At 45.4% G+C, this 52,511-nt stretch carries 49 protein-coding genes and 1 CRISPR repeat array; of the genes, 22 read left to right on the top strand and 27 right to left on the bottom strand.

Translation table 11 applies throughout. The features are described 5' to 3' along the window. Positions 1–339 (top strand): integrase core domain-containing protein (locus A3IK_RS0108135; RefSeq protein ID WP_026220786.1); only part of this gene is annotated, 339 nt, incomplete at its 5' end. A gap of 231 nt (positions 340–570) precedes the next feature. Here the strand turns inward: A3IK_RS0108135 and A3IK_RS0108130 are convergent. From A3IK_RS0108130 to A3IK_RS0108115, 4 genes are all read right to left on the bottom strand, one after another. Next, positions 571–1,197, bottom strand: a complete 627-nt coding sequence (locus A3IK_RS0108130; protein ID WP_020559487.1) for a hypothetical protein — start codon at positions 1,195–1,197, stop codon at positions 571–573. 69 nt (positions 1,198–1,266) lie between these two features. Continuing rightward, entirely contained in the window at positions 1,267–2,829 is a 1,563-nt protein-coding gene (locus A3IK_RS0108125; protein ID WP_020559486.1) for an ATP-binding protein, read from the bottom strand. 153 nt (positions 2,830–2,982) lie between these two features. After that, the gene (locus A3IK_RS0108120) at positions 2,983–3,423 is read right to left on the bottom strand and encodes a GNAT family N-acetyltransferase (protein WP_162596626.1); all 441 of its coding nucleotides are present in this window, start codon (positions 3,421–3,423) and stop codon (positions 2,983–2,985) included. A gap of 289 nt (positions 3,424–3,712) precedes the next feature. Further along, the gene (locus A3IK_RS0108115) at positions 3,713–4,429 is read right to left on the bottom strand and encodes a hypothetical protein (RefSeq protein ID WP_020559484.1); all 717 of its coding nucleotides are present in this window, start codon (positions 4,427–4,429) and stop codon (positions 3,713–3,715) included. Between the two features lie 967 nt (positions 4,430–5,396). Between A3IK_RS0108115 and A3IK_RS0108110 the strand changes: the two genes are divergently transcribed. Continuing rightward, positions 5,397–5,780, top strand: coding sequence for a lysozyme inhibitor LprI family protein (locus A3IK_RS0108110; RefSeq protein ID WP_020559483.1), 384 nt, complete (start codon positions 5,397–5,399; stop codon positions 5,778–5,780). A 98-nt stretch (positions 5,781–5,878) separates the two neighbouring features. On the opposite strand, the gene A3IK_RS0108105 is transcribed toward A3IK_RS0108110, so the two are convergent. The 7 genes from A3IK_RS0108105 to A3IK_RS0108075 all read right to left on the bottom strand — a co-directional run bounded on the left by A3IK_RS0108105 (position 5,879) and on the right by A3IK_RS0108075 (position 11,913). Then, the gene (locus tag A3IK_RS0108105; protein WP_020559482.1) at positions 5,879–6,592 is read right to left on the bottom strand and encodes an aspartate/glutamate racemase family protein; all 714 of its coding nucleotides are present in this window, start codon (positions 6,590–6,592) and stop codon (positions 5,879–5,881) included. 21 nt (positions 6,593–6,613) lie between these two features. Then, a complete protein-coding gene (locus tag A3IK_RS0108100) occupies positions 6,614–7,381 on the bottom strand; it encodes an ABC transporter ATP-binding protein (protein WP_020559481.1) in 768 nt (255 codons plus the stop codon). Positions 7,382–7,384: 3 nt separating this feature from the next. Next, entirely contained in the window at positions 7,385–8,173 is a 789-nt protein-coding gene (locus A3IK_RS0108095) for an ABC transporter ATP-binding protein (RefSeq protein WP_020559480.1), read from the bottom strand. Then, positions 8,170–9,189 (bottom strand): branched-chain amino acid ABC transporter permease, encoded by a 1,020-nt coding sequence (locus A3IK_RS18885; protein WP_020559479.1) that lies wholly within the window; start codon positions 9,187–9,189, stop codon positions 8,170–8,172. Before A3IK_RS18885 ends, A3IK_RS0108095 begins: the two co-directional genes overlap by 4 nt. A gap of 3 nt (positions 9,190–9,192) precedes the next feature. Beyond that, positions 9,193–10,062: a branched-chain amino acid ABC transporter permease gene (locus A3IK_RS0108085; protein ID WP_020559478.1), complete on the bottom strand. Its 870-nt coding sequence runs from the start codon at positions 10,060–10,062 to the stop codon at positions 9,193–9,195. 43 nt (positions 10,063–10,105) lie between these two features. Beyond that, positions 10,106–11,293, bottom strand: a complete 1,188-nt coding sequence (locus A3IK_RS0108080) for an ABC transporter substrate-binding protein (protein ID WP_020559477.1) — start codon at positions 11,291–11,293, stop codon at positions 10,106–10,108. A 278-nt stretch (positions 11,294–11,571) separates the two neighbouring features. Next, positions 11,572–11,913 (bottom strand): hypothetical protein, encoded by a 342-nt coding sequence (locus A3IK_RS0108075; RefSeq protein WP_020559476.1) that lies wholly within the window; start codon positions 11,911–11,913, stop codon positions 11,572–11,574. Between the two features lie 79 nt (positions 11,914–11,992). On the opposite strand from A3IK_RS0108075, the gene A3IK_RS0108070 reads away from it, so the two are divergent. The 5 genes from A3IK_RS0108070 to rlmKL all read left to right on the top strand — a co-directional run bounded on the left by A3IK_RS0108070 (position 11,993) and on the right by rlmKL (position 17,436). Next, a complete protein-coding gene (locus tag A3IK_RS0108070; RefSeq protein ID WP_020559475.1) occupies positions 11,993–12,415 on the top strand; it encodes a VOC family protein in 423 nt (140 codons plus the stop codon). Positions 12,416–12,589: 174 nt separating this feature from the next. Next, entirely contained in the window at positions 12,590–14,800 is a 2,211-nt protein-coding gene (gene katG / locus A3IK_RS0108065; protein WP_020559474.1) for a catalase/peroxidase HPI, read from the top strand. 174 nt (positions 14,801–14,974) lie between these two features. Beyond that, positions 14,975–15,637: a 7-cyano-7-deazaguanine/7-aminomethyl-7-deazaguanine transporter gene (locus A3IK_RS0108060; RefSeq protein ID WP_020559473.1), complete on the top strand. Its 663-nt coding sequence runs from the start codon at positions 14,975–14,977 to the stop codon at positions 15,635–15,637. 131 nt (positions 15,638–15,768) lie between these two features. Further along, positions 15,769–16,464: a tellurite resistance TerB family protein gene (locus A3IK_RS0108055; protein ID WP_020559472.1), complete on the top strand. Its 696-nt coding sequence runs from the start codon at positions 15,769–15,771 to the stop codon at positions 16,462–16,464. 3 nt (positions 16,465–16,467) lie between these two features. After that, positions 16,468–17,436 (top strand): bifunctional 23S rRNA (guanine(2069)-N(7))-methyltransferase RlmK/23S rRNA (guanine(2445)-N(2))-methyltransferase RlmL, encoded by a 969-nt coding sequence (gene rlmKL, locus A3IK_RS18880; protein ID WP_020559471.1) that lies wholly within the window; start codon positions 16,468–16,470, stop codon positions 17,434–17,436. Positions 17,437–17,627: 191 nt separating this feature from the next. On the opposite strand, the gene xseA is transcribed toward rlmKL, so the two are convergent. Then, positions 17,628–18,953, bottom strand: coding sequence for an exodeoxyribonuclease VII large subunit (gene xseA, locus A3IK_RS0108045; RefSeq protein WP_020559470.1), 1,326 nt, complete (start codon positions 18,951–18,953; stop codon positions 17,628–17,630). A gap of 109 nt (positions 18,954–19,062) precedes the next feature. On the opposite strand from xseA, the gene sppA reads away from it, so the two are divergent. Both sppA and A3IK_RS0108035 read left to right on the top strand, forming a co-directional pair. Next, positions 19,063–20,019 (top strand): signal peptide peptidase SppA, encoded by a 957-nt coding sequence (sppA, locus tag A3IK_RS0108040; protein WP_020559469.1) that lies wholly within the window; start codon positions 19,063–19,065, stop codon positions 20,017–20,019. 179 nt (positions 20,020–20,198) lie between these two features. Beyond that, positions 20,199–21,380: an acetyl-CoA C-acyltransferase family protein gene (locus tag A3IK_RS0108035; protein ID WP_020559468.1), complete on the top strand. Its 1,182-nt coding sequence runs from the start codon at positions 20,199–20,201 to the stop codon at positions 21,378–21,380. A gap of 51 nt (positions 21,381–21,431) precedes the next feature. On the opposite strand, the gene A3IK_RS0108030 is transcribed toward A3IK_RS0108035, so the two are convergent. Both A3IK_RS0108030 and A3IK_RS0108025 read right to left on the bottom strand, forming a co-directional pair. After that, positions 21,432–22,079, bottom strand: a complete 648-nt coding sequence (locus A3IK_RS0108030) for a TetR/AcrR family transcriptional regulator (RefSeq protein ID WP_020559467.1) — start codon at positions 22,077–22,079, stop codon at positions 21,432–21,434. Positions 22,080–22,288: 209 nt separating this feature from the next. Beyond that, positions 22,289–23,755: a nucleobase:cation symporter-2 family protein gene (locus tag A3IK_RS0108025; protein WP_020559466.1), complete on the bottom strand. Its 1,467-nt coding sequence runs from the start codon at positions 23,753–23,755 to the stop codon at positions 22,289–22,291. Between the two features lie 143 nt (positions 23,756–23,898). Here A3IK_RS0108025 and prfB point away from each other — a divergent pair. The 3 genes from prfB (at position 23,899) to A3IK_RS20275 (ending at position 28,264) form a co-directional block, all read left to right on the top strand. Then, positions 23,899–24,994 (top strand): peptide chain release factor 2 gene (prfB, locus tag A3IK_RS0108020; RefSeq protein WP_110690365.1). Its coding sequence is split into 2 segments (ribosomal slippage): positions 23,899–23,970 and positions 23,972–24,994, totalling 1,095 coding nucleotides; the frame shifts between segments, so codons are not numbered across the junction. Between the two features lie 15 nt (positions 24,995–25,009). Beyond that, a complete protein-coding gene (lysS, locus tag A3IK_RS0108015) occupies positions 25,010–26,512 on the top strand; it encodes a lysine--tRNA ligase (protein WP_020559464.1) in 1,503 nt (500 codons plus the stop codon). A 303-nt stretch (positions 26,513–26,815) separates the two neighbouring features. Beyond that, positions 26,816–28,264, top strand: a complete 1,449-nt coding sequence (locus A3IK_RS20275) for an exonuclease domain-containing protein (protein WP_020559463.1) — start codon at positions 26,816–26,818, stop codon at positions 28,262–28,264. Positions 28,265–28,291: 27 nt separating this feature from the next. On the opposite strand, the gene A3IK_RS0108005 is transcribed toward A3IK_RS20275, so the two are convergent. The 3 genes from A3IK_RS0108005 to A3IK_RS0107995 all read right to left on the bottom strand — a co-directional run bounded on the left by A3IK_RS0108005 (position 28,292) and on the right by A3IK_RS0107995 (position 30,110). Next, positions 28,292–28,564 (bottom strand): type II toxin-antitoxin system RelE/ParE family toxin, encoded by a 273-nt coding sequence (locus A3IK_RS0108005; protein ID WP_020559462.1) that lies wholly within the window; start codon positions 28,562–28,564, stop codon positions 28,292–28,294. Further along, complete coding sequence (locus tag A3IK_RS0108000) at positions 28,564–28,812, bottom strand: type II toxin-antitoxin system RelB/DinJ family antitoxin (protein ID WP_020559461.1); 249 nt, start codon at positions 28,810–28,812, stop codon at positions 28,564–28,566. The genes A3IK_RS0108005 and A3IK_RS0108000 overlap by 1 nt, the downstream gene beginning before the upstream one ends. 74 nt (positions 28,813–28,886) lie before the next feature. Next, positions 28,887–30,110, bottom strand: coding sequence for a BaiN/RdsA family NAD(P)/FAD-dependent oxidoreductase (locus A3IK_RS0107995; RefSeq protein ID WP_020559460.1), 1,224 nt, complete (start codon positions 30,108–30,110; stop codon positions 28,887–28,889). A 166-nt stretch (positions 30,111–30,276) separates the two neighbouring features. Between A3IK_RS0107995 and A3IK_RS0107990 the strand changes: the two genes are divergently transcribed. Then, entirely contained in the window at positions 30,277–30,957 is a 681-nt protein-coding gene (locus A3IK_RS0107990) for a TIGR00153 family protein (protein WP_020559459.1), read from the top strand. 11 nt (positions 30,958–30,968) lie between these two features. Beyond that, on the top strand, positions 30,969–32,249 hold the full coding sequence (locus A3IK_RS0107985) for an inorganic phosphate transporter (RefSeq protein WP_020559458.1): 1,281 nt from the start codon (positions 30,969–30,971) through the stop codon (positions 32,247–32,249). A gap of 194 nt (positions 32,250–32,443) precedes the next feature. Here A3IK_RS0107985 and phoU read toward each other — a convergent pair whose 3' ends face one another. The 5 genes from phoU to A3IK_RS0107960 all read right to left on the bottom strand — a co-directional run bounded on the left by phoU (position 32,444) and on the right by A3IK_RS0107960 (position 37,869). Beyond that, positions 32,444–33,166, bottom strand: coding sequence for a phosphate signaling complex protein PhoU (gene phoU / locus A3IK_RS0107980; protein ID WP_020559457.1), 723 nt, complete (start codon positions 33,164–33,166; stop codon positions 32,444–32,446). 16 nt (positions 33,167–33,182) lie between these two features. Then, a complete protein-coding gene (gene pstB, locus A3IK_RS0107975; protein WP_083915697.1) occupies positions 33,183–34,052 on the bottom strand; it encodes a phosphate ABC transporter ATP-binding protein PstB in 870 nt (289 codons plus the stop codon). Between the two features lie 4 nt (positions 34,053–34,056). Next, positions 34,057–35,337: a phosphate ABC transporter permease PstA gene (gene pstA / locus A3IK_RS0107970; protein WP_020559455.1), complete on the bottom strand. Its 1,281-nt coding sequence runs from the start codon at positions 35,335–35,337 to the stop codon at positions 34,057–34,059. Continuing rightward, on the bottom strand, positions 35,330–36,724 hold the full coding sequence (gene pstC, locus A3IK_RS0107965) for a phosphate ABC transporter permease subunit PstC (RefSeq protein WP_020559454.1): 1,395 nt from the start codon (positions 36,722–36,724) through the stop codon (positions 35,330–35,332). Before pstC ends, pstA begins: the two co-directional genes overlap by 8 nt. A gap of 116 nt (positions 36,725–36,840) precedes the next feature. Next, a complete protein-coding gene (locus tag A3IK_RS0107960; RefSeq protein ID WP_020559453.1) occupies positions 36,841–37,869 on the bottom strand; it encodes a PstS family phosphate ABC transporter substrate-binding protein in 1,029 nt (342 codons plus the stop codon). Positions 37,870–38,037: 168 nt separating this feature from the next. Between A3IK_RS0107960 and A3IK_RS0107955 the strand changes: the two genes are divergently transcribed. Next, entirely contained in the window at positions 38,038–38,781 is a 744-nt protein-coding gene (locus A3IK_RS0107955; RefSeq protein ID WP_020559452.1) for a lysophospholipid acyltransferase family protein, read from the top strand. 45 nt (positions 38,782–38,826) lie between these two features. On the opposite strand, the gene A3IK_RS0107950 is transcribed toward A3IK_RS0107955, so the two are convergent. The 3 genes from A3IK_RS0107950 to plsY form a co-directional block, all read right to left on the bottom strand. Further along, complete coding sequence (locus A3IK_RS0107950) at positions 38,827–40,197, bottom strand: radical SAM/SPASM domain-containing protein (protein WP_020559451.1); 1,371 nt, start codon at positions 40,195–40,197, stop codon at positions 38,827–38,829. A gap of 96 nt (positions 40,198–40,293) precedes the next feature. Next, the gene (locus A3IK_RS18875) at positions 40,294–40,758 is read right to left on the bottom strand and encodes a hypothetical protein (protein WP_020559450.1); all 465 of its coding nucleotides are present in this window, start codon (positions 40,756–40,758) and stop codon (positions 40,294–40,296) included. 146 nt (positions 40,759–40,904) lie between these two features. Next, the gene (gene plsY / locus A3IK_RS0107940) at positions 40,905–41,516 is read right to left on the bottom strand and encodes a glycerol-3-phosphate 1-O-acyltransferase PlsY (RefSeq protein ID WP_020559449.1); all 612 of its coding nucleotides are present in this window, start codon (positions 41,514–41,516) and stop codon (positions 40,905–40,907) included. A 78-nt stretch (positions 41,517–41,594) separates the two neighbouring features. Between plsY and bioH the strand changes: the two genes are divergently transcribed. From bioH to A3IK_RS0107905, 7 genes are all read left to right on the top strand, one after another. Beyond that, positions 41,595–42,368, top strand: a complete 774-nt coding sequence (gene bioH / locus A3IK_RS0107935) for a pimeloyl-ACP methyl ester esterase BioH (protein WP_020559448.1) — start codon at positions 41,595–41,597, stop codon at positions 42,366–42,368. Then, complete coding sequence (gene bioC / locus A3IK_RS0107930) at positions 42,361–43,224, top strand: malonyl-ACP O-methyltransferase BioC (RefSeq protein ID WP_020559447.1); 864 nt, start codon at positions 42,361–42,363, stop codon at positions 43,222–43,224. The genes bioH and bioC overlap by 8 nt, the downstream gene beginning before the upstream one ends. Before the next feature lie 223 nt (positions 43,225–43,447). Then, positions 43,448–45,673 carry an NADP-dependent isocitrate dehydrogenase gene (locus A3IK_RS0107925; protein WP_020559446.1) on the top strand — a complete coding sequence of 742 codons (2,226 nt, stop codon included), beginning with the start codon at positions 43,448–43,450 and terminating at the stop codon, positions 45,671–45,673. Between the two features lie 175 nt (positions 45,674–45,848). Beyond that, positions 45,849–47,220: a CRISPR direct-repeat array (repeat unit 28 nt; unit sequence GTTACGAATCCCCATGCGGGGTTATGAC). A gap of 212 nt (positions 47,221–47,432) precedes the next feature. After that, complete coding sequence (locus A3IK_RS0107920; RefSeq protein ID WP_020559445.1) at positions 47,433–48,065, top strand: RNA ligase family protein; 633 nt, start codon at positions 47,433–47,435, stop codon at positions 48,063–48,065. Next, positions 48,062–49,318: an ATP-binding protein gene (locus A3IK_RS0107915; protein ID WP_020559444.1), complete on the top strand. Its 1,257-nt coding sequence runs from the start codon at positions 48,062–48,064 to the stop codon at positions 49,316–49,318. The genes A3IK_RS0107920 and A3IK_RS0107915 overlap by 4 nt, the downstream gene beginning before the upstream one ends. Before the next feature lie 50 nt (positions 49,319–49,368). Continuing rightward, positions 49,369–49,836, top strand: coding sequence for a preQ(1) synthase (queF, locus tag A3IK_RS0107910; RefSeq protein ID WP_020559443.1), 468 nt, complete (start codon positions 49,369–49,371; stop codon positions 49,834–49,836). A gap of 462 nt (positions 49,837–50,298) precedes the next feature. Then, positions 50,299–51,684 (top strand): DEAD/DEAH box helicase, encoded by a 1,386-nt coding sequence (locus A3IK_RS0107905; protein ID WP_020559442.1) that lies wholly within the window; start codon positions 50,299–50,301, stop codon positions 51,682–51,684. Here A3IK_RS0107905 and A3IK_RS18870 read toward each other — a convergent pair. Then, on the bottom strand, positions 51,681–52,340 hold the full coding sequence (locus A3IK_RS18870; RefSeq protein ID WP_020559441.1) for an HAD family hydrolase: 660 nt from the start codon (positions 52,338–52,340) through the stop codon (positions 51,681–51,683). The two genes, A3IK_RS0107905 and A3IK_RS18870, sit on opposite strands and share 4 nt — an antisense overlap. A gap of 45 nt (positions 52,341–52,385) precedes the next feature. Next, positions 52,386–52,511, bottom strand: a 126-nt coding sequence (locus A3IK_RS20785; RefSeq protein WP_020559440.1) for a zinc ribbon domain-containing protein, incomplete at its 5' end; no start/stop codon positions are given.

Below are 52,511 nucleotides of genomic sequence, written 5' to 3'. Positions count from 1 at the left end.
ATCACCTTGAGGAATCCCCCGTCTGGCCTGATGTTTCATAGTGATCAAGGCTCGCAATACACCAGCCAACGCTTTGGTAACTTATTGAAACAGCATGGTATACAAGCCTCGATGAGTGGAGTGGGTGCCTGCTGGGATAATGCCGTGGTGGAGCGTTTTTTTGGTAGTTTGAAGAACGAATGGTTATTAAAGGTCAACCACCTGACCCGACAAGCCATGAAAGAGGATGTGGAGGCGTATATTCGTTATTACAACCATGAGCGTTTACATACGGCTAATGGTAATCAAACGCCGGTGGAGTTTGAGTTGTCTCAATTAAATCTGTCAGGGATTGCTTGACCAGAACAATAGACTATACAATTTATGCTTGGAAAATGATCAAATCACCGACTATCGGAATAAATAGTCTTCCACACAAGAGTATTTTGAGTTCCCAGAGTACTTTTTAGATAACTGAATATCGTCAAAGCAAGTAATATCCAGCCTCTCTAACTATTCTGCAATACAATCATGACTGTCTAGAATGCTATGTGTAGGCGAGAGCATATTCACCATCAAGTAGAACTATTATTAGCTACCTGCTGACTCATGGACTAGGGGTTTAAAGCCTTTAGAAAATAACCTGACAATAGAGGCTGGAGTAAGAACCGTGACTACAGCGGAAGGTGAGAGTATTAGATCAGACTGACTATAGCCCTGATAAGACCACTGATGTAAATGTCCCTGCCAAAGCAGGAAAGCGGTGCCATTCATATCTATAAAGGCTCCTTCTGGAACGGCTCCAAACTCCATTTGAAAAGTGATCTTGCCATCATTGTTTACACGCTCTGAGTGAAGTAGCTCATCTATTTTGGAAATGGGTACGGATTTAGGTGAGTTAGTCTCAAGGTTTGCAGAACACCACAAGGCCTTAAATTCGTTATACCTTGCTCGGCGGCACTCGGCACAGGGGCGATGACCTGCAGAAAATGCGGTGGCTTCATCGAGGAAGAATAGCTCAGTGTAACTACCAGGGCTAAAGACTTTTCGCTGCCTGTCCTTGAACTCACGCTCGCAAGTGACCCAAGATTTGTGCCTCCATTGGGTAACTATTTGCTGTTGCTCATTGTGGAGAATGCCACGATTACCCATATACTCGCCCCGCACAGAAACGGCATGCAAACGTCCCCAAGGATCAACCCGATTTTGAAAAGTCATAAGTCCTCATTAGTTAAACGTTTTGTTATTCCAGCTTATTTGTCCCAAATGTGTCAGGGTGATAGTGGGTTAAGCCGTATTCCCGACTGCTTCAACCTCAAAAGCCACCAGATTACGATGCTCACGGCTAAACTCAACACCAATCAAGTAGATAGGTCTTTCAAGGCTGCGGTATTTGTCAGCATAGCCCCTATCTTGCAACTGCTGCAGGGCATGGCCTTCGGGTACTATTTCCACGACCTTAAATTCAAAGATATACACCTGCTGGTTAAACTTCAGGGTCATATCAATGCGTCCCAAATTGGTCATATCCTCAACAGTGACATCTAACCCCAAAGCGGCAAAATAGGAGTAGAACACGCTGGCATAAAAGCCCTCGAATTGTTGGATAGTATTATTGGTATACCACGCATAGGGAATACTGGCGAAAAAGCTATGAAATAACTGTTTCAGTCCCGAAAAGTCATTCACCATCAGCAGCCGATATAACTGTGCCGTCTGCACCGCTTGACGGGAGCGATCCTGTACCAATTTGCCTAGTAGGTTTTCATTTAGGCTCTGATACACCTCGCGGTTGGGATAGCCGAGAGTATAAAAGACTTGTCCACCCAGATTTTCGATTTGTTTGATAGTGAGGTAGCCCGTTTGGAACAAGAGAGCTTCGGTGGCGATATCGTCTACATCAAAACTAGAGAGCATAGCACTGCTACTAAACAGGCTATCGAGTTGTAGGGTCGGTATCTGACGCTGAAATAGTAAGTCCACTAAAAAGGTAGGGGTGCCAGTTTCAAACCAGTAATTGCGGAACTCGTGTTTATCAAAGAGCTGTAAAATATCGAATGGATTGTAAACCCCTTCACCCAGCCAGTGATAGCCGTTGTACCAGTCCCGAATCTGCTCACGGTCAAAGTTAGGAAGCTCTGGAGCAAATATATTGTCAATGTCTGCATCGGTATAGCCGCATAGGGTGCTATAACGCGCATCCAGAGTAATATCATTGAGATTGTTAAGCCCAGAAAACAGGCTGACCTTGGAAAACTTGCTCACTCCAGTCAGAAAGCTAAAACGGATATGGGCATCATAGTCTTTAATCGTGCCGTAAAAGCCGCGCAGAAAATCACGATTGGCTCGCGCTACATCGGGATAATGCAGGGCATCTAGAATAGGTTTGTCATATTCATCAATCAACACCACCACAGGAGATCGTTTTTGTGTGCTGATGGTTTCAATCAGATCGGCAAAGCGACTACCCGCATCATTAAAGGCTTGTTGCACCCCGAAGTCACGCTCTAGTTGGGTGAGCTGCTGGTGTAGGGATTCCTCCAGACTCTGCTGCTGGCTGTAATTTTTGCGTCCGAAACTAAAGCGCAGCACGGGATAAGCTACCGACCAGTCCCAATGCCCATGCACCGCCAAGCCCTGAAATAAGGGTTCGTTACCTTCAAATAATTCCTTAAGGGTATCCAAGAGTAGGCTTTTACCAAAGCGGCGGGGGCGTGACAGGAAGTAGTGCTTGCCGTGTTGAATGAGTGATAGTGCTAGCCCGCTTTTGTCGACGTAATAGTAGTTATTCTGGCGAATCTCGCTGAAAGTCTGAATGCCGATTGGTAGGTTTTTGCGGGCTAGGTTCATCGGGGTCAACTCATCAGAGGAAGGGCTTTAGTATAGCATGAAACAGTATTCCCCCTACTGTTCTGATCAGCGAGATCGGTTATTGAATACAAACCAGTCAATAGCCAGCTTACACAGCCATGATCGCTCTGGAAGTTTTTTGTGGCATTTTTTTTAGGCTGCTTTCTCATTGTGTAGAGCCTTTCGAAATGTGACTTTATCTACATCTTGCGCGTAGAAGTCGCGGATGCAGGCTTCCTCAGTGAAACCGTATTTTTTGTAGAAAGTACGAACATGCTTGAACTCGTCAATGCCTGCTGTATCTACCAGTAGGATTCTACCACCGTAGGCTCTCGTCACACACTCAACCTCGGACAGCAGTGAGGTTCCGATTTTGTGCCTTTGGAGATCTGGATGCACTGCGATCAGCTGTAGATTCCAGGTGCCTTCAGTCATGCGCTCCGGTTCACAATAAATCACTCCATTGAGAGCTTCATTGAAACTCCCCATCCAAAACGGGGCGCTTGGATCATCTGTAGAGGCTTGATCGAACATTCTCTGTAGCAGGGGCATTTGGCTTTCGTCAAACAGGCCGGTCGATCTCGCGACTTCCATAGCCTCTATCTTATCTTGAGTGGTTAATTTTCGGATCATGGTCTTTTATTAGTCCGTCTTCAAGGTTAAAACCACCGTCTTTAGACGGTTAGCTTTAGCAAGCTTAGTTTTGCAATTGCAATTAAGGTAATAGGATGAAAATCTATTAAAAGCGTGGGGCGCGATATTGGGTGGACGTTCAGTCCTCTGCGACCCACGCCTAACCCTTCAGCTTTAGCTGATGGTTGTTAAGTTATTTTGTGCATAGTCCGAGATCAGAGATAGCATCATGACTAGATGAATAGTGCAATTATAAATTACAATCTTGAATATTTAGCTTTTGATTCGGGAATGATAGCATTTTTTCACCCAAAGTGATGAGCATACCATCATTTGCATATCCCCATTTGCCAGCGCCAGATTGCTGTGAAAAGCTGTCACATGAGGTGCCTAAATATATAGTTTCACCTGATGAATTTTTTAAAATAGCACCATTTTTATTATAGGTTATTAGATATATAATATTTTCAGAGTCTTTTAGTTTAATTATATTTGTTGTCTTTTTTTTGCAAGTACCAATTTTTCCATCACTCTCTCCTTTGGTTGTAAAGACATTACTATCTAATTGGATAATTTCAGATGATACACTTATGTTTTTTGGAAAAAAATCTTCTAATTTAAAATATTTATCTATTAATGGATTTGTAAGGTTAACTGTTTTTATTTCTTCAGTGGTTTCTATTAAATATTTATTTTCTTTGATTTCCCACTTTCCGCTGGCTGAAATATTATAATCTAATTTGACTCTGTTTTTTTCAGGAGTGATCATGTCTAATGATACTTTTCCGAATAAGTTGGATCTACCATTTCTAACATAATCGACATCTACTAAGAGACTCACGATATTATCTTTTTCTTTAGCCATTTCGCTGCATGACCATGTGCCAAGTATTTTCTCTTCATAGTTGGTATCATCAGCATAGATAAACGGTGAAAATAAAATAAAAGACAGTAACAAGTATTTCATATAAAGATCCTTATATTAAAATTCATCTATTCGATATAAAAGTATCTATCTGATGGATAGATCGCTACTGAAAAAATAACTACATGATCTATTAGAGTAGATAAGCTACCCTATAAGCGGAGAATTTTATTATTTTAAATTAATATTTATGAGGGTAAATTAGAGTATAGTTATACCCCAAGTCAATAATTATTGACTAACAGTATATATACATGATCGCCAATGCCACTAGAGTGTGGTGGTAGTTGCTAGGTACCTATGCGGACAGATTCAATAATTCTTTCAAAATCAGTTTCTTGAAAGTAGTCCGTGTTGGAGCTACTTGGTATGCCAATACTCCAATAAATAAAACTAATGTGTAGGCAGAGTTGACAGCTAGGCGAGCTTCAGCAGCTACTATTCCTGGGGTAGATCAGATCAAGGCTACACATCAGTGTGACTATCCACGTTGTATTAGGATTTCCTTGTTGTTTTTCAGGAAGAAAGGGTAAAGATAAACTGAATGCCAAAAGCGCGACAAATATAACTAAACACCCTTGCATAAGAAGTATATGTTTTTTTTATCAAGTTTAAATTCTTGCATAAGATTTTTAGACTCCTTATCTTAGATATATTTTTTATTTATTTTGTGCGTAGTCCGAGATCAGAGATAGCATCATCACTAGACTTTCATACTAGAGCCGCTAGTATTGAAAAATAATTATTTTTATCGACTTCTATAGCAACCACTAAAGCAGTTGTTAATGCATTCCTTTTGCCTGCCGCCAGCTTCAGCCGCTGAAAAGCCGCTACAGCACGGTTTGTTTATGAGAGACAAGTCGGTAGCAGGTACTCGGCTAATCATAATAACAACTTATGAATAATAATATTTATCATGGTAGAAAGTGTAGAATTTTATCTCAGGTAGGCTATAGTCAGTGAGTGGGTTTTATCTATATCGCTCCCCCTGATTAAAAGGAATTTAATTATGAAAAAGGCTATTCTGATCGCCGTCATGACATTATTTTCTACCAACGCGTTTGCAGCCGCCGAATGCTCTCAGGAATCACTGGCCGATCTACGAGCCATGACTCCTGAACAGGCGGGTGTTTGTGCCAGTTCCACTGAGGCCGACCTGACAAAAAAGTATGAAAGCCTGTTGGTAAAATTCAAGGGTGCCGGTAATGGCCTTGAGGATACATTAAAGTCCTCGCAGACCTCATGGATCGACATGCGGGATCGTAACTGCTCCATTGTCAATCAGGCTATCCCCACCGATCCGACCTATGGAACCAATGCCATCCGTGCCCGCAATATCTGCAATATCATCATGAATACACAGCGCAGTGATTTCCTGAGCCTGTATCTGTAGTATTACCAATCACCCAGATCCCAGTTCGTTGTCAGGAGGTCTGACCACTGGCAACGGATTGAGGTGTAATAATCAAGTAAAGTTGTACAGCAAACCCACTACACCTCCCCCTTATCCAAAACCGGCAACGCATACCCCCCTGTTTTCCCTGTCTGCAGACGAATACTGACCATAGCCTCCGCCAGCGCCACCGCACAGCGCACCCCGTCCAGTACCGGCACCCCATACTCGGCACTAAGCTGATCCGCCAAATCTGCCATACCCGCACAACCAAGCACAATCGCCTCAGCCTGATCCTCACGCAGAGCCGCCTCAATCTCGGCGCGAATGCGTAAACCCGCATCCGAACCCGCCCGCTCCAATTCCAGCACGGGCACCGAAGCCGCCCGCACCCGCGCACAGCGGCTGATCAAGCCATAACGGGTGAGATTATGTTCTAGTGCTGGAATCGAGCGTGGCAGGGTAGTCACCACGCTGAACTTATTGGCAACCAGACTAGCCATATGATAAGCCGCTTCACCAATGCCGATCACGGGAGCCGTCGTCAGGCAACGAGCCGCATCCAGTCCGGTATCATCAAAGCAGGCAATCACAAAAGCATCCACCTTGCCAGTATCCTGCTGTTGTTGCAGGGTACGTAACAGGGGTGCAAGACTCATGGCCTCATCGTAATAGCCCTCGATACTAGCGGGCGAGTCGGGTGGATTGAGCGCCAAAATCTCGGTATCAGAGCGAGCCGCTGCTTGTGCTACCCGTCCAATCTTGGCAGTCATGGAGGCGGTTGAATTAGGATTGATCACAGCAATACGCATAAATAGCCTTTTGAGTTCGTGTTACATGCCGCCGAGATAGGCCGCTTTGATACGTTCGTCATTCTTGAGAGCAGCAGACTCCCCACTGAGTACCACGGAGCCGAGCGCCATGGCATAGGCACGATGGGAAATGCTCAGTGCCATACGTGAATTTTGCTCCACCAGTAGCACCGATACTTTTTCATCACGGTTAATGGCGACAATCGAGCGGGCGATTTCCTGCACCAGTTTAGGGGCAATCCCAAGTGAGGGTTCATCCAGTAATAACAGTTTGGGCTTAGCCATCAGCGCCCGCCCGATGACCATCATCTGCTGCTCGCCACCGCTGAGAGTACCTGCCATTTGCCGATAACGTTCGCGCAGGCGCGGGAAGCGTTCTAGTACACTGTCGAGTGTAGTTTGAATGCCGGCCTTATCGGTGCGGGTGAATGCGCCCATGAGCAGGTTGTCGCGGATACTCATATAGGGAAAGACCCGACGGCCTTCGGGCACCATGGCAATTCCCTGTTTGACAATCTCGGCCGGATTTAAACCCAGAATGGATTGCCCACGAAATTGTATGGCACCAGAGCGGGGGCGGCTCAATCCGGTAATAGCTCGCAAGATGGAAGACTTGCCCGCACCATTGGCACCGATTAGTGCTACGGTTTCGCCTTCGTTGACGGCAATGGATACCCCCTTGAGGGCATATACATGGTCATAATACAGCTCGATATTATCAAAGCCGAGCAGATGGGGCGGCGTTTCGACAGCCGCTAGGGGCTGAGCTGGGGTAATTGGCTCGGTCATGGCTTACATTCCTATCGCGTCATCTTCACGCCCAAGATAGGCTTCGATGACCTTGTCATTGTTGCGAATATCCTCAGGGGTGCCCTCGGCTATTTTTTCACCGAAGTTAATCACCACAATGCGGTCAGAAATTTTCATCACCGCAGGTATGTCATGCTCCACCAGCAAAACGGTAATGCCGCGCTCCTGCCGCACATTCTGAACCAGTTGCACCATGTGCATGGTTTCATCGTGATTCATTCCGGCAAAGGGTTCATCCAGCAGCAGAACTTTGGGGTCAGTCGCTAGCCCGATGGCAATCCCCAGCGCCCGCAAATTACCTTGTGGCAGGTTGGAGGCCAGCTCATTAGCAATGGCTCCCATGCCCAGAAACTGAATAATCTCATCGGCTGAACGCGCAAAAGCGGCTTGATCCTGTCGAGCTGCAGCACTGCCCCAGAAGTATCCGGCGAGACTAGCTTTAGCCCGCAGATGGTGAGCAATAATAATATTCTCACGCACCGTCATAGCCCGAAAAATAGTGGTTTCCTGAAAGGTACGCACCACCCCCTTACGCGCCACAATATGGGGAGCAAGGTCAGAAATGCGCTCACCCTTGAGGCGTACTTCACCCTCGGAGGTATGCAGAAAAGAGGATATCAGCTTGAATAGGGTGGATTTACCCGCACCATTCGGGCCAATGACGGACAAAATCTCGCTCGGCTGTACCGTAAAAGATACTTTATTAACAGCAGTCAGGCCGCCGAATCGCCGCGTGACCTGATCGACTTCCAGAATAGGATTTGGGTTCATGGTGTGGCTCCTGAGGGCTGTTTGTCGGGGCTAGCTTGCGCTGGTTGTTTGGCCTTACGTGACAGACGCAGACTCAACAGGCCATTAGGTAGTACTAGCATCAACAGGATTAGCAAGGATGAATAGATCAGGAGCTGATATTTGCCCGTAGTGAATAATAGATCCCAGCCAAAATACAAGAGCAGGGTGCCGAGCATAGGGCCGAATACATAGCCGAGACCGCCTAAGAAGCAGTTGAGCATGAAATTAACCGAATCCACCACCTGAAAACTGGAGGGGTAAATAGACTGGGAAATATTCACAAAGCTAGCCCCAGCAATACCACCAAAGAAGGAGGAAATGGAATAGGCCAGTATACGCAGATAGGTGATATTCACCCCAATGGAAGCTGCCAATTCTTCATTTTGTTGCAAAGAGCGGCATAGATGCCCCAGACGGGAATGCACAATGCGGTATAGCACAGCATAGCTCAGGATCATCATAATCACGGCTGCGAGATAAAAAGCGAGCTTGGGATTTGCTAAAGTGCCAAAATCCGGAATCAGGGTCAGACCGAACAGGCTTAGCTCTGTGGGTAGCGGAATATTCACTATTCCTCTGGCTCCATTGGTAATGGGCAGCGCTAGTGCAGTCAGGCGTACCACTTCGGTCAGTACCAGTGTCACCATAGCGAAATAAACCCCACGCAGGCGCAGGATCGGTAGGCCAATCAGCACACTCAAGAGGGCGCAAAATAGCCCCGCCAGTGGCAGAGTCAGCCAGAAATTCATACCCGCCTGTGTCACCAGAATGGCGGAGACATAGCCCCCCACCAGTGCATAGGCACCTTGACCAATATTAATGCGCCCGATGTAAAAGGTTAGCCAAACCCCCGCCGAGGCTATCGACAGTAGTGCGACAGAGGTTAGGGTATAATAAAAGTCCCAGCGTCCGGAGCGTTCAATCAGCCACGGCACTAAGACCAGTACCAGCGCCAGAAATAGCCCGACACCCAATAATTTCTTGAATAATGTCATGGCTTAACCCCACGGTTTGCCCATTAGACCTTGCGGGCGGAATGCCAGAAAGACCATTAGGGAGGCAAAAATAATCAGATAGGTCACATCACCATAGGCAGCTAATACGGTCAAACCCACAGATTCCATCATGCCGAGAATGAAGCCTCCAGCAATTGCGCCAGAGATAACCCCAGCACCACCGATCATAATCATCATGAACGCCTTGATCGAGGTCGGTCCCCCCATGCCGAGGTTAACGCCGGTAATACTTACCAATAATCCACCCGCTACTCCGGCTAACATGGCACCGAGGGCAAAGCCAAACATGGAATAACGGTTTACATCCACACCCATGAGTTGTGCGGCGGTACGATCCTGAGCCAGTGCTCGCATGGCGCGTCCGGTGCGGGAGTAGCGCATATAGAGGATAAAGGCAGCCACCGCAGCCAGTGCGAGCAGCCCCACCACAATACGGTCATAGGGCATGATAATGCGGAAATCCCAGTTAAATACGCCATCAACGATTTTGGGAATACCGCGTTGCTTTTCACCAAACAGCAATAGAATCACGGCATCCAGAAAGAAGGCAATCCCGGCGGCTAGCAGCATGGTGCTTTCCTCGCGTACCGAGCGAGCCACCACCGGGCGAAACAGGTACTTTTCCACCCCCGCACCCATCAGAGCCAGCAGTAGCCCCGACACCAGTATTCCGAGCAGAAACGGCAGGCCGAGCTGGGCGACTACCGTATAGGTGATGAAGCCACCCAAGACATACATTTGTCCGTGGGCGAAATTCAACACATTCATTAGCGAAAAAATCAGGGTTAGACCCAGCGCAATCAAAGCATACTGGGCACCCAGATACAGGCCATTAGCAATAATCTGCTCCATGACGGCTCCTTATTGGTGCAGGGGGGCTTACACGGAATAGACCTCAGTCAACTTCAGCCACAAACAGGGTTTTGAATTCACCGTCTTGATAGACATTCACCACGAGTGGTACGGCTAGTTGGCGTTTTTGCCCGAATGAAGTTGTGCCTACATATTTGAGCTTAGCCTCACCCTTCATATAGGGATTGGGAGCTTCAAAGGTATCAACCGTTTTCTTAAAGGCTTCCACATCCTTGATCGCCTCTGGATTGGCTTTCAAGGTGTCTAGAATGTATTCCAGTGCATAGACTTTGGTGTTGGATTCGTCGTTATACTCGCCAAATTTTTTGGTATAGCGCTCGACAAATTCACGCATCATGTCCGAGGCAATTTCTGGGGTAGAAGCGCCACCGACTGAAATAAAGCCATTGGCTAGTTCTCCGGCACCTTCTTTGAGTACTTGCGCATCTTGGGCAGTTTCGGTAGAAATCAGTCCGGTGTAGCCAAGTTCGCGGGCAGAGCGGATGAGCTGCGGTGCATTGGCTGGTGATACCCCCGACAATACTAATAGATCGGGCTGGGAGCGAATCACTGGTAGCAGTACGGGGGTAAAGTCAGTGGTGTCAACTTGGTAGGTTACGTTATCGGAGACGACTTCTAATCCTAGTGCTTTAGCAGCCTCTACACCGCCATCACGCTGGCTCAGTGGGTCGGATTCATTAGCCGCGACAAAGGCAGCTTTTTTAACGCTCTTGTTATCTTTGAGGTATTTATAGATAGCGGGGCCGGACTGGTAGTTAGCGACCATACCTAGAATGGCATTGGAAGCAGGGGGCGCATAGAGGGTTTTAGGGAAGGCGTAGGGGAAGTAGATAATGCCATTCTTTTCAGCTACCGGACGCACCGCAGCAGCACCATCGTCCACATTCGGGCCTACTACATAATGGATACCTTCTTGAGCCATTTTTTCCATGCCAGCAATGGCACGTTTGGGGTCTTTCTGGTCATCAAAGGCGACGATTTCAACATTGTAGGTTTTGTCGCCAATTTTTACCCCGCCGGTTTCATTGATCCAAGCGGCACGAGTTTCCATCGAGCGCTGGTTAGAAATACCCCAAGCGGCGGCTGGGCCACTGGTGACACCGACAAAGCCGATTTTGAGTACTTCGTTATCCGCCTGTGCGACCGACAAGCCTAGGCTTAGGGTAATCATTCCTGCTAATAGGGATTTCAGGAATACACGTTTGCTCATCAATTTTCTCCTTTGGGGGTAAGAATCGACCCTTCGGTCACTCAACAGCACTGACACACAGAATGCTTATATGAGCAGTGAATATGCAGAAAGTGTGCCATGCGTCGGAATGGATGAGCGATAGGAAGAGCATAAGTGCTTGTCATGGTGGGCTTATTTATGTGTATAAAGCCGACCATGACAGGGAGTGAAAGTTAGATGAGTATCTCCGGTTAGATATTTGCTGTTATGACTTCATGCACCATTTTGGTTATAGTCGTTGGTGGCAGTATGGGGGGCTATTTCAGGAGATTGTCGCCAAGTAGCAGTTTTTTTGTATCTCCACCCACCCGAATGCTTTGAATTAGAAGATAGGCACTCAGGAATAATGCACCGCCAAAAAAAGCCAAAACTCCCAAGGCCAGACCTGAGCCAGAAAAGCGATGACGCCACGATACCCAAAGCGCTGAAAAAGCGAACATAAACATAAAATCCAGATTAAATTGGCCTGGCCACTCTAGTTTTGCCATGTCACCGAAAAAGATCGGTAGTAGATTCAGCCCATGGTTAGTAATAACAATGCTGGTATAGATAAATAAAGCTAGAAAAATGGCAATAGTTAGAAGTCGAAAGAAAAGCATTGGTAAACTCGCATATTCTTGGTAATTGAAAATTTAAGCTAATGTCATAGATTTTAGTAACCATGTTGGTAGTTATCAATTGAAACAAAATATTATTCACATTGCCCTAGTCGTCAGGGACTATGACGAGGCTATTGATTTTTATGTTAATAAGCTGCGTTTTGAGTTGATTGAGGATACCCCTCAGCCAGAGCAGGACAAACGCTGGGTTGTGGTTGCACCGCCCAACTCACAGGGAGCTAGCCTGCTCTTGGCAAAGGCATCTAAGCCAGAGCAACTGGATTTCATCGGGAATCAAACGGGTGGGCGGGTATTTTTGTTTCTCAATACCGATGATTTTTGGCGTGATTATGAGCATATGTTGTCCATAGGTATCCGGTTTGTGCGTCCACCTCAGCAGCAGGATTATGGCATGGTAGCCGTCTTTGAGGATCTCTATGGTAATCGTTGGGATTTATTACAGTTAAAACCGGATCATCCGGTGATGGCTAGGTTAGTATAAAAAATATTTATAAGCAGAAAATATGCCAAAAATGACCCTATTGATCATCCAAAAATAAGATCGATATGTCAGATACAATCCATTTGGTTTATGAAAGCCTCCTACGTTAAAATAAGATTTGTTGTCATAGGTTGTATATAATTTAATCTTAAACTAGGAAGAGGAGGTCAAAAGATGAGTGATATCAGTAAATGTCCGGTAGCTGGACATGGTAAACCATCTGCCGCTAAAACCGGCCAAGGTCCCAGTAATAATGATTGGTGGCCGAATCAACTCAAACTCAATATTCTGCGCCAACACGGTGCACACTCGAATCCTATGGATCCAGACTTTGACTATGCCAAAGCCTTTAAAGCGCTGGATTTACAAGCGGTCAAGCAAGACCTATATGCCTTAATGACCAATTCCCAAGACTGGTGGCCGGCTGATTATGGTCATTATGGGCCATTCTTCATTCGTATGGCGTGGCATAGTGCCGGTACTTACCGTATAGCCGATGGGCGCGGGGGCGCTTCTACAGGGAGTCAACGTTTCCCACCGCTCAATAGCTGGCCGGATAATGTCAATCTCGACAAAGCTCGTCGCCTCTTGTGGCCTATTAAGCAAAAATACGGCAATGCCCTATCGTGGGCTGATCTCATGATCCTGACGGGGAACTGTGCGCTAGAGTCCATGGGCTTTAAGACCTTTGGTTTTGGTGGTGGACGCGAGGATATTTGGGAACCAGAGCAGAGCATTTACTGGGGTTCTGAGACCGAGTGGCTCGCAACTAGTGATAAGCCTAATAGCCGTTATTCGGGTAAGCGTGATCTGGAAAACCCACTCGCTGCTGTCCAGATGGGCCTGATCTATGTTAACCCAGAAGGGCCAGATGGCAACCCTGACCCACTCGCCTCCGCCCAAGACGTGCGTGAAACCTTTGCTCGCATGGCAATGAATGATGAAGAAACTGTGGCGTTAGTGGCAGGTGGTCATACCTTTGGTAAATGCCACGGTGCAGGGCCTGCCTCTAATGTGGGGCCTGAACCGGAAGCAGCACCACTGGAGCAGCAAGGTTTGGGCTGGAAAAGCAGTTTCCACAGCGGCAAAGGTGCCGACCAGATTGGTAGTGGTTTAGAAGGTGCTTGGACGCCTACTCCTATTCAGTGGGATATGAGCTATCTGGATATGCTATTCAATAATGAATGGGTATTGACCAAAAGCCCGGCGGGTGCTCATCAGTGGACGCCGAAAGTGTCCGATGACAGCAATATGGCTCCCGCTCCGGATGATGCTACCCAGAAGCGCCCCATTATTATGACGACCGCTGACATGGCTATGCGTATGGACCCCGCGTATGAGGCCATTGCACGACGTTTTCATCAAAACCCCGCAGAGTTTGCCGATGCCTTTGCCCGTGCTTGGTTTAAATTAACTCACCGCGATATGGGGCCACACGCTCGCTATCTTGGCTCAGAAGTTCCGGCTGAAGCCCTAATCTGGCAAGACCCCTTACCCGCGCGTGACTATGAGCTGATTGATGCTCAGGATATTGCGAGCCTCAAGGCTAAAATTTTAGCGAGTGGCTTAAGCATTGGCGAGTTAGTAGCGACTGCGTGGGGTTCTGCTAGTACTTATCGCGATTCCGATAAGCGTGGTGGTGCTAATGGTGCGCGTATTCGCTTAGCTCCGCAAAAAGATTGGGCAGCTAATCAACCTGCACAACTGGCTAAAGTACTAGCCGCGCTAGAGCAAATACAGCAAGACTTTAATAGTGCTCAAGCGGGCAATAAGCGCGTTTCACTGGCTGACCTGATTGTATTAGGGGGTAGTGCTGCTGTAGAGCAGGCCGCGAAAAATGCGGGGCATGATATTAGTGTGCCCTTCAGTGCAGGGCGCGTGGATGCAACACAGGATCAGACCGATGTGGAGTCATTTGCAGTACTTGAGCCTGTTGCGGATGGTTTTCGTAATTATCACAAAGGTTGTAGCGGACGCGCAGAAGATATACTGGTTGATAAAGCTCAGCTCTTGACCTTGAGTGTGCCTGAAATGACGGTGCTAGTCGGTGGTTTGCGTGTACTAGGGGCCAATACCGACCAGAGTAAACTAGGTGTTTTCACTCAAAAATCGGGTCAGCTCAGTAATGACTTTTTTGTCAATCTGCTCGATATGGGTACGGAGTGGAAGGCGACCTCCGATGCCAATGTCTTTGATGGTTATGAGCGCAACAGTGGTGCATTAAAATGGATGGGGACACGAGTCGATCTAGTCTTCGGTTCCAATTCACAACTACGTGCTATCGCTGAAGTCTATGCCCAACACGATAATGGAGCAAAATTTGTGCGTGACTTCGTCGCGGCTTGGAGCAAGGTGATGAATCTAGATCGCTTTGATCTAGCTTAAGTTTTACGAGTCTAGCCAATAGAGTAACTATCTAACCCCCACCATAAGATTCTTAGGTGGGGGTTTTTTATGATGAGTTCATCATGAGTAGGTATTGCATCTAACACATACTTCACTATAATCACCGCCCGACTTTTGGGTTCCCTCACCCCCAACTAACAAAAAGGTTTTAATATGAATATGTCCTTCGCGCCGAGTCGCAATCCCTTACCTATTTTGGTGATGTTTCACCTCCTTGTCATTGCAGCGAGTAATTATCTGGTACAAATTCCAGTGAGTTTTGGCAGTGTGACCGTGACATGGGGAGCATTTACCTTTCCCTTAGTTTTTTTAGCGACTGATTTGACAGTGCGTTTATATGGAGTGGCTTTAGCACGCAAAATTATTTTCTTTGCGATGTTACCGGCTTTAATTCTGTCTTATGTATTTTCGGTGATTTTCTATCAAGGTGAGTTTCAAGGGTTAGCGCCTTTAATGAGCTTTAATAGTTTTGTTGCGCGTATTGCCCTAGCTAGTTTATTGGCTTATTTGATTGGGCAACTGTTAGATGTCAAAGTATTTAGTTTAGTACGACAACGTTTCACTCAAGCCTGGTGGGTCGCTCCGGCACTATCAACATTAATCGGTGGCTTGGTGGATACATTAGTATTTTTTGGCGTAGCGTTTTATCAAAGCTCAGATGCTTTCATGGCTGCTAATTGGCCTGAAATTGCGGCGGTGGATTATGCGGTGAAATTATTAGTCAGCTTATTGATTTTTGTGCCAACCTATGGTGTGGTGATGCGTGCCATTGCACAATGGTTTAGCAAAGATCGAATGGCTGCTAGTAATGTTTGAAAATACTTAAAACAGTCCTACTAAGAATACGAGTATTACTGACGCGCACTCGATTTCGAGCTAAGCTTAATTAGGCATTAAGCTACTACTGGCAGTTGTCAACTTTTACCCAAAGTGGAAAGGAAGAGATAATGGATATTGCAAATTTAGTCGATCAATTCTTAAAAACTGGCAAAGACATGGCTCAAAAAGGGCAGTCTATGGCACAAGATCAACTGAAAGGTATTAACAATAGCGATGACCCTATGGCGAAACTGAAAACAGGCGCGATGGCGGCTGGGGTATTAGCCTTGTTATTGGGTACTCAACGGGGTAGAGGTGCTACTTCAACCGCTCTGAAAGTAGGTAGTGTAACTGCTTTAGCCGGTATGGCGTATCAAATGTACCAAAAATGGCAATCTGGCCAATTAGGGGGCAATACCGCACAAGCGGCTGATGCGTCTACTACCGCTGCACCTCCTGCCTTACCAGCCGCTCAAGATACCGTAGAGGCTACTCGTCTTGATCCTGAAACCTTATTAAAGGTCATGATTGCGGCTGCTAAAGCTGATGGCCATGTTGATCAAGCTGAATTAACCACCATTCGTGATCAACTAAAAAATTATGAATTAGGCGATCAACTCAATAACCTGATTCTTAGCGAAATGACTAAACCGACTAGTGTTAACGATATTGCAGCACTAGCCCATGACGATAAGGCTGCTGCGATTGAGATCTATCTGGTTTCTAAAGTGGTTGTAGGTGAAGAAAGTGAAGCAGAAAAAGCTTATCTAGCCCAACTACAACAGGCACTAGGTCTACCTGATGCACTGGTACAAGGCGTCTAAGGTATGGTTGAGACAGCATCATTAGCAGAGGCAGTAGAGATTGCACCGGATTTAGCCAATCGCTTACAAAAAAATCTGCGTAAGCTCAAAGGTTTTATTAAATCGGGTCAAACCAATGCTTATCGGATTTATGATGCTGATATACCAGAGTATGCCATAGCGATAGATCGTTATGGCGACTGGCTGCATGTGCAAGAATATGCAGCCCCTAGTACCATTGAGCCTGAAGTGGCTGAGCGGCGCTTACAATTAGCGCTGAATACCTTACCAGAAGTATTGAATGTACCACCTGAGCGGATTGTGCTTAAACAGCGCCGTATGCAAAAGGGGCTAGAGCAATATCAGCGTTTAGGGAGTGCAGGGCAGTCCCTGACAGTATTCGAGCAGGGTGCTCAGTTTAAAGTAAACTTAGTCGACTACTTAGATACCGGCCTATTTCTCGATCATCGCCCGATGCGTTTATGGATGCAGCAAAACGCTAAACATAAGCATGTCTTAAATTTGTTTTGCTATACCGGAGCGGTGAGTGTACATGCGGCTTTAGGGGGCGCAGTACGAGTCGATAGTGTGGATATGTCGGCTACCTACCTCGATTGGGCAGAAGACAATTTTCGCCTGAATAATTTACCAGTAGAAAATTACCGTTTTATTCAAGACGATGTGACCGAATGGCTGCCCGTATGCCCACATCGTTACGACATTATTTTCCTCGATCCGCCGACCTTTAGTAACTCTAAACGCATGCGAGCGGATTTTGATATACAGCGCGATCAGGTATGGCTGATTAATCAAGCGATGAAAATACTTAATCCTAATGGGATATTAGTATTTTCTAATAATTTTCGCCGCTTTAAGCTAGACCCAATTATCTCCGAGCGTTATCAGGTCACAGATTATCATCAGAAGTCCCTGCCGGTCGATTTCGAGCGTAATCCTAAAATTCATGCTTGCTGGTTGATTCAACAGCGTTAGCATAAAGCTGCAAACTGGGATAAAAAAGTCAGCGGGTATTGCTTCCGTAGCCGCTGTAAAAAAATCGTCAGGAACGATTTTTCACGCCAGCCAGAGAGGCGCAAGGATGCGCCGAATAATACATCCATGTACGCTACAAGGCGGCATTCATGCCGCCAAGACTGCTCCAGCAATACCCGCTGACTTTTTGGTTATTTCCTAGTCACGACACTGTTGATAATACCCTCTTGCAGTTGGAGGGTGAGTGTTTCCCCGATCTGCACTTGTTGGGTGCTTCTGACTATTTCCTGATTAGCATTCTGCACAATGGCATAGCCTCGCCCTAAAGTATTCAAGGGACTCAAAGCCTGTAATTGAGCCGCTAAGGATTGCAGCCGCGTTTGGTTTTGGGTGAGGTGATATTCCATACTGCGCGTTAAGTGCTGTTGTAATTGGCTAATGTGTTGCTGAGATTGCAGTATGCGTTTCGTAGGTGTTTGAGTATTGAGGCGAGTAGTGAGTTGCTTGGTTTCAGCTCGTTTTTGAGCTAAGAGGCGTACTATACTGGCTTGTAAGCGTTGTTCTAATTCATCTAGGCGCTGGGTTTTTTGCTGTAATTGATGTTCAGGATTTTGCTGACCTAAGCGGGTAGTGAGTTGCTGGAGCTGTTGTGTTTTAGTTTGTAGTAATCTTCTCCAACTGCGTTGTAGGCGTGTAGACCACTGATTAATCGTGCTGCGCCATGCTTCAATTTCAGGCCCTACTAATTCGGCTGCGGCGGAAGGCGTCGGTGCTCTACGATCTGCCACAAAATCGGCAATTGTAAAATCAATTTCATGCCCAATACCCGTCACGATGGGAATAGCACTTTTATATAGAGCACGCGCGACACTTTCCTCATTAAAAGGCCATAAATCTTCAATCGATCCCCCGCCTCGTGCTAAAATTAATACCTCACAATGTTTAGTATGATTAGCTTGAGCGATGGCTTTAATAATTTGTTCCGCAGCTAAATGGCCTTGTACTAATACCGGATAAATTAACACAGGAATGTGTGGGCAACGGCGGCGTAATACATTTAAAATATCGCGAATTGCTGCTCCAGTCGGCGAGGTGATAACGCCAATTGTTTTAGGGATTAGGGGTAAGGGTTTTTTATGTTCAGTGGCAAATAAACCCTCTTCATTCAGACGGCGCTTTAATGCTTCAAATTGGATTTGTAGTGCGCCAATGCCCGCTATTTCTAATTGATTCACGACAAACTGATAATCACCGCGTGGCTCGTATAAACCGGTATGACCAAAAGCTAGCACTTGTTGTCCATTTTCAGGCTTAAAAGCTAAAGGCCGCCCTTTAAATAAAGCACAACGTAATTGGGCGCTGGCATCTTTGAGAGTAAAATAATAGTGACCGGAACTAGCACGCACTAAATTAGAAATCTCACCTTCGACCCAAAGTGGGGGAAGGGATTGCTTGAGCAATTGATTAACTTCATTATTAAGCTGCGTCACGGTGAGGATGAGGCGTTGATCGGTCATAATCTGCTTGGCATAAAAATTAGAGTAGCGCCTATTGTAAGGTACAATAGGGAAAAATGACGTATTTACATTTGATAATCACGAATAACACAGGATTCAGTTCGCTAATATGGATAATGAAAACAATACACAGGCTATTGATGCTTTAAAAACCATTGCGCTAGAAGGACTTAAAGAACAGCGTCGGTCGCGGCGTTGGGGTATCTTCTTTAAGCTATTGTTTTGGGGCTATTTGTTGGTAATAGGAGGAGTCTTTATTGCCGGCTTATTGGGTTCGGATAAGAGTGACACCACCGCCAAAGCCTCGGCGATTACTGCTGTGGTGGATATTAAAGGGGTGATTATGGATGAGGCTGATGCGAGTGCGGATCTGGTCATTCCTTCCCTGCGCAAAGCCTTTGAGAACCCTAAAACCAAAGCGGTATTGCTACGGATTAATAGCCCCGGTGGTAGCCCAGTACAAGCGGGGCAAATCAATGATGAAATTCGCCGCCTCAAAACTTTACATGAGGATATTCCTATTTATGCTGTGATATCTGATATTTGCGCCTCTGGTGGTTATTACATTGCGGTAGCCGCCGACAAGATTTATGCCGATAAAGCCAGCCTTGTGGGTTCCATTGGGGTACGCATGGATAATTTTGGTTTTGTGGAGGCGATGAATAAATTAGGGATTGAGCGGCGCTTAATCACGGCAGGGGAAAACAAGGGTATGCTTGATCCTTTCTTGCCTGAGAATCCTAAAGAAGTAGAACATATTAAAACTTTGCTCAATATGACCCATCAGCAGTTTATTGATGTAGTGAAAGAGGGACGTGGTAAGCGTTTAAAAGATAATCCCGACCTATTCACTGGCTTGATTTGGACGGGTGAAGGTGCAAAGGATTTGGGCTTAATCGATGAGATTGGTGATGAGCGCTATGTAGCTCGCGAAGTGGTCAAAGCGCCAGTCATGGTTAACTTTACCGCTGAAAAAGATTTTTACCAAAAAATCTCTGAGCAATTAGGGACTTCTGTGAGTCAGTGGTTTATGCAGTCTAGCACGCCACAACCCCGTTTGTATTAGGTATATTAGGATATAAAAAAGCAAGGTAATCTTTATCGTATTGCCTTGCTAACCTTATAGTTTGTCGACATTTTCATAGAATCATAACAAAAAAATCGATGGGCTAGTTGTTATTCATTGGGTTTGACTTTACCCTTAGCTTTCTTAGCTTGCTAACGTTTAACTATGAGGAGTGTTACATGAGCAGAGAAGTTGTTGTTCTTAGTGCAGTGCGTTCAGCGATTGGTGCTTTTGGTGGGTCTTTATCTGATATGGAACCTGCTGAATTAGGCGGAATCGTGATGAAAGAAGCGGTTGCACGTTCTGATGTTGATCCACAACAGATCAATTATGTCACCGTAGGTACCTGTATTCCTACTGATAGTCGTTATGCTTATGTATCACGGGTAGCGTCTATTAATGCAGGTCTTCCTATGGATTCCGTTGCTATGCAATTGAATCGTCTATGTTCTTCCGGTCTACAAGCCATTGTGACTAGCGCCCAAAATATTATGTTAGGTGACACGGACTATGGTATTGGCGGTGGTGTCGAGGTGATGTCACGCGGTACTTATATGCTACCGGCCTTACGTTCAGGTGCGCGTATGGGTGATAGCACCGCATTTGATGCGATGGTTTCCGTATTGACTGACCCGTTTGGCGCAGGTCACATGGGTATTACCGCTGAAAATCTAGCTGAAAAATGGGGTATTACCCGTGAAGAGCAAGATGCGTTTGCGGTTGAATCACAACGTCGTGCTGCAGCAGCGATTGCTGAGGGACGCTTTGTGTCACAAATCGTACCGATTGTTAAAAAGACCAAAAAAGGTGAAGTCACCTTCGCTCAAGACGAGCATGGTCGTGCGGATACTACCATGGAATCCCTTGCTAAAATGCGTCCAGCCTTTAAAAAGGATGGTACTGTTACAGCCGGTAATGCCTCTGGTATCAATGATGGCGCGGCATTCTTTGTTTTAGCTGCTGCTGATGTAGCCGCCAAAGCAGGCCACAAACCGATGGCGCGTTTAGTGTCTTATGCGGTCGCGGGTGTACCGAATCACATTATGGGTGAAGGCCCTATCCCTGCCACTCAAGCTGCACTGAAAAAAGCAGGCTTAAGCTTAGATCAAATGGATGTCATTGAATCTAACGAAGCGTTTGCAGCTCAAGCGATTGCGGTAACTCGTGGTTTAGGTTTAGATCCAGCCAAAACCAATCCGAATGGCGGCGCAATTGCGTTAGGTCATCCGGTCGGTTGCTCTGGTGCGTTTATTGCCACTAAAGCCCTGTATGAGCTACAACGTGTTAATGGCAAATATGCCCTCGTCACCATGTGTATTGGTGGTGGTCAAGGTATTGCTGCCATCTTTGAACGTCTATAAGCTGAAAGAGCTTCTTAGCATTAGAGAGTAGTTATTACTACTCTCTAGGTTTTAGGCTTGAGTGGTTAAACCACAACCTTTTAAAATCACCTCAATTAAGGTCTGGCTAGCCAGATCGTAATCTTTTTGCGTGAGTTTACGCTTACCCATTGCGGCTAAAATCTGAGTCTCAAAATCTGCATAATGCTGGGTCGTCGCCCACAGTAAAAAAATAAAATGTACCGGATTAATCGGGCGTATTTTGCCTTGTTCAATCCAAGCCTCAATGACCGCAACACGTCCCTGAAACCACTCCTTATAGCCTTTGTCTAAGTACAGCTTTAATTCGGGTGCGCCACTTAAAACTTCCTTGGCAAAAATACGTGAGGCGAGAGGGTGAGATTGAGCCAACGCCATTTTATGCTGGATATAAGTGCTCAGCACTTGGTGGGGATCATCTTCGGGCTTAAAATCATTGAGGGTTTGATCCCATAGTTTATGGGTAGTTTCGAGGACTTTGAGATAAAGCTCCTGCTTACTCCCAAAATAATAATGAATATTGGCTTTAGGTAGTTCGGCACGTTGAGCAATTTTATTAATACTAGACCCTTGATAGCCTTGCTCGGCAAACTCTAATTCGGCTGCTTTTAGAATTTTTGCTTCATTAATTCTTCTGATTCGCCCGATTACTTTACTCGATGCATTTGGGGTTTTTGACATAGTGGAATGTCTCTTAAAAATAAAAGATAAAATAGAATATCAAGTACATTGATTATTCTGTCCCTCGGCAAGCGGAGGTATTTTAAGCCTTTTTATTGGCTTAGGGGAATTAAAAAAGAGTAGGGTGATTTTTAGACTACTCGACTCTAATAGGTAGCCGAGTAGAATAATAAGATTTTTTTATAAAAATAGATTAATATATTATCAGGCTATACTGCATCGCTCTGAGCACTCGCGTGGAGTATTGCAGTTAAATCCTTTTGAGCGCCATTAAAAAATAAATTTAATAACACAGCACTAAATGAGGCTAGTATAATACCCGACTCAATTAAGGGGTGAATAGCGTGAGGCAACCATTGTTTAAAATTAGGGGCAATCAGTGGAATCATGCCTATACCAATAGACACCGCGACAATCAGGGCATTATGACGATTGCTAAAATCCACACTCGCCAAAATCCGAATGCCAGTTGTAGCCACCATACCAAACATAACTAAACCCGCTCCGCCTAATACCGCAATCGGTAGGGATTCAACTAAAGCGCCTATTTTAGGCGTTAAGCCCAATAGGATTAGAATAACCCCGCCCATGACACAAACAAAACGGCTTTTAATACCTGTTACCGCCACTAAGCCGACATTCTGGGAGAAGCTGGTATAGGGGAAAGTATTGAATAGGCCGCCAATTAAGGTACCTAAACCATCGGTGCGTAAACCACGCGCTAAAGCTGGTTGATCAACCGAGCGCCCGGTCATAGCACCTAAGGCGAGAAACATACCTGTTGATTCAATCATGACCACAATCATGACTAAGGTCATAGTCAAAATGAGCAAGGGATCAAAAATAGGCATGCCAAATTGCAAAGGTTTGATTAAAGCAAACCAAGACGCATGCGCGACCTTTTCAAAAGTCATCATGCCTAATAAGGTTGCGAATACCCCGCCAATGATAATCCCTAGTAATACCGCAATATTGGCTAAAAAGCCTTTGGCATATTTAGCAATGAGTAAAATAGAGAGTAATACTAGGGCTGAAATACTGATATTAGTCAGGGTAGCGTATTTAGGATTAGGTACACTCGCCGCTAAAGCCAGTCCTTCTGGAGCAGGAGGAATAGTTGTACCCGCAGCAGCTTTTACGGTCTCTAACCATTGAGCATATTCTGGATTAACAATATTGGGGGCTGTAGGGCCGACCGGATTACCAAAAATCCAATTAATCCCGATGCGCATGAGGGTAATACCAATCACTAAAATAATCGTTCCAGTCACTAAAGGAGGGAAAAAGCGTAATAACCGGCTTACTATTGGGGCAATGAGGATGGAAATAATCCCGGCACCAATAATGGCACCAAAGATTTGTTGGGCACCTTCCATTCCGGGCGTGTTTTTAGCCATAGCGACCATAGGGCCTACGGCAGCAAAAGTAACCCCCATCATTACGGGTAAGCGAATCCCAAACCATTGGGTAGCGCCTAATGATTGAATTAAAGTAGCAATCCCGCAGACAAATAAATCTGCCGAAATTAACAGGGCAATTTGTTCAGAGTTGAGTTGTAATGCTTTACCTACAATCAGAGGTACTGCAATAGCGCCTGCATACATGACTAAAACATGTTGCAACCCTAAGGTTGCTAATTGCCCGATTGGCAACTGCTCATCTACTGCATGAGTCATAGTTAGTCTCCGTCATTCAGGTTAAAAAGTCTTAGGCTTAACAGGGTTAATTATGCAAGGTAAATGCCAAATGGCTTACAGTTTATTGAATAGCTTGGTATTATCCCCAGCTCTTTTTATTAGTAGATAAAGTGTGAATTAACATGGAACTCAATCCGATTTATAGCCGTATCAGAGATCTGCAAGAGCGTATTGAGGCGCTGAGGGGGTATCTTTGACTTTGAGGTCAAATCTGAGCGTTTAGAAGAAGTCAGCCGCGAGTTAGAAGACCCTAGCATTTGGAATAATCCCGACCGCGCTCAAGCCTTGGGTAAGGAGCGGGTCTTATTAGACACGATTGTCGGTGGCATTAATAAAATGACCACAGCACTCAGTGATGCGAATGAACTTCTCGAAATGGCGGAAGCTGAGCAAGATGAGGATACCGTCGAGGCGGTGAATACCGAGCTTAATGGTATTCAAGAGCAAGTGGAAAAGCTTGAATTTCAGCGTATGTTTTCCGGTGAATTAGACCCGAATAATGCCTTCCTTGATATTCAGTCTGGTGCGGGTGGCACCGAGGCACAAGATTGGGCTGAAATGATCTTGCGCATGTATTTGCGCTGGGGTGAGGCTAAAGGCTTTAAAACCGAACTCATCGAGGTTTCTCCGGGCGATGTGGCGGGGATTAAAAGTGCCACGATTAGCTTTGAGGGTGAATATGCTTTTGGTTGGCTTAGAACCGAAACGGGTGTGCATCGCTTAGTACGTAAGTCACCGTTTAGCTCCGCTGGAGCACGGCATACATCCTTTGCAGGTGTGTTTGTGGCCCCTGAGATTGATGACAATATTGAAATTGATATTAATCCGGCTGATTTACGCATTGACGTCTATCGGGCATCGGGTGCAGGTGGGCAGCACGTTAACCGTACTGAGTCAGCGGTACGTATTACCCATTTACCGACCAATACGGTAGTGCAGTGTCAAAACGGACGCTCTCAACACCAAAACAAAGACACTGCCATGAAGCAGCTACGCGCCAAGCTCTATGAGTTAGAGCTACTCAAGCGTAATGCAGAAAAGCAAGCCTTAGAAGAAACCAAGTCAGATGTGGGTTGGGGCAGCCAAATACGTTCTTATGTGTTGGATCAATCGCGCATTAAAGACCTACGTACTGGTGTTGAAACCTCTAATACCCAAGCAGTACTCGATGGCGACCTTGATCGCTTTATTGAAGCCAGCCTCAAAAGCGGACTCTAAAACGGATTAAATACAATGAGTGAAACGACTAATCACGATCATCACGATGATAATCAACTCATGGCGCAGCGCCGTGAAAAATTGAAAGCTTTACGGGCAAAAGGGAATGCTTTTCCTAATGAGGTCGTGCGTGAGCATAAAGCGGCTGAACTAGCCGCTCAGTATGGCGAACATGACAAGGAATGGTTTGAAGCTAATACCATCCCAGTGACTGTCGCCGGACGTATCATGTTGCGTCGCATGATGGGTAAAGCTAGCTTTGTCACGCTGTCCGATACTTCAGGGCGAATTCAGCTCTATGTACAGCAAAATACCTTGGGCGAAGAAGCTTTTCATGACTTTGCGCATTGGGATTTAGGCGACATCATTAGCGCAGAAGGTGTGCTATTTAAGACTAAAACGGGCGAATTATCGGTTAAAGTCAAAAGCATTCGTTTACTGACTAAAGCGTTGCGCTCATTGCCCGAAAAGTTTCATGGCCTGACTGATCAAGAGCAGCGTTATCGTCAACGTTATCTCGATCTGATTATGAATGATGAGTCGCGCCATACCTTCCGTATGCGCTCTAAAATCATTAGCTATATTCGTAACTTCTTTATTCAACGCGAATACTTAGAAGTCGAAACGCCTATGCTGCAAGTGATTCCAGGCGGGGCTGCGGCGCGTCCGTTTGTGACACATCATAATGCGCTTGATATGGCGATGTATTTACGGATTGCACCGGAATTATACCTCAAGCGCTTAGTCGTAGGCGGCTTTGAGCGGGTATTTGAAATTAATCGCAATTTCCGTAATGAAGGGGTATCGGTACGCCATAACCCTGAGTTTACCATGATTGAGTTTTACCAAGCCTATGCGACGTATCACGATCTGATGGATTTAACCGAGAGCCTATTTAAAGGGCTAGCACAGGATTTATTAGGTACAACTGAGGTCAAATATCAAGATCAAGTATTTGATTTTGCTAAGCCCTTTGAGCGTATTACAATTCGGGATGCGATTTTAAAATACAATCCTGAGGTAACCGCTGAGCAGATTGATAACCTTGAATCCGCCCGCGAAGTCGCCAAACGTAAACAGATTCACGTCAAAGAGAGTGATGGTTTGGGTAAGGTGCAAATCGCTATTTTCGAGGAAACCGTTGAGCATTTATTGCAACAGCCTACCTTTGTCATGGAGCATCCGGCAGAAGTGTCACCTTTAGCGCGGGCTAAGGATGGTAATCCTTTTGTCACAGACCGCTTTGAGTTTTATATCGGTGGGCGTGAGATTGGCAATGGTTTTTCGGAATTAAATGATGCCGAGGATCAAGCCGAGCGTTTCTTACAGCAGGTGCGTGAGAAAGAGGCGGGGGATGATGAAGCGATGTTTTACGATGCCGATTTCGTGCGGGCGCTAGAGTATGGTATGCCACCGACCGCAGGCGAAGGGATTGGTATTGATCGCTTGGTGATGTTGTTTACTAATGCACCGTCGATCCGCGATGTGATCTTATTCCCACATATGCGTCCGGAATAGATCATAGTGTTTTACAGGCTGTGTAACTTATTGATTTAATAAGCTCTGAATGAGTTGTTACACTTGATTACATAGCCTGTTACACGGTACAAATTACGGTACATGATCTTGTTTTGAGGCATGTACTGTGAGCAAAACCAAGGAGAGCTACCCAAAAAGTGCTAATAATTTAATAGAATTAAAATTTTCTTAAGATTTGTATTGATGATTCTTAGGTTTGAGCATAATGACTATTGTCTAGCCAGTAATTAGTTGGCATATTGCAGTCTTAACCAGTCATTAAGATGTGTTATGAATTAGTATATGAGTCATGACTATTGCAGTATTTGCCTAAATTTCACAATAGTAAAGTTTACTATTGATAATATTTCTATATGTCAAAGATGTATTAATGATATTAATAAATATGGAAAAATGCTTCGCTCAGCACAATGGAGTATTTTTACCATTGAGTCAATTATTAATGAGTATAAAAATGATATAGTTGAGTTTAACTATGAGTACGAAATTACTGAAGGTAGATACTCTTTAAAATCAATGCCATTACTCCCCAAAGAGCCAAACATGGATGAGGTTATGAGGCTAGCAGAGGTAGAGACTAAAAATAGTATTGGTATTTTAAAAGGTATGTATTGGTCTATATTTAATAAAGAAAAAATATTTAAAACACAAATGTCGGTTTTTGATAATTTATACCATTATGAAATAAAAATCTATCAGCAAAATAAGAAAGATGTATTGCTTTTATTGGAGAAGCTTAAAATTGAGCGTGATAATTTTATAGCTAATAAAAGTCAATATATTGATGAAAAGCTATCGAGTTGGATAGAATCTATTGTTAATGATAAGGATGATGCAAATAGTTTGCTATTCAAGCGTATTATAATTAATAACTACAATTCAGAAACTTTCACTTTTGGTATTGCTTGGATAGCAAAACTTATTAGGGCTTATCATCTTGGGTTTATAACTGGGGATGGTAGTGTTTTAGAAAGATTGTTAGATGATGAGCGCAAGAAGGTAAATTTAGCAATTTTAAAGCGAGACAAACACCAGTGTCAGCTATGTGGCGAAACTTACCAACACAGAGGGTTAGATGTTCACCATATCATCCACTTGGATTATTGTGGTACTCATAATTTGAATAACTTGATAACTTTATGCGTTGTTTGTCATAGCAAGCAGCATTCGCATAAAATTACCAATGCTGAGAAGGTTAAAAAGATAAGGCGTGGTGGTGTATTTGTAGTAGTTGATATTGAAACTACAGGATTTTCTAATAATGATGAGATTATTGAGATAGCTGCTATTTTATTTGAGAATGGCTATGCTAAAAGAAAGTTTGGAGGATTGATTTATTCAGATAGAACTATTCCTCCATTAGTAGAAAAAATAACAGGTATTACTAATCAAATGCTTATTGGCAGACCGACAATGGACTATGTTTTTCCTCGTTTTATGAGATTTATTAATAATTTGGATATTGTTGTTCATAATAAAAGTTTTGATGAGAGATTTATAAAGCGTTATGCAGATAAATATGGTTTTATTATAGAGAATCATTTTATTGATACATTGGATTTAGCACGTAGAAAACTCCCACATTTGACAAGTCATAAACTACAGGATCTTGCTTTTTATTTTGATATTAAAGGTATTAATTTTCATAGAGCTTATGATGATGCAATAACTACTGGAAAAGTATATCTTAGTCTAATTAATACTAAGAAAACATCATTAAAAAGAAAATAAGGGTGAGCAATGTAAATATATACCTTCTCAACCAAATAGTTGACTGTGGCTACCAATCCGTACTAGTTTGACTGAATCATTTTCAATGCGATAGATCACTAGCACATCGCCGCTAATATGAAACTCTCTAAAGTCTACCCATTCGCCATTGAGCGCGTGGTCTTTGGCTTCTGCAGGTAGGGGATGCTCTTGGGATAGCAAATAAAGGTATTCCACAAACCGAGTAAAATGTTTATCAGTGAGTTTGATTTTTTCGCTGTCCTTAATAAAGGATTTCAGCCGCGTAAGTGAAAGCGCCATTAGGTGAGGCTATCGCGTAGTTGATCAAGGGTAACAGGTTCACCTTTTTCGCTACGAGCAGCCTTCATTGCTGCAATGGTTTCTTCATTAGGGAGACGCAGGGCAAAGGGAATGCCGTTATTGAGTTTGATTTGCTCAAAGTACATAACAATAGCTTGGGTAGTGGTGATACCTAGGCGAGACAGAATGTCTTCCACATCCTGTTTGAGTTCGGGAACTACCCTAGCATTGATAATAGCGGTTTTCATGTGACTTTTCTCGAAATGTATTTCAATTGAAATACATTCTAGGATAGATAGAGAAGAAATAAAAGGCGTTAGTTTCAATCAGCAGCAGTTAACTGCCTAACCACCCCTAACCCGCCTTGTTTGCCACTGGCGAAACAGGCATTAAGCAAATACCCGCCGGTGGGAGCTTCCCAATCGAGCATCTCGCCCACACAAAAAACCTTGGGCAATGCTTTAAGCTGTAGATCACTATCTAGAGCCTCCCAACTCACGCCACCTGCGGTACTAATCGCCTCATCTAACGGTGTGGTTGCTGTCACCGTAATAGGCAGATGTTTCAAGAGTTGACACATGCTGGTAATGTCCGTCGGTTGAGTCAGATACTCAAAAAATAAAGTGCTTTTAGCCTTATCTAATTTAAGCTTAGCTTTGAGATAAGCCCCCCAACTTTTAGCTTGCGGTTTCGCTTGTAACAGCCGTATCAGTGCCTCTTGAGTATAATCAGGGCAAAGGTCTAGATAAAACGTGGCTGAGCCATGATGTAGCAAGTAATCCCGCAAACGCGCTGAAAAAGCATAAATCAGACTACCCTCAACCCCGCGTGAGGTGAGCATGAGTTCGCCTTTGCGGGTTTCAGTCTGTTGCTCTAGATCGGTAAAGCTTAAGGTAATGGATTTGAGTGGTTGACCCGCACAATGTTCTTTTAGGTACTCGCTCCAATTCACTAAAAACCCACAATTAGCAGGCTGAAAAGGATGAAGTGCCACGTTTTTTGCGGCGAGGAGTGGATACCACGCACCATCACTGCCGAGCTTTTTCCAACTCGCCCCACCTAATGCCAGCACTAATGCCTGATACGGACGTGTGAAGGTTGTCTCGGTGTTTTGTAAAATAATCTCCTGAGCCTCATTCCAACCGAGCCAACGATGACGGGTGTGTAGCTGTAGCCCTTGACGTTTGAGGCGAGCTAGCCAAGTACGTAATAAAGGGGCTGCCTTCATTTCTTTTGGAAACACGCGCCCTGAACTACCAACAAAAGTTTCAATCCCTAAATCCTGACACCATGCTCGCAAAGCTTGGTTATCAAACTGTTGTAAGAGGGGAGTGAGCTGTGCTTCACTTGCTCCATAGCGAGTTACGAAAGTTGCCAAAGGCTCCGAGTGAGTAATATTCAGCCCGCCAATACCCGCCAGCAAAAACTTACGCCCCACGGTAGGCATGGCATCGTATAAATCGACCTTAAAGCCCGCTTGTAGGATTTGCTCCGCCGCCATGAGTCCCGCAGGCCCCCCGCCAATGATCACTACACTATTATTCAAGAGAGCTTTCCTATTGGAGTGATCAATAATGTGCTAGACGTTAATATTATTTGATCGCGCAACAAAGCGTTTGCGATTTGGTATAACAAAATGGTCATAAGCCTTTTATTCCCTTACTAAGTTGCAGATAATGCGCCACTTACCCCAACCTTAAGAGAGGTGAATTATGGTCGCTAAGAGTTATATATCGAGTCTATTCGGTAAGTCCCCCATTCGACCACTACAAGAGCACATGGCGGGTGTCTATGAAGGTATCACACACTTAGTACCTCTTGTGCAAGCCATGAACCACAAAGACGAAGCCGCAGTAGTCGCCGCCCATCAAAAAATTGTAGCGAGTGAGCATGCCGCCGATGTCATGAAAAAAGCCCTACGCCACCACTTACCGCGCAGTTTATTCATGCCCATGGATCGCCGTGATTTGCTAGATGTGCTACTCATGCAGGATAAAATCATTAATCTTGCTAAGGACGTTGCCGGCTTAATCGTCGGGCGAAAAATGGTGTTAGACACTACCCTACAAGAACCGTTTTTACAGTTTACCATGCGCTGCACCGATGCCGTAAAGCAAGCACTAGAAATTATTAATGAGTTAGATGATTTATTAGAAAGTGGCTTTAGAGGGCGTGAAGTAGGCCATGTCGAAGCGATGATTCAGACCTTGGATAAAATCGAAAACGAAACCGATCAGATGCAAGCTAAGTTACGTCAGCAACTATTTAGTTTAGAGGATTCCCTACGTCCAACCGATGTCATGTTCACCTATCGCTTAATCGATTGGATGGGCAATGTCGCCGATGATGCTCAGCGTGTGGGCAGTCGTTTACAGCTTATGTTAGCCAATTAAGGAGTGCTCTAATGGATTTTATCTTTGAGGGTATGAACCTTTATATTCTATTAGCCGCCGTATTTGGCTTATTTATGGCTTGGGGGATTGGTGCGAATGATGTCGCCAATGCTATGGCGACTTCGGTCGGTTCTAAGGCCATTACCATTAAACAAGCCTTGATTATTGCCGCCATTTTTGAGTTTGCTGGTGCTTATTTAGCCGGTGCAGAAGTGACCGAAACCATCCGCAAAGGTTTGGTACAGCCAGAGGCTTTTGCCGCTCACCCTGATCTGGTGGTGTGGGGGATGCTCGCGTCGTTATTGGCGGCGGGAGTATGGTTATTAGTCGCTACTCAACAAGGCTGGCCTGTTTCCACCACGCATACGATTGTGGGGGCGATTGTCGGATTCGCCGCTGTTGGAGTCGGGACACATGCGGTGGATTGGGGCAATGTTGCCTCCATTGCAATGAGCTGGGTATTTTCTCCGCTATTGGCGGGAATCATGGCCTTTGCGGTGTTTATGAGTATTCAAAAGTTGATTATTGATACGCCTAATCCACTCGAAAATGCGCGTCGTTTTGGCCCCTTATATCTATTTTTAGTGGGCTTTATTTTATCTTTATTGACATTAAAGAAAGGGCTGAAATATGTCGGAGTCCATTTTAGCAATGAGGCTGAATTAGCCGTCGCTTTAGGGATGGGGATGATTGTAGCATTAATCGGCTATTTATTAATTAATCGCGTCAAGCTCAAGACTGCCGATACCAATAGTACCACGGCACGTCGGGGTTCTCAGTATGCCAATGTCGAGCGAATTTTTGCGGTCATGATGATTTTCACTGCCTCTGCTATGGCGTTTGCCCACGGTTCTAATGATGTAGCGAATGCTGTAGGCCCGATGGCGGCTGTTTTAAGTGTGGTGCAAAGCGGAGCCGTGGAGGCTAAGGCTGCAGTTCCTTCGTGGATTTTATTGGTCGGTGCGATTGGGATTGTGATTGGTTTAGCGACTCTAGGCTATAAGGTGATTGCAACCGTAGGGACGGAAATTACCGAACTAACTCCAACACGTGGCTTTTCGGCTGAATTTGGTACGGCGTTAACCGTAGTTATGGCGTCTTATACAGGTATTCCTATTTCGACTACACATACCCTAGTCGGAGCGGTATTAGGGGTCGGGATTGCCAGAGGGATTGCCGCTATTGATTTGCGGGTGATGGGCGGTATTTTATTATCATGGATGGTGACTTTACCCATGGGCGCGATACTCTCGATTTTATTCTTCTTTATGCTCAAAGGGATGTTTAGTTAGTAGATCTTGAATAAGGGTAGCCCTGTTAAGGACTGCCCTTATCTGCATAAGTACTTGAGCCAAAGTGGTCGGGTATTTCTGGAGCAGTCTTGGCGGCAAGGATGCCGCCTTGTAGCGTACAGGGAAGTATTCACAGCGGCTGCGGAGGAAATACCCGACTACTTTGGTATACCTACTTATTAGCCGATTGTGGGCTAAGTCAATTTTCTCATTGGCGTATTGGCAATAATCGCCTTAATCTCTTCTTTGCTGGTATGACGGATGTCTTTACCATTCACAAGATAAATCACATACTCACAAATATTACAGCAATGATCCCCAATACGCTCTAAAGCACGTGCGCACCAGACAACATTAAGACTGTGTTTGATATTGCGCGGATCTTCCATCATGAGGGTAATCAATTGCCGATAGATTGCCTCAAACTCACGGTCAATGGCTAAATCCGTTTCCGCTACCTGCATGGCACGCTCAGAGTCAATCCGCGCAAAGGCATCCAAGGTATCCCGTAACATAATGATGACATGATCACATAGATGACGTAAGGCTAGTATTAAATTAGCATCTAAGTGTTCAGAGGCCTCAGCGGCATAACGCCCGATTTTCTCGGCTTCATCCCCAATACGCTCTAAATCGGTAATCGATTTAATAATAGCGAGAATTAACCTTAAATCAATCGCAGCGGGCTGACGCCTTGCAATAATACGGGCACATTCTTCATCAATAGCGACCTCCAGTTTATTAACCTTATAGTCATTGCGTGCGACCTCGGCCCCTAGTTCGCTATCTTTCTCTAATAATGCTTTGACCGCATTACTCAGTTGCTCCTCTACTAGACCGCCCATTTGCAGTACATGCGTGCGAGTAACCTCTAACTCATGACTATAGGCGTGAGAGGTATGTTGTGTAATCTCCATACTATCTACCCCAAACTTAACCGAAACGTCCGGTAATATAATTTTCTGTTAATTGATGTGATGGGTTGGTGAAGACGGTATTGGTATCATTCACCTCTACCAGTTTCCCCAAGTGGAAATAAGCTGTGCGTTGTGAAATCCGCGCAGCCTGTTGCATTGAGTGAGTGACAATACAAATCGTAAACGATTGGCGTAACTCCTCAATCAGCTCCTCAATCGTTGCTGTCGCGATCGGGTCTAGTGCTGAAGTCGGTTCATCCATCAGAATCACCTCAGGGCTAACCGCAATGGTACGCGCAATACATAAGCGTTGCTGCTGCCCGCCAGAAAGACCCGTGCCGGGTGAGTTAAGACGATCCTTAACCTCATTAAATAGCCCCGCTTTTCGCAAGCTTTCTTCGACAATTTCATCTAGTTCAGAGCGATTAGCCGCGAGACCATGCAAGCGCGGGCCATAAGCGACATTATCATAAATCGACTTAGGGAAAGGATTCGGTTTTTGGAAGACCATCCCTACCCGCGCACGGAGTAAAACAGGATCTAGTTCCTTAGAATAAATATCCATACCATCTAATAATAGCTGACCTGTGACTTTTGCATCTTGAATCGTGTCATTCATGCGATTCAGGCAGCGTAAAAAGGTGGATTTACCGCATCCTGAAGGGCCAATCATGGCAATAACTTCATTCCGTCCGATATCTAAATCGACATCAAAAATAGCTTGTTTAGCGCCCGCATAAAAAACATTCACATCACGGGTCTTAAACTTAGCATCTTCTAAGAAGGGTTTGCCAACAGTATGGGTAATCGCAGCCGAAAACTCTTCACGACCTTCGGCACGAGCAGTCGCATCTAACATAGGGGTTGAACTCGTAATAGTACTCATAGGATTACCAACGTCTCTCAAAGCGTTTTCTTAAAATAACAGCTAATAGGTTCATACACACTAAAAACACCAATAAAATTAAAATAGCTGCTGATGTTTTAGCGACAAAAGCCCGCTCTGGGCTATCGGCCCATAAGTAGATTTGTACGGGTAAGACCGCCGCTGGATCCGTTAAATTGCTGGGAACATCAATAATAAAAGCGACCATACCAATCATCAGGAGTGGAGCTGTTTCACCTAAAGCATGTGCCATGCCAATAATCGTTCCGGTTAAAACACCGGGCATAGCTAAGGGAACTACATGGTGAAACACCGTTTGCACCTTAGAGGCACCTAAGCCCAGTGCTGCTTCGCGTATAGAGGGAGGTACAGACTTAATCGCCGCTCGACTCGCAATAATAATCGTGGGTAAAGTAATTAAGGTAAGCACCAAACTGCCCACCAGTGGAGTAGAGCGCGGTACACCAAAAAACTGAATAAATACTGCCAAACCTAATAAGCCAAAAACAATAGAAGGCACGGCGGCGAGGTTATTAATATTCACCTCGATTAAATCCACCCAAAAGTTATTTTTAGGGGAAAATTCTTCTAAATAAATAGCAGCCGCTAAGCCAATAGGGAAGGATAAGCTTAAAGTCAAGGCAATGGTAAAGAAGGAGCCTACTAAGGCACTTAAAATACCGGCCTGCTCTGGTTCACGTGAATCGCCATTAGTGAACAGCGTACTGTTAAAACGATTATCTACGCGGCCTTCTGCTTTTAAAGTATCTAGCCATTGTGTTTCATAAGGCTTTAAGCGCTCATTACCGTCTTTATAGTAAATATCGCTATCATCATTGCTTAAAAACCAAATGGCTTGTTTAGTACCGAGTAAGCTGGGGTTTTCTAATACCATGGCCTGTAAACGATAGGGGGCATTAGAGCTGACAATATTTTTTAAAGCACGTTTTTCTTGGCGTCCTGTGACATTCGGGAATTGCTTTATCAATGCATCATTTACTAAAATACTATAATCAGCGCGACGTAATTGTTCTGGTGTGGATTGTGCGCTAATCCCTAGCTTTTCAGCATTAAAATCAATATCGAGTTGAATATAATGATGAGTAAAAGCCGGTAGAGCCTTATAGGTAATATCAGCTAGTAATACAATCAGAAAAAATAAGCTAACGACGATAGAGATAATACCATACCAGCGAAAACGCTTTTCACGACTATAACGTTTTTGCAAACCAAGCTTTACTTTCTCAGTCGTTGCACTTGTAGCGGGGGGAGTTAGATTAGTCATATTGTTCACGGTATTTACGTACAATGTGGAGGGCAATTACATTTAAGACTAGAGTCATTAAGAATAGGGTTAAACCTAAGGCAAACGCGGCTAAGGTTTTGGTACTATCAAATTCTTGATCTCCCGTCAAAAGGGCGACGATTTGCACGGTGACTGTGGTGACGGCTTCTAGTGGATTCATGGTGAGATTAGCGGACATACCGGCTGCCATCACTACAATCATAGTTTCTCCAATCGCACGTGAGGCCGCTAATAAAAAGGCACCCACAATGCCGGGCAGAGCGGCGGGAATAATGACTTGTTTAATCGTCTCCGATTGGGTCGCACCCATGCCATAAGAGCCATCGCGCATGGATTGAGGTACGGCATTAATCACATCATCAGACAGTGAGGACATAAAAGGAATAATCATAATCCCCATGACCACCCCCGCTGCGAGCGCACTTTCAGAGGCTACATTTAAGCCTAAGGCGGCTCCGGCATCGCGCACAAAGGGGGCAACCGTAAGGGCAGCAAAAAAGCCGTACACTACGGTCGGAATACCGGCTAAGACTTCTAAAGCGGGTTTTACAATATTCCGCACCGTTTTAGAGGCATATTCGGATAAATAAATCGCCGACATTAACCCTAAGGGTACAGCTACTAATAAGGCAATGGCGGAAATTAATAAGGTTCCGGTTAATAATGGGATAAAACCAAAACTACCAGAGCTACCGACTTGATCAGCTCTTAAAGCGGTTTGTGGACTCCAATGAGTACCGAATAAAAAGTCAATAATCGATACATCATGGAAAAAGCGAATCGATTCAAAAAGTACCGAAAAGACAATACCCACGGTGGTCAATATGGCAATAGAGGCACAGGAGGCCATCATAAAGGTAGCAAATTTTTCCACCTTATTCCGGGCGCGTAATTCGGGCTTAATCATCCGTAAACCCAAATATATGCCTAAGAGTGCTATGACTAATACTAAAACCGTTTTAGCCATTTTACTAATATTGAGAATATGCTGATAATGCTCGGCAGCTTGTTTTTGTACGGGGTCGGTGAGTTCTTGAATATTGCCCTGATTCACTGCACTGTGAATACGGTTGATAAATAGACCAATTTGCTCAGGGGCTTGGCTTTGTATTTCAGCCGGTAGGCTATTAGTGACTAAGCTATTGGCAATAGGAGTACTAAAAACATTCCAAAGCAATAAAATAGCAATGGCTGGAATACCACACCAAATAGCTACTAAGTAGCCATAATAACTAGGTAGGGAGTGTAGGTTATTACCCTTGCTAGGAGCATTAGGCTTTGCTAGTGCTAGTGAGCGTTTACGCCCTATTACATAGCTAAAACCTATTAATAACAGCAAGGTTAATAAAATATTGGTTGTATTCATTGATTCACCAATAAAAGGGAAGTATTGAAAACTAAAAAAGCAGGATAGCTAATCACTACCCTGCCAAGTAAGATAAAATCCAATCCTTTGGATCATTAGATTATTATTTGCAACATTTATAAGCCAGATAAAGCGGTCAGCGCTTTAGCATCAGCAGCAAATTTAGCACGTTCCTCAGTAGGCATAGGAATCATGCCTTTATCGGTTAGATAACCCTCATCGCCCCAAGCCGCATCGCTAGTAAATTCAGCTAAAAAGTCCTCAATCCCCTTAACTGTACCAACATGCTCTTTCTTTACATACATATATAGGGGACGTGAGACCGGATATTGACCGGCTGCAATAGAGTCAAAAGAGATTTCTACGCCATCGACATTAGCCCCTTTTACTTTATCGCTATTTTGATCTAAGAAGCTAAAGCCGAAAATGCCTAAAGCATCTTTATTAGATTGTAATTTTTGTACAATGAGATTGTCATTTTCACCGGCTTCTACATAGTGACCGTCTTCACGAATGGATTCACAAATTGCTTTAAATTTTTTCTCATCCGTTTTTTCGAGGTCTTTTACCCATGCGAACTCTTTACAACCGACATGCATGACCATTTCCACAAAGGCATCACGCGTACCTGAGGTAGGTGGAGGACCTAAGACTTCAATCTTGGTAGCAGGTAGTTTTGCGTCTATTTCGTTCCAAGTGGTGAATTTATTCGGGGCTAAAGTACCATCCTCTTGAGGAACTTCTTTCGCTAAAGCTAGGAATAATTCTTTACGGGTAATAGTAAAGGTGGGGGCTTCCTTCGCATTAGCGATAGCAATACCGTCATAACCCACTTTAACTTCTACGGGATTTATCCCATTTTTCTTACAGGTTTCTAATTCGGATTCTTTAATGCGACGGGAGGCATTGCTAATATCAGGCGTATCAACACCGGCTCCAGAGCAGAATAATTTCATCCCACCGCCGGTGCCGGTTGACTCCACTTTAGGAGCAGGGTTGCCGGTTTTTTTAGCGTAATTTTCTGCCACTGTGGTAGAAAAGGGATAAACGGTAGATGAGCCAACAATTTCAATATTATCACGCGCTTGAGCAGCACCTACACCCATGAATAAACCAGCCGCAACGAGCCATGCTAATGATTTCATACGGAAAATCTCCATCGATTCCGAAACTAAGATGAGCGCAGTGTAGGGGCTAAATATGACAGTTTCATGACACGCGCAGAATCTCTCCTTGAGGGATTAAAAAATTATTTGCCGTGCTGATTGGCTCCACTCATAATGTTTATTTTGAAAAATAAAAGAACGGTTTTTATGTCATTTATCCGTCGTCTATTACGTTTGAGCGCCTTGTTAGTGCATTTGTTGATTGGGGTGAGTTTAGCCGTACTGTTAACGGTCATATTGCGTAAAACCTATGAGCATGAGGTCTTAAAGCGCACTAGAAAATGGTGGCTAAGGCGTCTGGCCTATTGTACTGGAGCCGAGCTAGTCATTAGGGGGGAGCCAGTGCTAGGGCGGGTATTATGGGTAGCCAATCATGTGTCGTGGCTGGATATTGGGGTATTAGGTGGGGTCGGTGAGCCGCGTTTTTTGTCTAAAGTTGAAGTCAAACGCTGGCCTATTATTGGTTGGCTAGCCACCCGTGCAGGGACTTTATATATTGATCGGGGACAATCCGGTGATGCCGCAGCCGAAGAGGTACGTCAGGCCTTATTACAAGGTGATTGTGTGGCCTTATTTCCAGAAGGTACCACGACCGACGGTAAAAATGTCAATCGCTTTTTTGCGCGTATTTTTGCTCCTGCTTTGGATACGGGAACCCCTGTGCAGCCCATAGTATTACGCTACACCGATCAGGCAGGTAATGCGCTAGCATCAGTACCCTATATAGGCAAGCAATCATTGCTCCACAATATTTGGACGATCACCGCATTACCACGTTTTAAGGCTCAAGTGCATTTCTTAGCACCCTTAGAAACGCAGGGATTAAACCGTAAAGAAATTGCTTCGCAGTGCGAGGAACTAATTCGAACTGAGGTTTTGGCTAATAGTTAGAGAGTTCAAGGATTGAGTATTCAATCCTTGATTCAATCGAGTGGTTTAAATAGTGGTTGTACTCAGAGAGGGTTTACGAGCCTGTTGAGCTTTGCGCATAGTATCAATATTGCGTTGTACTTCTTGTTTAAGCTCAGCACTGAGGTGGGGATTATCTTGTAACCATGCCTCAGGCCATTGAACCTTCTCCACTTCAAAGCGCATAGGATCATCCGTTAAAGGTGCATCGAAGGCTGAGGTATTTAAATCAAATACGCCATTATCAAACGGTAAGCCATTTGCTTTGCGGCGAATCATGACTTCTTCACGTACCCCATTGGCGGCATTCACGAGGGCGCGATGATGACAATAGGGATTATTACCCCGTTGATCAAAGAATACATGTGCTGTCCAGTTACAGGCACCCCGACACAAGGCGGCAAAATCACAGGTTTTGCAAAAGCCCCAAAGATGAGCAGTACCTTCTGCTGTACCAGCCTTGAGATTAAAGGTTAGTTCATCCCGTTCGGTCAGTATTTCGACTAAGGAAGCGTCCCGAATCGATCCCCCTGAATAGGCAGCCGTGGGAAGGGAAGGGCAACCTTTAATCGTGCCATCAGCCTCAATACCAATGGTACTCAAGCCTGCATTACAGCCGCGCCAAAAACTAAACTCGGTTTCGCGTCCAAACCCCCGCAACATCCGATCATAAGGGCCGTAATAGCCATAGTTATTGCCGGGCTGTACGTAAAAACCTTGTTTATAGCCACGCTTAGCTAACTGAGCGAGCAGTGGGTGAAACGCTAGTAATTCATAGGGCTGCATTAGAATGTCAGAATTATCGGCAGCATTCCCCATGGGTACGGTCATTTGGATTTGCCAAGCCTTAGCGCCTGCATCAATCAACGCTTGAAATAATAGAGGAAATTCGGGGGCGGAGAGGCGATTGACCTGAGTATTTGCGCCAAAATAAAGCCCCACTGCATTAAAGTGCTCCATTGTTTCAAAGGCATAGCGCCATGAACCAATCTTGCCGCGCAATTTATCATGAGTTTGTCTCATGCCATCCACGGATACCGAGACTTGATTGATTCCGGCATCTTTCATGCGTTGAGCAGTGTTACGGTTAATCCCATAACCTCCCGTCGTCATGGAGCAAATCATCCCCTGACGGGTGATTTCCTCGGCTATGTCGAGCCAATCGGAGCGTAGAAAGGCCTCACCCCCAATCATAGTCACTTCTGTAATGCCTACCTCAGCCATTTGACGGACTAAATCAAACGATTCCGCCGTAGATAGCTCATTGACGCGTGCTTCACCTGCCCGTGAGCCGCAATGAGAGCAAGCTAGATTACATTTAAGTGTCGTTTCCCAAACGGCGTAACTTTTACGCCGCGTGCTAAAGCCTGAAGTGCTGTTAGTGGTAGATTGTGACATAGCCGGTAGTTCCTCTTATCATGGGACTCAATAGGGAGACTTTATTCTAAGTGTTAAAGCCTGAATTCTTTTTTACTAACCCCTCATACCCTAAAGTTAAGACCCAGAGATTGGCTGGATTGACCCATAGATCGCCTGTATAGGAGGATCATTATCAATGGGCTGCACTACTCCATAGACCGGCTGCATGATGGGGTCATTGGGGGGTAATACCACGCCATAGACGGGTTGTATGATAGGGTCATTAGGCGGCTGAATTACACCATACACTGGTTGAGCCATCGGCGGCTGAATCACGCCATACACGGGCTGCATAATAGGCCCTGGTATCGGGGCGGGTGCCGGTGCTGGCATAGGCAGATGATTCATTAGTTGTACTAAAATCTGGCGAACTAATACCGCCAAATCTAAAAAACCAGCCTTATTGTTATTAGCAAAAGGATTATTCATCCAGTTTAATTGCTGACTAGCCAGACGGATATTAGCACTTTGATCGCCTGAGGCCGTGCGTGGTAGCAGGCTGGCTCCTGTGCGATTATTACTAGGGAAAATATGTGTCATTTCGAGTAGCTCCTTATAATGAGTTCATAATCACAACTATAAGATGCTAGCAAGCGCAGCGTGGAATGATTAGGGCGAGTGGCAAGACTAAAAGGACAAACGGATAGTGGCTAAAGGGGCTAGCATCATTTAGCCCCTTACTAGGCTTAACGGCTACCTAATTTCTTTTCAGTACCATTTAATAGGTTTTGAATATTACTTTTATGTCGGTAATAAATAAAAGCCGTCATGATCAATAATCCTATGAATACCCAGCCGTTTTGGGTCATAAGATAAAAATATAGCGGAGCTAATAGGGTAGCAGTGAGGGCAGCCAGCGAGGAGTATTTAAAGACGCGTGCCATAACAAGCCAGGTTGCAATCGTCATCATAGCCGCTGGAAAATTGAGGGCAAGATATACCCCGATAGCGGTAGCCACCCCTTTGCCGCCTTCAAAACCATAAAACACTGGATAGAGGTGGCCTAAAAAGGCAGCCAGTCCAATGAGTACTTGCCACTCATAGCTATAGCCTAAGACATAATGCGCGATTAAAACCGGAATAAAGCCTTTCAGCCCATCCCCTAATAGGGTAATGATGGCTGCTTTTTTGCCCCCGATGCGGAGCATATTGGTAGCGCCGGGATTTTTCGACCCAGTAGAGCGCGGGTCGGGTAGCTGCATCGCTTTAGCCGTGATAATAGCGGCTGAGATTGACCCTAATAAATAAGCACCTATGACTAATAACCACGGCATTAGGCTAGACAGTTCTGGATACATTACAATAGCTCCCCTTAATCAATGGGCGTAACTTAGCAGGATTTTGCGTGAGTGTCGCAGCTTTTGTAAGGAACAGTGGTGAGTCAAATAGTATTAGATGTGGATACCGTATGGAGTAGTACAGAAGGGCAAGGTCGCCCACTGTTGGTGTTACACGGTTGGGGGATGAATCAAGCCGCATGGCAACCGATTCGAGCGCATTTAACTCAGCATGCACGAGTCACTTGGGTCGATTTACCCGGACATGGACGTAGTGCCGTTGATCAATTAGGGACATTAGAACAGTTAGTTCAGACACTAAAGCCACTGATTCAACCGAATACGGCTATTATTGGTTGGTCACTAGGAGGCTTACTTGCTCAGGCCTTGGCCTATGCTATGCCGGATAAAGTAGCACGTTTATTACTGATTGGTAGTTCACCTTGCTTTATCCAAACCCCAACATGGCCTCATGCGCTAGCGCCAGAGGTGCTTGAACAATTCGCTACCAATTTAGAAACCGATTATGTAGCCACAGTGAAACGCTTTTTTGCTTTGCAATTTATGGGTACGCGGCATAGTCCGGTGGAGCTTAATCAATTGCGTGATGCGATTTTACAATACCCCGCGCGTTTGCCCGCCTTGCATCAGGGCTTAGAGCTATTGCGTTCGGTGGATTTCTCCGAGCAAACCTTACCTGTACCGAGTCGCTGGATTTTGGGGCGTTTGGATAAATTAGTGCCGGTTGCAGTGGCTGAGGTATTAGAACATAAAGGCTATGAGGTTAAGGTATTGCCTCATGCTTCCCATGTGCCGTTTGTGACCCATACGGAAGAGTTTTTGGCTGCGGTGGAGCCGTTTATTTATGAGTAGTATTGATGCAGCGCATTTATTAGATAAACGTAAAACCCGCTTAGGTTTTGAGCGTGCCGCCCATACTTATGACGAGGCAGCGGTATTACAGCGTGAAATTGGGCAGGAGTTATTAGAACGTCTTGATTGGGTTAAATTAGTTCCCGAACGCGTGCTGGATCTCGGTTGTGGGACGGGGATGATTGCAGAGGCTTTACTCAAACGTTATCCTAAGGCGGAAGTGATAGGGGTTGATATAGCCGCGAGTATGGTGGCTCAAACCCTGAAGCGCCGCCATTGGTGGCGTAAACCTTTAGGGGTGTGTGCCGATGTACATGCTTTGCCCTTTGTGGATCAATCGTGTGATATGCTGATCTCGAATGTGATGCTGCAATGGTGTAATGATTTAGTGCCAGTGTTTAAGGAGTGTGCTCGCGTCTTGCGTCCAGAGGGCTTATTAACCTTTGCTACCTTTGGCCCTGATACCTTAAAAGAATTGCGTGCGAGTTGGGGACAGGTGGATGGTTACCCCCATGTGAGTCAGTTTGTGGATATGCACGAGATCGGTGATGCATTAGTAGCCGCAGGATTTCGTGATCCAGTGGTCGACCGAGAAGATAAAGTCTTGACCTATAGCGAGGTCAAGGGTTTACTGCACGATTTGAAAGCCTTAGGGGCGAATAATGCCACCCAAGGTCGTGCCAAAGGTTTAATGGGTAAACAACGTTTACAGGCTATGTACCAAGCTTATGAGAGCTTTAGGCGAGCAGATGGGCAGTTACCTGCCACCTATGAGGTCATTTTTGGGCATGCGTGGGCACCCATACGCAGCCCTAGTGTACTACCTGAGCGTTATATTCCGCTGAAGGTGGTTTGATGAGGTGAGGTAGTGGGTACTGCTTTAAAATTTGGCGTAGCTAGTTTTAAATAGCGCCCATACCACCTAGAATAGCGTCAACAAAATAAATCTCTTAGCACCCATGGTTTAATCTAGTCAACAGGGGATGTATTCCGCTACATTCTTGCCTGAATAATTCCACATACCCTCAGACTAACGAGGGATGTGGATTGTAATAAAACCGCCAAGGAGCAACATAACAATGTCCGATTCGACTATTATCTATACTCTAACAGACGAGGCACCGCTGCTCGCTACGTACTCATTTTTGCCAATTATTCAAGCGTTTGCTAAACCTGCTGGCATTGATGTAGTGACGAGTGATATTTCAGTCGCGGCGCGTCTGTTGGCTGAATTTTCTGATTATTTGACTGAGGAACAACGTGTTCCGAATAATCTGGCTGAGTTAGGCCGCCTGACCCAAGACCCCAGCACTAATATTATCAAACTGCCGAATATTAGTGCCTCGTTGCCCCAGCTAACCGCAGCGATTCAAGAGCTGCGGGCTAAGGGCTATAATGTGCCGGAATACCCCGAAAATCCTCAAACGGATGCGGACAAAGCCATTGTTAAGCGCTATGCCAAAGTATTAGGCAGTGCGGTCAATCCCGTATTACGTGAAGGTAACTCTGACCGTCGTGCCCCTGCAGCCGTGAAACGTTATGCGCGTAATAACCCGCATAAAATGGGTAAGTGGAGCCATGCATCACGCACGCACGTTTCCCATATGGTTCAAGGTGATTTCTATCACGGCGAAAAATCCATGACCATGGATCGCGAATGCGATGTGAAAATGGATCTAGTGACTAAAGACGGTCGCGTGATTGTACTCAAAGAAAAAACCCATATTCTCAAAGATGAAATCATTGATAGTATGTTTATGAGCAAACAAGCGCTCTGTGATTTCTATGAGACAGAATTACAAGATGCTAAAGAGGCGGATATTCTATTCTCTTTACACGTCAAAGCGACCATGATGAAAGTATCGCACCCGATTGTATTCGGTCATGCGGTAAAAGTTTTCTATAAAGATTTATTTGCTAAATACGCCGATCTATTTAAAGAAATTGGGGTTAAACCTAATAATGGTATGAGTAGTGTGCATGAAAAAATCAAAACACTACCCGAAGAAAAACGCAATGAAATTCTAGCCGCGATTAAAGCCTGTGAAGCCGAGCGTCCGCGTTTAGCGATGGTCGATTCTGATAAAGGTATTACCAATCTACATGCCCCTAATGATGTGATTGTCGATGCCTCTATGCCCGCTATGATTCGTGATGGCGGTAAAATGTGGGGTGCGGATGGCAAACTACATGACACCAAAGCGATTCAGCCCGAAAGTACTTTCGCGCGTATCTATCAAGAAGTAATTAACTTCTGTAAAACTAATGGTGCGTTTGACCCACGGGTGATGGGATCAGTGCCGAATGTGGGTCTCATGGCGCAACAAGCCGAAGAATATGGCTCGCATGATAAAACCTTTGAAGTTCCCGAAGCGGGTGAAGCACGTATTGTCGATGATCAAGGCAATGTCTTGATGGTACAAAACGTGGAAGAGGGCGATATTTGGCGTATGTGCCAAACCAAAGATGCGGCGGTTAAAGATTGGGTGAAATTAGCCGTCACCCGTGCGCGTTTATCCAAAACGCCAGCGGTATTTTGGTTAGACCCTTATCGTCCACATGAAAATGAATTGATTAAAAAGGTAAATCGTTATTTAGAAGATTACGATTTAACCGGCGTTGAAATTCATATTATGTCGCAATTACGCGCCATGCGTTTTACTTTAGAGCGTGCTTTCCGTGGTTTCGATACGATTTCGGTAACGGGTAATATTTTACGGGATTATCTCACCGACTTATTCCCGATTTTAGAATTAGGTACCAGTGCTAAAATGCTGTCTATTGTACCTTTAATGGAAGGCGGTGGCTTATTTGAAACGGGAGCGGGTGGTTCAGCACCTAAACACGTCCAGCAATTAGTGAAAGAAAACTATTTACGTTGGGATTCACTGGGTGAGTTTTTAGCGCTGACCGTTTCTATTGAAGATGTGGCGCAAAAAACGGGCAATCAAAAGGCACAAATCCTAGCCGATACGCTCGATCAGGCGACGGAAAAACTACTCGATAATAATAAATCACCTTCGCGTAAAGTGGGTGAGATTGATAATCGTGGTAGCCATTTCTATTTAGCTTTGTATTGGGCACAAGCGTTAGCAGCACAAACCGAAGATGCGGAATTAGCCGCGAAGTTTGCACCTTTAGCTAAAGCACTGACCGAAAACGAAGCTAAGATTGTGGCGGAGTTGAATGGCGTACAAGGTCAACCGGTTGATCTGGGCGGCTATTATGCAGTTGATCCGGCTAAAACGAGTGCGGTGATGCGTCCAAGTTCGACGTTGAATCAAGCTTTGGAATTAGTAGCTTAGGTTATTAGTCCAGCACTGCCGGATAATTGTTGAGTTATCCGGCAGGTATGAGTCGAACTTCGACCACCAATGCAGTATTTCACCCCGGACACTGATGGACATGAATCAAAGGCTTATGTTAGATTTTGTGTGCTTGATACAGTGGTATTTAACCAGAGATACGCTGAAATCAGGGGTTACGAATCCCCATGCGGGGTTATGACCTGAGCTTGCGAGCTGCTGCGTCCACTTTACTAATCGTTACGAATCCCCATGCGGGGTTATGACGCTTTGAGGTAGTCCAGTCCCACAATTGTGCCATCCGTTACGAATCCCCATGCGGGGTTATGACTTCTCCGAATTAAACCCGTTCAGCTTCCAAAAAATAGTTACGAATCCCCATGCGGGGTTATGACCGTGGCACGGGTGCAGCATCGAGACTAGGATCAATCGTTACGAATCCCCATGCGGGGTTATGACAAACGGTTTCGCCGTCGCCTTCGTTATTGATGAGGTGTTACGAATCCCCATGCGGGGTTATGACGCGTCCAATCCGAGCGGATTGGGCACTCAATCACTCAGTTACGAATCCCCATGCGGGGTTATGACTAGCTCATGCGCGGTATTGGTAAAATAAATGTCAACGTTACGAATCCCCATGCGGGGTTATGACTAAGCACGAGGATTGGGTGATGGCTCTGCATGGTAGTTACGAATCCCCATGCGGGGTTATGACTGCTAACGATGTACCAAAATCTGGCTCTTGATTAGTGTTACGAATCCCCATGCGGGGTTATGACCGCTCGCTGGTGGCGGGTTATACGGCTGTGGATATCGTTACGAATCCCCATGCGGGGTTATGACTTGCGTGGGGATAATATCCCTACGACTAAAATCGACGTTACGAATCCCCATGCGGGGTTATGACATTACCTATCAGCAAGAGAACGAACTCAGAGGCTTGGTTACGAATCCCCATGCGGGGTTATGACGTCGGGCGTAGTCCCTTCTTTGACTGACTCAACGTAGTTACGAATCCCCATGCGGGGTTATGACCTTTGCATCGCGCCCGACAATCCCATCCTCTTCGAGGGTTACGAATCCCCATGCGGGGTTATGACAATGGCGGCAGCCGCCCAGTGGCTCAAGCCTCGTTCGGTTACGAATCCCCATGCGGGGTTATGACAACGCATAAATCCCCTGAGCTGTCCGTGGCTGAGTCGTTACGAATCCCCATGCGGGGTTATGACCAGTCCGAGTCCGCCTTATCATCCTTATCAATTAGGTTACGAATCCCCATGCGGGGTTATGACATAAAATACTCCGTCATAGGAGACTATAAATTCTTGTTACGAATCCCCATGCGGGGTTATGACATAAAAGTTTGAGAGGTGACACTTGCGCTTCTTCATGTTACGAATCCCCATGCGGGGTTATGACATCTGACGTATGGACATACTCGCCGAAACACAAAAGGTTACGAATCTCCATGCGGGGTTATGACGTACAAAGTGCCCTACGCAATTAAGCGAGGATGCTAGTTACGAATCCCCATGCGGGGTTATGACAGCATCAACTGATCTACTTTGAACTTGTGGCAAGTGATATAATCAAACTAATATTGAAAACTTATCTTCAACCATTAACCTTTAACTATTCTTAATAGCCATGTAGTTACTTATCCAAAACCAAATCTCAAAAAATCGCACCTGCCTGCTCAGTCCTATCTGAGACAGTTTTGCTTGTGCTTAGTATTTTAATGGTTTTAGGAATACAGGCTATGTCAGTCTATAAATATCCGCGCACCCCGCATTTGCCTTGGTCGGCAAGTGTCGCTAGTGATGATATTCGCATTATTAATACCCAGCAGTTTGTCGGGCTTGAAGTCGTTGTCACCGAAAAAATGGATGGCGAAAATACTTCACTGTATCGAGATCGTATGCACGCCCGCTCCATCGATAGTCGCCATCATGATTCAAGAGATTGGGTCAAGCAGTGGTACGGTCAATTCAAGCACGAAATCCCGCCCGATTGGCGTATTTGCGGTGAAAATCTCTATGCCCAGCATTCGGTGATCTATCCAGCGCTGGAGAGTTATTTTTACGGTTTTTCCATTTGGAATGAGCAGAATATTTGCCTGAGCTGGGCAGACACACAGGACTGGTTCGGATTATTGAATATTCATCTCCCCCCCGTATTGTATCAAGGCATCTGGGATGAGGAGCTGATACGCGCCATTCCGGTGGATACACAACGTAGCGAGGGCTATGTGGTACGGGCAACACGCGCCTTTCATTATGATGAGTTTGCCCAACATATGGCGAAATGGGTACGTGCTAAACATGTACAGACCACGGAGCACTGGATGTTTGCCGAGATTATCCCGAATGGTTTAAAGGAGGGCGCAGAATGAAAGACTTGAATGATTGGTTAGCCCGCTTGGCTTTGGATGCGACACCGGATATAGACGAATGTGTAGCACAGATGGGCGCTGAGCTACCGCTGTTGCTACGCTTTAAGGATACCCCGCAGGATAATGAATGGCATGCCGAGGGCAATGTGCATATTCATACTGGCATGGTGCTAGAGGAGTTATATCAATTGCTGCAAACCGAAGCACAACATATTCAAGGTGCTGAGCGTCAGGCTTTGATTCTGGGTGCTTGTCTGCATGATATTGCTAAGCCAGTATGTACCAAAAACTATGAAAAAGACGGGCGCATACGGATTGGTTCCTCTGGTCATGAGGATAAGGGGCGCTCTTATTTAGCCGTTAGGATGATGCAGTGGTCATTGCCTTTTGCGGTGATTTGGAATGTGCTGAATCTGGTGGGAGAGCATCAGATGATACATAGGCTGGTATTGCGAGAAAGTAATCGGGCGGCTTTTCTGAAATTAGCGCATCAGGTCAAGTTACCTTTATTGTATTGGTTAGCACGGGCGGATATGCAGGGGCGCATCTGTAATGATCACGAAATGAACGCATTGATTCTGGAAGAGTTTCGCAGCTTATGCCAAAGCTATGGTGTGTGGGATAGGTTTGATCCTCTGCAAGCGATTCGTCCTGAGTTGGCACAGTTGTCTGAATCCGCCCAAAGCTATGTACAGGCCTATGCGGTCACAGAGCTGGAAAGTGGTAAAATCACCCAAGCCGAGGAGGCACTAAGCACCACCTATACCCATCGAGAGCAACATGCCCATTTGGTGATTACCTGTGGCATGAGTGGTTCGGGTAAATCGACTTGGCTACAGCAGCATTTCCCGGAGTATGAACGTATTTCTCTAGATGAGTTACGCGAACACTGGAATGGTGATCGTGCGAGTCAAGAGCATAGCGGACAGATTCGCCAGCAAGCCAAGGAAAATTTAAAGGCTGCCTTACGTGCTAAGTGCGGTGTGATCTGGGATGCCACGAATATACGCAAGGATTTTCGCTCTATGGTGGCAGATTTGGGGCGTGATTATCATGCCTTAGTAACCTTGGTGGTGTTTTTGTTGCCGGAAACGGAGCTGCGTAACAATAACCGGGCGCGGGAGCATGTGGTGCCGGAGGAGGTGTTAGATCGACAGTTAGATGCTTATCAATTGCCCACGCTGGATGAAGCGCATCAGTTTTGGGTGGTAGGAGCCAAAGGTGAGACGCTGTGGCAAAGTGGTTTTAGCTAGAACCACTCCCTTGGGTTCGGTAAAATATACTTTTTGCCGAATCACAGACTATGACCACACCTTCGATCTATAACAACCTAACCCAATTAGGTAGTAACACCGCCTTACCCGAATCACCCGAACAAGCGGTGCTGGAAAGTGTACCTAACCCAGAGCTAGAGGTGGATTATCTCGTGCGTTTTACCGCGCCAGAATTTACCTCGCTGTGTCCACTCACCGGGCAGCCCGATTTTGCTCATTTAGTGATTGATTACATCCCTGATCAACGCTTAGTCGAGAGTAAGTCGCTGAAGCTTTATCTCGGTTCGTTTCGTAATCATGGTGCTTTTCATGAGGCTTGCACAGTCGGGATTGGGCGTAGGCTAATAGCCGAGCTTGCCCCTAAATGGCTGCGTATTGGTGGCTATTGGTATCCGCGCGGTGGTATGCCGATTGATGTATTTTTTCAGTATGGCGAAGTCCCAAAAGGGGTGTGGGTGCCAGAGCAAAAGGTCGATGGTTATCGGGGGCGTGGCTAAATCATTAGACATATACTCCGTTTATCCTGAAAAAAATGGATTTATGGTGGAGAAATTGTTAGCATCACTTAACTCGTAAGGCTCTCTTTATTCGAGTTATTTTGGTGTAAGCCAAAGGGACTACCTAGGTAGTCCCTTTTTATTTTGGGTGTTGTCTGATGAGAGTTGTTCGGGGCTTTGGTATTTTTAATTACTACCATTACAGCCCTCATGGTGGCAGGTTCCATCAGCCGGATTATTTCAGTAGTAAGGCGGGCGGTTTCAGATGAATTGCTGAATAGTTATTTTTAAATTCATATAATTTAATTTATGTTAAATAAAGCAAAAACAAACAAAAGACCTTTTAACAAAAATACCCAGATACTCCAGAAATGCTTGTGCTACAAACTAAACTCATGCACACTCTGCCCCATATTTTTAAATAATCCTACTTCCCTCTTAAACTCATAGAATCGAATCTTAATGACCTTTTCTGAACTTGGCTTATCCAAAGCACTCCTAAACGCATTACAACAACAAAACTACACCACACCGACACCCATACAACAGCAAGCGATCCCCTTAATACTCAAAGGGCGCGATGTCATGGCTGCCGCACAAACCGGAACAGGCAAGACCGCAGGTTTTACCTTACCGCTCCTGCAGCGCCTCATGCTGAACCCCAAACCGGCTAGCCCTAAAATAGTCCGCGCATTAATCCTAACCCCTACGCGCGAACTCGCCGCTCAAGTGATGGAAAGCGTCCAAACCTATGGTCAATACCTACCTTTAAAACACGCGGTAGTATTCGGGGGAGTAGGGATTCATCCCCAAATTCAAAAGTTACGCTCAGGTGTTGATATATTAGTAGCGACTCCCGGACGCCTTTTGGATCTACACGCTCAACGCGCCGTCGAGCTGAATCAAGTCGAGTATTTAATCCTTGATGAAGCCGACCGCATGCTCGATATGGGATTCATCCACGATATTCGTAAAGTATTAGCGTTCATCCCTAAAAAGCGTCAAACCTTATTATTCTCCGCCACTTTTTCTGATGAAATTCAGCAGTTAGCCAAAGGTTTACTCCAGCAGCCCGAACTGATTGAAGTCGCTAAGCGTAATACCACGGCTACGACGGTCAGCCAGTCTATTTTTGAAATTGATAAAGCGCGTAAAACCGCACTATTGAGCCACCTCATTCGTGCTAATGACTGGCAACAAGTATTAGTCTTTACCCGTACCAAACACGGCGCTAATCGCCTAGCGGAAAAGCTCGCTCGTGATGGGATTAGCAGTGCCGCGATTCATGGTAATAAAAGCCAAAATGCCCGCACCAAAGCGCTAGCCGATTTTAAACAAGGGCAGATTAAAGTATTGGTAGCAACAGACATCGCCGCGCGGGGCTTGGATATTGAGCAATTGCCGCATGTGGTCAATTTTGAGCTACCTAATGTCGCCGAGGATTATGTGCATCGCATCGGGCGCACTGGACGTGCTGGGGCTGAGGGGGAAGCGGTTTCTTTAGTCGATAGAGAAGAACACGATCTACTCAAAGCCATTGAACGCCTAACTCGTCAGACCCTAGAGCGTAAAGAGGTGCCAGCGATTAGTAATAGCACCTTAGAGCCTATCATCAAGGCCGAGGTTGCCGCTCCGGTGCGTAAACCCGCTCGACCTAAAGCTAAACCTGCTACCGAGGCCAGCACCGCGAAACGCTCCCCCGCAACGCATTCGCAGGCGAAAAAACCCAATACCCCTAAACCGGCTCATGCTGGGTCTAAGGTAACTAAAGCGGCTCCTGCAGCCACGACCAAAGTGGTGACTAAAACCCTCAATAAGCCCCAGCCGAAACGAGTAGCGGCTTCTTAATTGCCATAGCGTTGTTTTAGCCATGCGAGTGCTTGGGGTAGGGAGTCGACACAGGCTGCTGCCCCACTAAAATCCTGATTTTGCGAGTAGCTATTTCGCACCACCACACACTCAATACCCGCGCCTAAAGCGGCTTGCATACCGCGTGCAGTATCTTCGAGGGCGAGTACCTCATGAGCTTTAAGGCCAAGACGCTCTAAGGTCAATAAATATAAATCGGGAGCGGGCTTATTGTGTTCCGCGTCTTCTTGGCTAGTCACCACCTCAATAAAAGGCGCGAGCTGGTAATAACTTAAAGTACGCTCGACACTCACGCGTTGCCCGCCGGTGACAATCGCTTGGCGTAAGCCTTGGGTACTCGCCCATTGCATAATAGCGCTGGCTCCCTCAATCAAAGGCCATGCTTGTTGTTTCAGCCATGCTTGGGTAATTGCCACCTTTTGCTGCGCGAGTGCGTGCTGACTAATGGTTAAACCATGCTGTTGGATAAGATCAATAGCATTTTGTGAAGTAGAGTACCCCGCATAATGAGCATGATACTCGGCAGAACTGAGTTCTACACCATGTGAGGCTAATACTTCGGCCCAATGCTGTCCGTGCAAAGTCTCTGAATCAACCAAAGTACCATCATGATCCAATAATAATGCTTTAAGCATCGGCTAAACCCCATTTAAAAATCCCAGTTTGACATCCTCCCCAACCTAAAGGACGGGGATTCCTGCTGCCAGACGCTCATATCCGAGCGCGAGAATGTTCTTGGCTGCATTAATATCTCTATCATGCAGTACCCCACACTCAGGGCAAGACCATTCTCTTATTCCAAGACC

Source organism: Thiofilum flexile DSM 14609 (assembly GCF_000380185.1).
Classification (GTDB): domain Bacteria; phylum Pseudomonadota; class Gammaproteobacteria; order Thiotrichales; family Thiotrichaceae; genus Thiofilum; species Thiofilum flexile.
This window is presented reverse-complemented; position numbering and strand designations above follow the sequence as displayed.

Excerpts from the sequence above, each read along its gene's own strand:
- A3IK_RS0108120 (WP_162596626.1), bottom strand. The coding sequence starts at position 3,423 with ATGGAAGTCGCGAGATCGACCGGCCTGTTTGACGAAAGCCAAATGCCC.
- A3IK_RS0108105 (WP_020559482.1), bottom strand. The coding sequence starts at position 6,592 with ATGCGTATTGCTGTGATCAATCCTAATTCAACCGCCTCCATGACTGCC.
- A3IK_RS0108100 (WP_020559481.1), bottom strand. The coding sequence starts at position 7,381 with ATGACCGAGCCAATTACCCCAGCTCAGCCCCTAGCGGCTGTCGAAACG.
- A3IK_RS0108060 (WP_020559473.1), top strand. The coding sequence starts at position 14,975 with ATGAATATGTCCTTCGCGCCGAGTCGCAATCCCTTACCTATTTTGGTG.
- sppA (WP_020559469.1), top strand. The coding sequence starts at position 19,063 with ATGGATAATGAAAACAATACACAGGCTATTGATGCTTTAAAAACCATT.
- A3IK_RS0108025 (WP_020559466.1), bottom strand. The coding sequence starts at position 23,755 with ATGACTCATGCAGTAGATGAGCAGTTGCCAATCGGGCAATTAGCAACC.
- bioC (WP_020559447.1), top strand. The coding sequence starts at position 42,361 with ATGAGTAGTATTGATGCAGCGCATTTATTAGATAAACGTAAAACCCGC.
- A3IK_RS0108080 (WP_020559477.1), bottom strand. The coding sequence starts at position 11,293 with ATGAGCAAACGTGTATTCCTGAAATCCCTATTAGCAGGAATGATTACC.
- A3IK_RS0107950 (WP_020559451.1), bottom strand. The coding sequence starts at position 40,197 with ATGTCACAATCTACCACTAACAGCACTTCAGGCTTTAGCACGCGGCGT.
- A3IK_RS0107920 (WP_020559445.1), top strand. The coding sequence starts at position 47,433 with ATGTCAGTCTATAAATATCCGCGCACCCCGCATTTGCCTTGGTCGGCA.
- A3IK_RS0108005 (WP_020559462.1), bottom strand. The coding sequence starts at position 28,564 with ATGGCGCTTTCACTTACGCGGCTGAAATCCTTTATTAAGGACAGCGAA.
- A3IK_RS0108110 (WP_020559483.1), top strand. The coding sequence starts at position 5,397 with ATGAAAAAGGCTATTCTGATCGCCGTCATGACATTATTTTCTACCAAC.
- A3IK_RS18870 (WP_020559441.1), bottom strand. The coding sequence starts at position 52,340 with ATGCTTAAAGCATTATTATTGGATCATGATGGTACTTTGGTTGATTCA.
- xseA (WP_020559470.1), bottom strand. The coding sequence starts at position 18,953 with ATGACCGATCAACGCCTCATCCTCACCGTGACGCAGCTTAATAATGAA.
- A3IK_RS0108125 (WP_020559486.1), bottom strand. The coding sequence starts at position 2,829 with ATGAACCTAGCCCGCAAAAACCTACCAATCGGCATTCAGACTTTCAGC.
- pstA (WP_020559455.1), bottom strand. The coding sequence starts at position 35,337 with ATGACTAATCTAACTCCCCCCGCTACAAGTGCAACGACTGAGAAAGTA.
- plsY (WP_020559449.1), bottom strand. The coding sequence starts at position 41,516 with ATGTATCCAGAACTGTCTAGCCTAATGCCGTGGTTATTAGTCATAGGT.
- rlmKL (WP_020559471.1), top strand. The coding sequence starts at position 16,468 with ATGGTTGAGACAGCATCATTAGCAGAGGCAGTAGAGATTGCACCGGAT.
- A3IK_RS0107905 (WP_020559442.1), top strand. The coding sequence starts at position 50,299 with ATGACCTTTTCTGAACTTGGCTTATCCAAAGCACTCCTAAACGCATTA.
- A3IK_RS0107990 (WP_020559459.1), top strand. The coding sequence starts at position 30,277 with ATGGTCGCTAAGAGTTATATATCGAGTCTATTCGGTAAGTCCCCCATT.
- A3IK_RS0107955 (WP_020559452.1), top strand. The coding sequence starts at position 38,038 with ATGTCATTTATCCGTCGTCTATTACGTTTGAGCGCCTTGTTAGTGCAT.
- A3IK_RS0108130 (WP_020559487.1), bottom strand. The coding sequence starts at position 1,197 with ATGACTTTTCAAAATCGGGTTGATCCTTGGGGACGTTTGCATGCCGTT.
- phoU (WP_020559457.1), bottom strand. The coding sequence starts at position 33,166 with ATGGAGATTACACAACATACCTCTCACGCCTATAGTCATGAGTTAGAG.
- A3IK_RS0108085 (WP_020559478.1), bottom strand. The coding sequence starts at position 10,062 with ATGGAGCAGATTATTGCTAATGGCCTGTATCTGGGTGCCCAGTATGCT.
- A3IK_RS0108095 (WP_020559480.1), bottom strand. The coding sequence starts at position 8,173 with ATGAACCCAAATCCTATTCTGGAAGTCGATCAGGTCACGCGGCGATTC.
- A3IK_RS0107915 (WP_020559444.1), top strand. The coding sequence starts at position 48,062 with ATGAAAGACTTGAATGATTGGTTAGCCCGCTTGGCTTTGGATGCGACA.
- A3IK_RS20275 (WP_020559463.1), top strand. The coding sequence starts at position 26,816 with ATGAGTCATGACTATTGCAGTATTTGCCTAAATTTCACAATAGTAAAG.
- pstB (WP_083915697.1), bottom strand. The coding sequence starts at position 34,052 with ATGAGTACTATTACGAGTTCAACCCCTATGTTAGATGCGACTGCTCGT.
- pstC (WP_020559454.1), bottom strand. The coding sequence starts at position 36,724 with ATGAATACAACCAATATTTTATTAACCTTGCTGTTATTAATAGGTTTT.
- A3IK_RS0108000 (WP_020559461.1), bottom strand. The coding sequence starts at position 28,812 with ATGAAAACCGCTATTATCAATGCTAGGGTAGTTCCCGAACTCAAACAG.
- A3IK_RS0108030 (WP_020559467.1), bottom strand. The coding sequence starts at position 22,079 with ATGTCAAAAACCCCAAATGCATCGAGTAAAGTAATCGGGCGAATCAGA.
- queF (WP_020559443.1), top strand. The coding sequence starts at position 49,369 with ATGACCACACCTTCGATCTATAACAACCTAACCCAATTAGGTAGTAAC.
- lysS (WP_020559464.1), top strand. The coding sequence starts at position 25,010 with ATGAGTGAAACGACTAATCACGATCATCACGATGATAATCAACTCATG.
- A3IK_RS0107985 (WP_020559458.1), top strand. The coding sequence starts at position 30,969 with ATGGATTTTATCTTTGAGGGTATGAACCTTTATATTCTATTAGCCGCC.
- A3IK_RS0107960 (WP_020559453.1), bottom strand. The coding sequence starts at position 37,869 with ATGAAATCATTAGCATGGCTCGTTGCGGCTGGTTTATTCATGGGTGTA.
- A3IK_RS18885 (WP_020559479.1), bottom strand. The coding sequence starts at position 9,189 with ATGACATTATTCAAGAAATTATTGGGTGTCGGGCTATTTCTGGCGCTG.
- A3IK_RS0108075 (WP_020559476.1), bottom strand. The coding sequence starts at position 11,913 with ATGCTTTTCTTTCGACTTCTAACTATTGCCATTTTTCTAGCTTTATTT.
- A3IK_RS0108055 (WP_020559472.1), top strand. The coding sequence starts at position 15,769 with ATGGATATTGCAAATTTAGTCGATCAATTCTTAAAAACTGGCAAAGAC.
- A3IK_RS0108035 (WP_020559468.1), top strand. The coding sequence starts at position 20,199 with ATGAGCAGAGAAGTTGTTGTTCTTAGTGCAGTGCGTTCAGCGATTGGT.
- A3IK_RS0108115 (WP_020559484.1), bottom strand. The coding sequence starts at position 4,429 with ATGAAATACTTGTTACTGTCTTTTATTTTATTTTCACCGTTTATCTAT.
- A3IK_RS18875 (WP_020559450.1), bottom strand. The coding sequence starts at position 40,758 with ATGACACATATTTTCCCTAGTAATAATCGCACAGGAGCCAGCCTGCTA.
- A3IK_RS0107925 (WP_020559446.1), top strand. The coding sequence starts at position 43,448 with ATGTCCGATTCGACTATTATCTATACTCTAACAGACGAGGCACCGCTG.
- katG (WP_020559474.1), top strand. The coding sequence starts at position 12,590 with ATGAGTGATATCAGTAAATGTCCGGTAGCTGGACATGGTAAACCATCT.